This window comes from Sutterella sp. AM11-39 (genome assembly GCF_003472385.1).
GTDB classification, from domain to species: Bacteria; Pseudomonadota; Gammaproteobacteria; order Burkholderiales; family Burkholderiaceae_F; genus Duodenibacillus; species Duodenibacillus intestinigallinarum.
In genome coordinates this window covers 673-47,647 of record NZ_QRLV01000013.1, presented here as the reverse complement: position 1 = coordinate 47,647, position 46,975 = coordinate 673, and the positions used below count along the sequence as shown (strand labels likewise).

Here is a 46,975-nt window from a genome sequence, read left to right as displayed (position 1 = left end):
GAATCTGGAGTTGCCAAAAATCGTCTTTAAAAACGTTGGCATCCATCTGGACGTGCGTACTTTGACATTTTCGAAAGATCGCACCACAGCTACCGTCTTTACAAGCCGGAAGCGCGTCTCGGTGCGCCTCTGCCCCGGAACTTTTCAACAAGACATTTTGTCGAACGGCAAGTGGCGCGAGTGTAATCTGGTCTACAAAAAAGGACGAAAAGGCACCAAGGGAAGCTGGCAGCTGCATATCGCTGTCGAGCGTGATCTCAAATTGCCAAGTTTGAGGAATCTAAAAAAGGAGGAAATTCTCGGAGTTGATGTCGGTGAAAACAACATGGCAGCCACTTCGGACGGCAGTCTGTTCAAAGCCGGCAAATTGAAAAATGACCGCGATAAGTATTTGAGTCACAGAGCTCGTCTTCAGCGCAACGGTTCGCGTAACGCCAAACGGAAGTTACGCCAAATCTCAGGCCGAGAAAGACGACACGTGGAACACATCAACCACAATGTCAGCAAGACAATCGTTGAAGAAGCCTCACAAAGCGGCAAGCGGCTGATCGTATTGGAGGATCTCACGCACATTCGCGAGAGAATCAAGGCCGGACACAAGGTGCGGGCCAGGTTGCACCGATGGCCGTTTCGAGAGCTGCAGCAGATGATTGTCAACAAAGCCTCAAGATTAGGAATGAGGGTAATGTTTGTGGATCCGAGATATACAAGCAAGACGTGTTCGTCGTGCGGTGCGATCGGAAAGAGAAAGAAGCACCGGTTCGAATGTCACTGTGGTTACCGAGCGCACAGCGACCTGAATGCAGGTCGAAATCTGCACGGTCTGGGCTATCTGCTGATGACCCAGAGGCCGGACGTAAACAGGCCTAATGCGACATTACGAATGTGATAGTTGCAAAGCCTGCGACTTTAGTCGCGGGTTGTTTACTGCAGGATGCGTATGACAGCAGAATAGCCGAAATGGCAATTATTTACGGCCATCGGCGTATTGGAAAAACGGCACTTATTCAAAAATTCTGTGAAGGAAAACCCACCTTTTTCTACACAGCGAAAACATGGAAAGATCCGTACCAATTGGATCGTTTTTCTCAGGCTGTGGGAACATTTTGTGGGAATCCGCAATTGCGCTATCTCGAATGGACTTCGGCGCTCAGGGCGCTTGCGACTCAGCCGTCACCGGCTCGCAAGGTGATTGTCATTGACGAATTTCAATACATTGCCAAGGAGCGTCCGAGCATACTCTCCGAGCTTCAGGTGCTTTGGGACGAGGAGCTGTCCCGAGAAAACATTCTGCTGGTGCTTTGTGGCAGCGCCGTGTCTTTTATCGCCAAAGAAGTTTTGGGAGAAAAGAATCCTCTTTACGGGCGAGCGAGAACCATCATGAAGGTTCGTCCGCTTCCTTTTCAGACGGTCGCCGAATTTGTGCCTTCTTACTCTGTGGATGACGTTTTTCGCGGCTACGCTGTGTTGGGCGGAATCCCTTATTTCTGGCAGGGCGTGAAGCCACAACATTCAATGACGGAAAATCTCGCCGCCAATATTCTGAGATCTAACGGTTTTCTCAATGACGAGGCTCAATCGGTATTGAGGCAGGAATTTCGAGATCTTGCCACCTACAACGCCATTCTTCAAACGATTGCCTTCGGTTCAACGTCAAGAAACGAAATTGCGCAGAAGAGCTTGGTGGATACGCGAACGCTTGCCAAATACTTGTCTGTACTGGAAGATATGGATTTGGTTGTGAAGGAATTTCCCGTCTTCGCAGGTCTGGGCGATTTGGGAAATGCGTCTCGAGGACTCTATCGCATTGCCGATCCGTACGTGAAATTTTGGTTCCGGTTTTTAGCCAACAATCCGACTCTGATCATGACGCGGCAAGAGGCCCTTTCAGAATGGGAAGCGACCGTAGAGCCTTGTTTTGCGGATTTCGCAGCGGAATCTTTTGAGCAGGTCTGTCGTCAATACCTGACACGACTCCGCTTTTCCGGGAAATTGCCGTTTTCTGTGACGACTCTGGGGCGATGGTGGAGAAACGGCACGGAGATTGATTTGGTTGGAGCCGATCACGAAAGACGGCATTGTCTTGTGGCTGAATGCAAGTATCGCAATCAGAAAGTCGGAATAAAAGTATTGCGCTCCCTTCAGGCTAAATGCGAACAACTGCCGGTTGCGAAGGACGCCGTTTTTTACTATTGGATTTTTTCCCGCATGGGTTTTGACGACGTGTTGCTTGATATGGCCACAAGAGATCCGTATTTGCATCTTGTCGGAATGGATCAGTTGCTAGGTTGAATCGTCGGGTGACGTTTGCCAACAAGCGGCAACAGTGGGTAGCAACAATGGCTGGCAATACTTGAGGTCTCCTTCGGGGTCTTTTATGATTTCCGAGTATACGCACAGTCGTTCGCGAACGATGGTTGGAGAAGAAGGACATGCAAAACCCCCCGCCACCTCATGCTTACTCTTCAATGGTTATTCCTTGGATCGTGCCTCGCGTTCCCCCTTGCATTGAGAATTGGATTCGTGCCAAAAGCCAACGACGCAGCTATAAGGCGCGAGACGTTCTTTTAAACGAGACTCAGCCCTACGATCGGCTCTTTTTCATTTCCTCCGGCGTCGTTGCCCAGGGCGTGGTTGATGCTTCACTCTATACGAAGCCTTTGGCGATAAATCTTTTTACCGGCGGCCGACTCATGGGAACGCTTAACATCATCACAGCAGTGCCATCGCCGCGCAAACTCATAGCGCTCACGGACGTTGAGGTCTACATCTGCTCGCATCGGCTTGTGCGAGAAGAGCTTCTCACCGATCTTGACCTCACGCTTGCGCTGATGGGCTACTGCGAGCTTTCGGCCAAAAGCGAGCTCATCGGCATGGAAGTGCTTTTTTCGATGGAGCCCCAAAAACGCCTTGAGATTCTCTTTTCGGTGCTCCTTCTTTCCGACGGTACGGTTGACCTCAATGGCCGCATATGCAGCGAAAACCGCTCGGCTGCTTTGGGAGAAACATACGCCAAGCTTCCTTACACGCTGCCTCGTGAGGCTATGCGCTCGGTGTTGTACCTTTCCAAAAGTTCCTTTGACCGCCTGCTCTGCGACTGGTCACACTCTAAGGGCTTTGTGCGGGATGCAGAAGGCGATATGTGGGTTGACGTCGAAAGGCTTACGAACGCACTCAAATGGATACGGGAGCATTGACGTTGCAAAAATGAAAACGGGCAAGCCGGCGGGAGAGAAGAAGAGCGCTCGGTCTTGCCCGTGGGAACTGCTTCAGATCAGAAGTGCAGTGTCATGCCGGTATAGGCCATCCACGTGTTGTTGCCCCAATCTACTTCGAGACCGGGCGACGCTGAACCGCCGCCACCGATGTTGTAGCGAGAGTTCGTGTCGTTGATCAGGCCCGTCACGCCGCCGTAGAGCGTGAAGGTCTTGCTCAGCGGATAGTCATAGCGAATGCTCCAGGACCAGGCGTCGGCATCTTCACGAGTCTCGTTTTTGAGACCTGCGACTTGCGTCAGAAGTTTGCCGCCGTACAAAGGCGTGGTGGCGCCGAGCTGAACCATCCAAAGGTCAGGACTGCCGTTGCCGGTTTCACCGTTGCCGTTCATATTGGCTTCGGCCGTGTCAGAGCCTTTTCGATGCACGATGAGCAATGCGGGCTTCGTGATGCCGAAGTCATACAGAATGCCCAGAGCGTAGTAGTCGTCCCACTCATTGAAGGCGCTGTTTTCGGTGTTTTGCCTCAACCAGCTTGCATTGATTGTGAGCCGCTCGCCGCGGTAGTTCATGCCGATCGAGTACATGTTGCCACGCGTCGGGCTGTTCGAACCGTAGCCTTCCGGCTTGGTTTTTTCACCGAGAGCCGTATAAAACTTCATCGAAAAGCCGTGGAAATCTGGCGTGACGTATTCAATGGCATTGTTGCCGCGGGTGACTTCGTCGGCGCCACGACCGTTGATGGTGGCTTCATTGGCGGGACTGCCGAAATAGCCGCCGGCACTGCCGATCGACATATCGGCCGGGTCAGAGGCAGCCATCGTAATGAAGTGAGGCGAGTAAAGACGCCCGAATGTAAGTGTGCCGTACTTGTCCGAACGAATGCCCAGAGCAGCTTCACGGTCAAAGAGGCGGTTGGATTCTGCCGACATCTGGCCGTTGTCGACAAAGGTCGTGGCCTCAAGGCGGAAGAACACCTCCACGCCGTCGGCAAGTTTTTCGGTTCCGCGGAAACCGAAGCGGGAAGCTTCACGGTTGCCGCTGGAGAGTTTGGTGACGGTCTTGTCGCCGTTGTTGGCCACATCAATGGAGGTGTCGACGATGCCCCAGAGTTCAACTTGGGCGGCAAAGCTCGGCGCGGCAAAGATGCTTGCGGCTGCGGCGGTTAAAAAGAGTTTGCGCAGACTTGGCATAGCGTTTCTCAAGACAAAAAATTCCCTGCGGGCTCCTTACTGAGGTCTGGAGCTCTGCAACTTGTTGGAGAGGATTTTCAAAGGGTCGGCCCGTGTTTCGTTGAGCAATCCGAGCCGATCCTTTGGATTGGCGAGGTTTTAAGTTTTATTTCTTGAGGTAAGTCTTGATGTGCTCAACCGACAGACGTCCGCCGTTGATGGCCCAGGAAGAAGCCGTGCCTTCGGCGATGTGCATGTCGTAGCTGTCAGAATAGAGACCACCCGCATCCTGCCCGATGGCGTACAAGCCCTTGATGACCTTGCCGTCAGGTGTAAGCGGCTGGAAGTACTCGTTGACGTTGGCACCGCCCACCGTTGCGTAAGTGCGCAGAGAACCCTTGATTGCGTAGAAGGGGCCTTTCTTGACTTCACGAAGCCACTGAGAGTCCTTGTAGAACTCGTCGTCCTTCTGGTTCTTGGTCATCTGATTCATGCGATCGACCGTCTTCTGCAAACGCTGCGGATCCATGCCGGTCTTCTTGGCGAGTTCTTTGATGCTGTTGGCCTTGTAGCAGAAGCCCTTCTTGACGCCTTCTTCAAACAGCTTGTCAAAATTGGTGAACTTCGTCCCGGGAGCAACCATGCCGAAGTAGCCGCGGGGCAGACCTTCGTTGATCATCTCCTTGCGAGTATTGTCGTCAAAAACGGCAAAGGCTTCGCCGCCGATTTCTTCTGCGGCGTTGGAGATATATTCAAGCGGAAGTGTTTCGTCTGCAAAGCGATCGCCCTTCGGGCTCACCTTCAAATACGGCTGGAAGAGGGCTGCCAGGAGGCGTACATAGGTCGCTCCCGTCAAACCGTCCTTACCGAACTGCAGTCCGGTCGGAACGCCCTTGAGCCAAAGGCCCGCCTGCATCGTCACGTTCATATTGACGAGTTCAGCACCTGCTTTTTCAAGCATCTGAATGCCGTCGCCCGTGCGGCCCGGGGAGCCAGCAGATTCATAACCGGCATACGGCAGATACTTTTTCACCATTTCGGGGTTGCAGGAGAAGCCGCCGGTGGCGATGATCACAGCCTTGGCGTTGATGGTGATCTTATCGCCGTCTTCATTTTTGGCGATCACGCCTGTAACCGTCCCGTTCTTGTCGATGATGAGCGACTGAGCCGGCGTGGAGGTCAGAATCTGACCGCCCTTGGCTTCAATCTTCTGAGCGAAATTCTTGATAAGCGACGAGCCGTGACCGCCTTCGAACATATGCCAGGTGCGGTTGCCGTCAATGAAAGCCGTGTGCACGCCTTCAAACTTGATGCCATGTTGCTCCATCCAGTCGATGGTAGCTGCGGTTTGCTTGAGCCAATTGTTCAGTGCCTTGCCGTTGATGCGCCAGTGGTGGAAGTCCATCACGCGCTTGAATTGCTTTTCAACGTTGATACCGACGTTGTCCTTGAGCTGCAAACGGGAACCAACTGCAAAGGTGCCTTCCATGTAGTTGCCACCACCACCGATGACACCTAACTTTTCAAGGATCACAGTCTTAAAACCCGCATCGACCGATGCCATGCCGGCGCTTACGCCGCCCGCACCGGCGCCCACGATGCAGACATCTACGTTCATGGTTTGATCAGCGGCGAGAGCCAGAGGCGAAGCCGAACCCAGAGCTGCCATCACGGCAGCCGACAGCAGCATTGTTCTTCTTTGCATACAAACAATCTCCAATTCTGAGGTTTGAGATGTTCGTGTAGCAAACAAATTGCGCCTGAATTAGGCGTTTGGTTTGTCTTACACGAGGTATTAACCGAACAACACCAGGTTACTGCGCTTATTGAAAAAAGAATACACAGCCGCGCAGACACTATGGAAATAACTGCTTGGAGAGTGTGGGGTTTGTTCTGATAGGAAAAGAGCGTTGCGATGTGGAACTGTGAGCCGAAACTGGAATACAGAATCCCATCGGACAATAATCTGGGGAACAGCTAAAAGCTGAGCGTAGTACTCGTTGGGCGCTATCACCTGTGGTTTGACTGCTACCTAAGCCCTTTGTGAGAAAAATCAGTCCAAAACTGATCGTTGTGACTGTGTACGGTATTCGAAACAGAAATTGGCTGGTAGTTTCCATTTTCAGAGTTACCCGGAAGGATCAGGCCGCAGTGATGTCCCCGCATTGCCCACGGCAATTTATGGACCCAATCATCCGAAAAATGTCTAGCTGTCGGTGATAGGCTTGTCTGCGGTACAGCGAACCTCGGTCGTTGCGATACAAGTAGCCGGGCCTGGGCTGTTCCTGATGAAAAACCTTCGATAAGCATTCATAACAGGTCGTTTGTTCAAGTGCACTCCAAAGCAGTAACCAGCTAATCGACAAGTTCCTAAAACGATAACGCCGGCAAGTTACGGAGTGGGTGATGCGACGTGACTATCTTTCACCGTGCCCAACGACGAGGTGCGACGATCTGCCGAAGGCTAATTGATCACAAAAAGAAACCGCCAGCGGTCATGTGATTTGCAGATCGCTTGCGGTTTGATTTGCTATTGATCAGCTTGTGTTGCTTAACGCTTTTGAGCTGATGGCACAAGGACCGAAGGAACTTTGGTGGAGGGGACTTCATCTCTGGGAGCCTGCTGTACAGGCTGATTGGCTACAGTGGCTGTAGAAGATTCACACACAAAGTCAATGGTGGCTGTAGCGCTCTTATCGTCGTTGCCGTCATTGAAGCGAGAGTTGAGCAAGCGGAATTTGAGATCCTTATCCGAACAGAATTCCTGAGATTGCTGGATCAGCTCCACACGGACGATGCCGCCGTTGTCGGTGGAGTCGCTCGAGGCGCTGATCGTGTATGTGTTGTTTCCGATCTCGACGAATGCTGTTCTCGCATTAGCTATACACCCACGATGACATTTGATATAAGTCTCAGTGCAGGAATAGGGCAACGATCGTATATTCTACGATGTGTCACTAATTATAGATAAATATTGAAATTTATTTCTAGAATCTGGATGATTGGTATTTGTTTGATTATTTCAAGATCTTAGATGCTAAAAAAGATATAAAAATAGAGAACAGCATAGGCTATGTTGTTCTCTATTCTATATAAAACTGTTAGATATATCTAGTGAATAACGTAGTGGTTCAGATTTTAATGCTTTTCAATAATAGCAATAAGTTCAATTAGCTAGAGATTTTTTTGAGAGACCTTAGCAAAAATCCCATGATGGTGACACTGTTGAGATCCCAATACGATTTATCTGGGATGCGAAAGCGGATATGTTCACCATAGATTTCTCGAATGATTTCCTGGCTCGTTTTGGTGGGACTCGATAACTTTGCGTTTGTTCTATGAATTCTGATCAAAACAGAATTTTCGGGGCCATCTAACAGTCGTATGTCATCTCTTTTAATTTTTTTGTCTTTTACTTTTAAGTCATAGGAGAGGCCTTGTTTAATAGACCATTTGTTGGGAACGCTGATATTGACGTCTTGGTCTTGTTCGAGGTATTTGTAAATATCACTAAAACAAGTTTTTAGTAAAGGATTACGTATTGATGTTTCTAGTGCATAACAATATTCTGAGGCTTCAATTTTAGAACTTTGTATTGAACTAGGTTGCGAGGTGTTAATGTTGGCTTTGGTAGATTTTAAAGAATTGCCTATTGCTTCATTTGTGGTGTGTTTCCAGTTAGGGTGGGAGATATTTTTACCTAGGCATATCTGAACAGCAAGAGTTTCGTTTTTTACGAAATAGTCATATTTAAAAGTATTGGTCTGGTCGTCAATATAGTTATTCTTTTTTAAAAGTTTGCGCAGTTGGTCAGCATCTGAATTTGTTAATGATGCGCTAATTTTTTGTCTAAAGGAAGAACCTTTTAGGATTAATAATCCGTTACCTTTCAAAGATAAGGCTTCGATTCTGAGATTTCCTTGTATAAGAATTATTTTTTCAAGATTTTTATCAGCAATAATTTCAGAAGGTTCTCGATGGCGTGCAGTTAAAATGCTTTGGTCGCATGTGAGTAATATCTGCTCTATAGCTGTACAGATTAATTCATTTTGTATTTCGGGGCGAGTAAGACTACTGGAGGAGTTTTTTGTTAAATTGGCAGTAGTTTTCGATCCTTTTTGTTTGTTTGTGAGTAAAACTCGATGGCTATCGCGAGCTTTTTGAATACAAGTTCTCTCAACTAGATTGAGTAATGTATCGTTAAAGTCAGAACTGGTAAATGCTATAGCCAGGCTGTAATATTTTGTTTTATTGGGATCGCTTGAATGGTATTTAAGTCTTTCTCCGATTTCTTTAGCTTGTCCAATGTAAACAAATGGAGTTTTGTAGTTGTTCTCAGTTAGTGTTGTTTGACCAAGTAAGAAATAAATGCCAGGTTCATTGTACTGATCCCAGTTTGTAGATTTGGCGTAGAATTCATCGATGTAGAACAGTTTTGCCTTTATGTTCAAAAATGGAATTCTGCAAATAGTTAATTTATCAATGTCAAAGCTTTTGATAGCAGGAGGGAGAACAGTCGTAGCTACAGTGAATGAATTGGGCATAACAGTTTTAGAACACTGAGATTGAATGAAACCACAGCGTAACGCAAATATGAATCATCGTCAAAGTTGCAATGCTAGTAACAACGATTAATGAGGTTTCTGTTGCCAAGATTGCGTGATCAATCCCCCAAACAGGAACGGAATGTTGGTACAAATTTCATTCTGCCTTGGTGCCCTTGCCGAGAGCGGATTCAGGCCTCAATTGAAGCTCAGAACGAGAAGTTCGGAGTGAAAGTTGTGAGGCTAGCAAGTACCAAGTGATCTGCGGAATGGGCGATGTGGAGAGAATTCCTCTCACCGAGCCCGACGACGAAGTGAGGGAATCTCTTGAAGACAAACAAAAACCGCTTGCGCTTTGCGTGGAAGGCAGAACGCTTGCGGTTTCACTTGCCGTTGATCTGAGTGCTTTGTTTAACGCGGTTGAGCGGAAGGCACTAAGACCGAAGGAACTTTGGCGGAGGGGACTTCATCTTTGGGAGCTGGCTGCGGAGGCTGATTGGCTGAAGCTGCCGTATGTGATTCACAAACGAAGTCTATGGTCGCCGTGGCACTCTTGTCGTCGTTGCTGTCATTGAAGCGAGAGTTGAGCAAGCGGAATCTGAGATCCTTATCCGAACAGAATTCCTGAGCTTGCTTGATCAGCTCCACACGGACGATGCCGCCGTTGTCGGTGGAGTCGCTCGAGGCGCTGATCGTGTATGTGTTGTTTCCTATCTCAACGAAATCAGTGCGCTCGGGCGAGCCGGCGCAGCCGGCGAGAATCAGGGCTGATGAAAGAGCAATTGCCAGATTGAGACGACGGTTGAGCATTAGCTACCTCGGATTAAAAAGTACTATCTGAATCGATTGTAATTCGATGTGATCGGGTTGAAATGCAGGGAAATTGGAACAAAGTTCGGTTGACGCATATGGCGGGAACAAGGTAGCGAAGTTAGCTCCTATCTGGGTTAATTTAGCTATAGTAATGACGCATTACTAGTTGATTTGAGTGTATATGCGAAAACGCTCAGCAAGATAGTCCCTATTAGGAGTGACTCGCAGTGATCCAAAGTCAAGCTCCATACCGTCAATGCTTTGAAGACTTTGTCGTGTTTGGTTGTTACCACCGTCTCGGAGTAAACGCCTAGATATGCTGACCTTGCCGTCTGGGCTAATACCGAGAAGGTTTTGGTCAAAGGCAGCGTGAAAGAAAGGGTTGAGAGCAAGCCCATTTGATTGCTTCAGTCGCTCATAGGGGTGATCTGCCCAGGGGAGGATATGAGCTGCTTCGACTAGACTTCGGATGCTGCACCCGGAGATGGCGCAAGTGCAATTGAAATTCGCGAGAACGGCCTGACGGAAAAAGCCCTGCGAACGTCGACGCTTGCAGAGGATTTCTACTTCCGATTCACCGGGGAGTGTTGAATCTACCAGTAAGTCGCTGTAATTATCAGGACTTGATGGAGTGGAGGAGGAAGATAGGTTGCTGTCAGAAGTGTCAAGCCAGTCAGCGAGCTCAAGATCTTTGTTAAAGTGATTGCAGGCGATGTCGACAGCATCGTTCATCAGTGGTAACAACTGGAGCTCTTGTCCGTCGGAATATTTGTTCCATACCAGACGATCAAGTTCACTTATATGGTTAAAACCTCTCCCAGTTGCTCTCTTGTCTAGAGAAGCGAAATTATGGAGCCTGCACTTCACAGCTCCAGGTGCTCGGCCAATTATTTTGGCTAAGCCAATGATCTGGGGGTTGTTAGCTTTCAACTTTGAAGATGGAGTTACCGCGTACAGGCTCAGGGCAAGCGTAGCTTCAGGTAACGACCAAGCAAGCGGACGAGAAGACATTGTTTTTCTATTAATCAATATGTGCTTGAGGCACCTCAGGCAATCGAACTCCGAGTAGCCAAAATCCTAACCAGTTCTTGCTAGACCTAATTTGGTTAAAATCGATTGAAAGTGGTGCTGATGGATTTAGTGTCGGATGAATTACTAGGCATGGTAATAGGGTTCTCGACAACTCTTTAGACATTCCCCACTCGTACAGTTTTTCATGAACAGGGGCAAAACGAGCGTAGCCGGATATTTGCCTGGCATCGTCACGAGCAATTGAACTTAAATCTTTGTCATAAATCATTTTATATTTAGCATCAGCAATTGCAAAGCGAGTTTTGAGATGCGGTTCTAATGCTTGTATACTGAGCAAATAATCGAGTTCTTGTTTCCCTACATTAAGGTGATAGGCAACTTTATCTTCCGGTTCAATTGCTGATTGAATAAGCGAATATACATAAAGTTCGAATAACTTTGGCATATATAGCCAATGGGGAAGAACAGTTGCAGAATTTTGGCTACGAGCATAGCCAACAGACTCCATCGCAAAGATGCGACGAGTCATTTCAATAGCAATTGAATAATCTTTAAAGACTGGATTCGTTTTAACAAAGCGAGGCCGAGTTGACTCGTCTGTATCTGAGACCTCTTCAAAAGCAGCAAGCACGAACTGGAAAAGACTGCGAATCTCTTTACTTTTAAGCCCGGACGGAATTTTACCCAGGATATTTCCTGCTGCGCGAAGTCCGGCTTTAAGATATTGATTCTCATCAGTATCTCTCGTGAAGCCTACAGGTTCGCAAACAATTCGGTCTGCTAAATGGGCAGAAGGCTTTGAAAAAGTCTTGCTCCAGAGTATTCGGCCGCGAAGCTTGCGTTTGTAAATTTCCTGATGCGCAACGTATTGTCGACGAAGCCCTTTACGAGCGATACGTTTTAAGAGGGCAAGGTATTCAGCTATAAGAAACTGTCTGACACCGATTGCATCGCCTCCTTTAGGAATTGGCATCGCATCAGAAGAATATGAAATTAGTCCCTCGTAGTGAATAGAATCGAACTCAGCAGCTACAATTTTATTTAGCATACCGAGTACATCGATTTCGAAGGTTTGGGATTTTTCTTCAGAGTTTTTATCATGGAATACTTTTTCGATCTTTGGGTGTACTCGCACAGCAAGAACGCCCGTGATGATCCAGTCAATGCCAACGAAAAAAGTTGAAGAAATTCTTAGCGTGAAATTTTCTCCTCCCAGCTTTTCAACCAGGATTGCCGCGGGCTGGTCGTTCCCTAATGGATGAACACGACGCAACTCACCATTGCGGTGAGTTGCGAGTGTCTCAACGACTCGTTCGGCTTCTTCTTGATTGCCATCAGCAGAAAGTTGCTCTAGAAGAGCTGAACGAGTTAGTTCGAGTGTCTTGTGTTCGAAGAGTTCAAGAATCTTCATGCTTTCACATGTTCTTTTTCGATATTTTCAATAGCTTCGATTGCTTCCGGCTTAAGCACTCCATCACGAATGTACTCTTCCAGAAGAGGTCGTATTTCATAACGCCATCTATAGCCAATATTGCACCTGCTGTTAGTAACAAAGTAACTGTGTCCCGGCCATACATCTTCAGGGTTGTAGGCCTCAGAGAGATACTTCTCATTACGTTTTACAGGTGACGCAGGGGTGTCAGGAAGTCTCTCGATGAAAAGCCTACTTACGTCATTGAACAGTTCTTCTTGGAATTCGAGACTATGCTCTTTTTTATCGGATTTAAAACTGAGAGAGTGCGGACGCACTCGTACGAAAGCAAAGCGCCTTCTCAGGGCGTAATCAATACCTCCAACGCTCCTGTCGGCAGTATTCATAGTGCCGATAATGTACAAATTTGAAGGAACTGTAAACTGGGTGCGACTATAGGGCAGCATCACTGAAATATCGCCGCGTTTGTCTGCCTCGATCAATGTAATTAACTCACCAAATATTTTGGCAATATTGCCTCGGTTGATTTCGTCAATGATTAAGACGACAGGTTTTGTACGCGCAGTAGAATCAATAAGGTTTCTTTCAGAAAGAATCCCTTTAAGGGTAGAGACAGGAATTTTATCTTCTAATTTAAAAAAAGCCTGACGGAAAATCTTATCAGCGTAATATGGCTCAGTTGAAATCCCTCCAGCAGACTCTTCAGTTCTTTCGGTAGAGTCCTCGGACAAGAAGAACCATTGGACGGGGCGGGTCAATACATATCTTCCTTCAGCTTCATCAATTGTATGAACTGTGATTTCGTTCTCTAACACCTGGCCAATGGCGTCAATACGTTTCGGTCCGCAGAATGAAACAACAAACTGACCTTTCTTGGGATTGTTAAAGAATTTATTGAGATTTCTATTTTCAATATCTTCAACATCCTCGTCGCGGTTTCTAGCTTTTACCCACTTGACGACTTCTTCGGTTGTTGCAAAATTTAAACCGAGTTCGGTTGTCTTAATTTCGATTCTTATTGTTCCCACGGAACTTTTATCTTTCTCGGTTATTTTATTAAAACTTAAAGTTTGAGCTTCTTTGTCGCCCACAACGTTATAGATGCAAGCACGAGCATCAGGACCGGAATCCAGAAGGCGCGGTAAATTGGATTTTTGCGAATCTTTAGCTTTTTCGTCGTTCTGGTTTAAGGCGGCAGCGCAGGCAAGCAGAAAAATCCCGTCGCGGCGTTCAAATTCTCCTTGGTTTGCAGAAGAGCCACTGGGGGCATCATCTCCAGTGTGCGCAATGGGTTTATAGCCCTCGACGAAGTCTTCGTAGTCAAGAGAAGGGTGAAAAGTAGTGAAGAAAACACGTGAGCCGACGAGTTCTTTATATTTTTTAATTACGTTGGCTCTGGACGTATCACTATCAAGCACACCACACAATCGAGTGACAATCTCAGGGATGCCATAAGTCTTCCCGCACCCTGGCGCCCCTTGCAGAACAATGTTTTTTCGTGCACGTAATACTTTTAACGCAGTTGCCAGATCATAATCCCGGGCTTCAAGATCAAGATCTGCCCAAACTGGCAAAGTTGCTTTGACATAATCGTGAGTTGTTCTCCACCAATTATTACTGAGGCTTTTGTTTTTATTTAATTTATTTAAAAGTTCAGGTGCATTTGAAGAAGAATCAGATCGAGTAATTCGAATTATATCTGATTTACTGCAGACGGGTAATAACTGAGGTTCTTCTATAGGCTGATAAAGAACCATTACGCGATAAAGGCGAAAGTCAGTTTTCTTTTTCCTGTTGTAATTATTTTTTGATGCTTCTTCAGCGACAGTGCAAATAAGATTTTTTGCATTTGGATTGTCTTTCAGAAGGAAAGCGCAGCTATCATTGTCCTCTTCTGTGGTAAGGCCAAATTGCAGGACTGCATCATCTACAGCTTTAAGAAACTTGACCAGGGTCTCAGGATCTTCTAGTGCTTCGGGAAGAGTTGCCACTGGCCATGCTCGTATAAACTCTGTCCATTTTTGTGTCGTGCGATTTTTCCATTGCTCGAAGTCCTTACAAGTGGTCAGCAGTTCTGTAATCAGAGGTGAAGTCATTAGCATGAGAGAATCCTTGAATTTTTAACCGGAAATACTCGTAAGTAAATTTTAGAAAACTGCTATGATTTTACGGAAGTTGCAGAATTCTTGAAAGTGTTTATGCTCAGAGTTCTGTCCTAAGTTGAACTCAAGTTTGCCAGAGACTACACTTAACGCAGATCATAATTACCTTGATTCCTAAATCTCTCAGATCTCACGTAACTATTACCAAACGCCGCCCCATAGAGGCTTGGCCACATCTTGGAACAACTTGTTCCCTCATCCTCCCATGAGTACCGATCTTGGTTTGACTGCATTTTACGAAACCACACTCTTAGAAATTCTCACCCGTAGCTTTCTTCGCGGTCGCCCGCCCATCGACATCCCGCCGTACCAACGTCCTTACCGTTGGTCGATCAGCGAGGTTCGCAAGCTACTGGACGATCTCGACAGCTTCCGCTACAACCCCGAGACAAAAGAGTACGGCGAAGGCGCCAAGTATTACTACGGCACGATCTGCTTTCAGGCGTATTACGATAGGCAGGCTCACCAAGTCAGCAAACTGGAACTTATCGACGGTCAGCAGAGGTTGACGAGCTTTCTGATTCTCATTAAGGCGCTTCTGAATGCTACGGAGCAGACCAAGACAGAGAAAATCGTCAATGCGCGTAATGATCTGATCAAATTGCTTCACAATGGATCGGAGCCGGACCAAGGTGATAAGGATTGGCATGGCGAACAATGGCAGCCTCAATACGAGTACCGCCAGCCTCAGACGCAGGAGCACATCGCAACGATTTACCGTGAACAGATGGCGGAGTATCTGCGCGTCAAAGAACTCAGCGAGCAGGTGGCCATGCCGACCTGTGGCGAGAACGTTCAAGGCGGTGATGGCAAGCCGGAAGATGTTCCCGCTTACGTCATCGACTTTTTCAAGGGCGAGATCAAACGCCTGAGCTACGCGCTTACGAATGGTGTTTTTGCCGTGCGTATCATCCGAACCCGTTACGATGCCGAGCTCTTTTTCCAATGCGAAAACAATCGCGGCAAGGTTATGCAGCTCGTTGATATGCTCAAGGCCTATCACCTTCGCATAGCGCTTGCTGTTGAGAAATCAGATAAGGCAGTTACGCTCAAGACGATCAAAGACATCTGGCATACGCTGACTGAAACCAAAGAGCGCTACGAGCGTTTCAGAACAACCGTCATCGGTTTGTTGCTGATTCGCTTGGGCGTGCCCTATTGGTATCACTACGACAAATCAAACGTTGAAAAGCTCAAGGGCATTCATGGCACCTACAAGGGAAACCTCGTCGTCGATGAGAAACTGAAGCTGACAGGCGTAGGGAACGAATCTGCGGGAGGCACTTTTCTGCCCGATCTGATGATGCCCGTAACACCTGGGCTGCCGTTTTTCCAGACGCTCGCGTATTACCAGCGCATTGTTGAAGCGCTCTACAGTTCAAGTTGGTTTAGCAAACACACCGACGGCGGATCGAGCGCGGATCCGGAACCTTTCCGCAATATGTTCCGTGACATGGTGCTCAATAAAAACTGGTATTTCAATGACAGTAATGCAATTGCCGTACAGGCTGCTGTCTGCTGGCTTGATCGCTTTGCGTCCGTTCGACCGAATCTCGAGGCCTCGTTCGAGGAGGACGTTGACCGTCTCATCAAAAGCTACAACAAGGACATGGACTTTCTTGTCTACGTTCAATCGTATATACGCCTCTTCAAACGCCTGAGGGTGAGGTTGACGGTTAAGCGTGACAATGTCAAGAAAGACATCCTTGTCTTCGGCATGTTGAAAGGCAGCCGACAGGTCGCTTTTTTCAAGCTGGGAAGCCCCATGGAGAATTTGATCACGATACCGTATCGCACCAATAGTCCTGCCGAGTGCCGCCGCGAACTCGAACGGCTGACAAGTCCCGATATGGTGAGTTGGGCGATGGTGGGTGACCGACAGCAGACCTACCGCGATTACGTTGAAGCCGAAAGCTTCGTCATTGTGCAGGACAACCAGGAGCAGTCAAAATGAGTTCGAAGTTTGAGGCAAGTTTGTTATCCGTGGCCGAACTTCAAGCGATCGATCCGACAAGTGCTGAGGCCCTTGTTGTGCCAGCTTATCAGCGAGCGTTTTGCTGGACGGATAAACAGATCGAAGTGTTGGTACAGGACCTTGTGACGCACTTTACTCGTTACAGTGAAGACGAGACTTGCCGCTATTCTCTCGGCACGATTGTCTGTCACCAACGAGAGAAGCTGGAAGTGCTCGACGGGCAACAGCGCTTGACGAGCATAGATGTGCTTCTGGCGGTGCTCGGCCGACGAGAAGCGGATACGGAACAAAATCCTGAATTTTCGGTTACGGAAGAAGAATTCCGTAAGTGGGATCCCACTCTCATCAGGGAGTACGCCAACCTGACGCTGGAAGAGGGGAAAGATATTCGGGGACCGAATATCAGCGAGAAGATTCTCTCGTCCGTTTGCCACAAGATCAACGAGGCCGTGAGAGAGAGACTGATTTTTTCGAACGAAGAAGGAATTTCGCCGATTGAGAAGTTCATCGACTGCATACGCAAGAGCGTCTGCGTTTTGCGTGTGATTCTGCCCATTGACGATCGGAATGCCTACGAGGGGCCTGCCATGTTTGAAATCGTTAACATGCGAGGACAGGCCTTGCGTTCCATCGACATTGCCAAGGCGACGTTGGTTGAAAAACTTAAGTTTGCAACAGATGCCGAGCGTCTTGCCTTTGACCGGCTCTGGACCGGCGTGGCCGGTTTGCTTCGTACCACTCCTCAGACGGAAGCAAAAGGTATCCTCGAAGCCATGCACAAAGAGCTCGCAACAAAGACTGAAGCTTCTGAGCCCGACGATCGGGGCGGCGGCCTTAAATTCAACGCCATTGTTGCGAATGCGCGTCACGCACTGAAGACGAAGCTAACCCAAATCGCGGAGTCCGAGGAAGATGACAGCTCGGATGAAAAGCGTTTTGTCGTTGATTTCGAAAATCTCTTCGTGATCGCCAACGAGATATTCCGTTGGACCAAAGTCAAAGACGCAGACGAAGCGAAGTACGAGACGCTCAACATCCGTCCGAGACCCGGCGAGACCGAGTATCGCGGCTTGCACGAGCGCATCGTTGTCGGTAAGGATCTGAATGTCGATGACGACAAGCTCGATCAGGAGCGGCACAAGGACGTCTGGCGGTTCATGTCGGTTCTCTGGATTGCGGCGATCGTTGCACGTCAGGTGAATGATCTCAAGAATCGTGATAGCACAACCAAGAAACCGTTTGAGTTGTTGATCGACACTTTCTATGCCGCCAACGGTTACCAGTATTCGGGGCAGTATTGGCTACTGTCTCTGGTACATACCGCAGTCAACGAAATTTACCCTGATACCGATCGTCTCCCCGAGACGGTCGAGGCTTTCGTTTCAGAGTACCGCTCGACCAAGAATCTCTCTGATCAAGTGAACAAAAGCTTTAAGCGCGGCTACTTATGTTTGTTGCTCTGGGGATTGAAGCGATTCAATTGGCCTAATGAGCAGGGCTCGATGACGGAACGCGTGATAAATGTTGGCAAAGACGAAGGTGTAGATAAGCTCAAAAATTCTGTCATCGACGAGTTTAAAGTTATTGAAAAGTGCCATGAGTCGGACGCGGAATTTGAAGCCTGGCGGTATCCCGAAAACGGCGTTCGTTGGAAGCTCTTTTTCACTGATTGGTTGCTGTGGGTTGATTCGGGTAGTAGGTTTTTGTATTTGGAATCTCAGTTGCACGAGCATTCCGGTCTCTTCAAGGATTTTTTAGAAATAGAAGGCTCGAAAAACGACCCGTTGAAAGCTTTCCGCGAGGACTTCGAGTCTAAGGTTTACGGCAAGGACCAACCCGATAAGATGCGCATCGTGTCGCGTTCACAGATTGAACATTGGATCGCACAGGATACGGCGGATTTGGTAGGCAGGGACGAACTGCACCACTTCGGCAATCTGGCGCTCATCAACACTTCGGAAAACATTTCAAACGGCAACAAGTCGACATCGGATAAGAGTGCCCCTCGGCAGCTCGGAAGCAATCCAACGGCCAAGTTGCTGTGGCTATCGATATTTGCCAAGGCCGGTGCAACGGATCAGGAGAGGTTGTTCGATAGTCTTTGCACGGCAGATATGACGAAATTCTGGGCGGACTACATAGGTTCATTTGCTAAATACGACTGGCCGACCTCGTAGTTAAGCACTTCGAAACGGTGACCTTACAAGCAGAACTGCCTGCTAACGCCATTGGTTGTTGCCTGAATCTGAGTGCGACAGTGTCGGATGCATCAAGGCGTATAACAGCCTTCTGAATGCGCATAGGAGGCTGTGTGTCGACACTGGTGACCTTTGTTCTGGTCATGTTTTTATGGGGTTGGCAGGGATTGCAGTTTTGACAGTGATCGGCAGTTTGAGTTTCTTCCTGATGACCAAGCTAATTAGCGACACTTCCGATCCGGACGGAGCCGGTTGTTTGGTTGCCATCTTTGCGATGGTGTGTACCTTGATTGCTGTACCTGTTTTGAATTGGCTTCGAAAATAAGAGGAACTTCCACTTCTGAGGACCATGTATTCATTGGCTCAACAGCTTGATCCGTTGCAAGAAGAGCAATGTTGCTAAGTCAGGTAAATGACAATCGAGCTACGCGAAGTCTGCCTCGAACAAAGAAGATTCTCGGTCAGTACAGTGACCTTCCGATGCGAAAAGTACCAAAGCACTTGATTCTGTCCAACCTCAACGGACAGGCATCCCGATGATCCGCCCTGGTACAGGCGTAGGCAGATGATCGTCCCGGTCCTTTTGTTCATGAAGATAGGCTTCAAGAACGTCGACTTCGAGTGGGCCGGTTTCCTGAATCTTGGCGTGTTGCCCGAGCATCGAAAAATGGTCGCCCCCGCCGAGAAGGTAGGAGATCGTGACGATGCGATAGAGGTTCTCGGGCAGAATCGACTCCCAGGTTCCTTCTTTCGTGCGTATCTCAGCGGACACGATGCGTTGTCCCACGGGGGCAACAGGATTCAGTCGATAACGAAGCCCCGCGGTCTGCAGGACTCTCGGGCCGATCACGTCGGGCTCCGAGATGCCGTGTTCGAGTGCCTCCCGAAGCACCGCGCCCGAGACCTCGGCCAATTGAATACGGTTACCGAACGGGTGAATGTCGAGAAGATCGGCGTAGGTGACCGGACCGATGGGCATGGCGGCCCGAATGGCACCGCCGTTCAAAATTGCCGCAACCGCACCTCGTGACCGGCCCCAGGCAAGAAACGCGTCGGCGGTAGTCATTCCCGAGAGGCAGTCGCCTTCTCGACAGGGATCGAGCCCGTCGGGAAGCGTTGACGTGTTGACGCCCACGAAACGCTCCTGATCGGCGCGAATGGCCTCAAGTGACCGAACAACGAATTCGTGCATCGGTTCGTCGCGACGAAGGCATGGTACGAGTTCTTCGAGGTCGCCCTTAAACTGCACGATGCGACCCGCATCGTCAAAAGAAACAGAGAGCCTTCCGAGATAGCGCGTCGAGCGACCCGCTTGCACCACGAGCGTCTGTGAACCGTCGTCATGCGGAATTACGGTCGGGTAGGGGCCTTCCGAATGCGGGTGATTTCCGAGAACGCTGTGGGTGTGGCCTCCGACGATCACGTCGATGGCAGGCACGGCTCGGGCAAGCGCCTGATCGGCCTCGTAGCCCACATGCGTCACTGCGATGATGTGCGTCACGCCCGCTTTTTCAAGTTTCGCTGCGGCACGTCGAAGCGCCGTCGTACGGTCGGCAAAATTCGTTTCGTGGCAGGCTTCGGAAATGTCCTTTCCTTCATCGTTGGCAAGACCGATGATGCCGACCTTGACTCCATTAAAGTCCTTTACGACGGTTGCAGGAAGCGGCGCGGTTGAGAGCGGGCAGGCGGGATTCTTTTCAAGATTCGCGGCGAGAACCGGGAAGGGAAGGGCCTTCACATACCGGGCAAGTGTTTCGCATCCTAGGTCGAATTCGTGATTACCGAGTGTCACCGCGTCCCAGGGCATGCGTCGCATGGCTTCGCGGGCCCAAGGCATGCCGCCCGTTCTGAAAAAGTGAGTCCCCTGCCAAAAGTCGCCGGAATCAAGCGCCAGCACGGCTTTGCCTTGAACCTTCGCTTTTGCTTTCTCGTCGGCTACGAGCGCCGTAACGCGTGCAAGTCCGCCCACTGCGTTGGTGTCGTCGTAGACGGGGCCGCGGTCATTGACGCCGGCCGCCGCCGAATGTACATCGTTAACGTGCAGGATCGTCAGGTCCCAGGCGAATGAGGCCGGGGAGACGAAAGATCCGACGAGCGAACAGGTAGCGGCAACGAAAGCGCGTCGTAGTGAATGAAGTGGAACGTAGGCAAGCGACATGGCGTTTCCGAAACAAGGTGCGAGCATTCTACTTCCCGAGACATCATGACGGCCTTGCCGAATTGGTGAGAGGAGAATGGAGTCGAGCCGTCGCGAGCTCGTGGCAAGTCTTTGATGCGTAACAGAGACCTGTTTGTTCCATAGTGATTCGTCCAGATCAGGCTCTGCAAGGGAAAGCTCACACTTGTCAGTAAACTGGGCGATTGCTCAGTTATGCGTGTTAGTTGATGCAAGAAACTCAAGCATTCTTTGATTAACTTGCATCAACCAACATCACTCACTACAAAATCCACCGTTTCGGATTTCCCATCCCTGCAGCCTTCAAGTTCGACTCGACAGCCAAACGCTCGACAAAATCCTCGGTCCCCGAAAGTTTCCTGAACGCCGCTTGACGGCCCACGGCCGCAAAGTCACCGGGCGTCAGATTCCCAAAGTCGGCCACACGGTCAAGCGCTTCGACGCCATCAGTCAAACCAAGCTTGCCCGCATAAGCCTTGGCCATCGCCACGGCCTGTTCGGGGCGCAGGTAGTCAAACTTCGTCTTCAGATCAAAGCGACGCAGACACGCAGGATCCAGGTCGTCCTTCAGATTCGTGGTTGCGATGAAGTAACCGCCGTAGCGTTCCATCTGAGCCAGCATTTCGTTGACGGCCGTCACTTCCCAGCTGTACCGAGTCGCCTGGCGATCACGAAGGAACGAATCCACCTCATCGAGCAACAGTAGAGCACCGTCGCGCTGCGCCGTCTCAAAGGCATCCGCAATGAGTTTCTCGGTCACGCCCACGTAGCAGCTCGTGAGTTCCGCACCGGTTTTGCGCATCAGCGGAATGCCAAGTTCCCGAGCAACGTACGCCGCATAAGCCGACTTTCCCGTACCCGGAGGCCCGTAGATGCAAAGACGCCCGCAGCGAGCAGCACGCAACCCTTCGAGCAGATTTTCGAGATCCAGCTCAGAATTGACAAACTGAGGCTCGTAAAGCTCCGGCAACAGTGTGTTGTTGTCAACGACGCGTCCCATGTGCTGTGCCTTGAGCATCTGGTCGGCCATCTCGATGATCTCGTCCTCAGAAGGAGACTCGGATGTTTTGCCGGTTTCGCGAACGATGTCCGAAATCGATCGAATCACGGCGCTCGAGAGGTTTTCCGTCAAGGCAAGCCTCTCCGTCGTGCCCTTCGAGAGTCGGTGATCAAACGCTTTGTCGATCATCTCGCGTCGATAGGCAAGCCCCGGCGACTTCACTTCAATGACCATATTGAAGCGCCGCAGCATGGCCGGATCGATGTTGTGAATCGAATTGGCGGTCCAAAGCGTGACAACCGGATTTTCTTCCAGTAGGCGGTTGATTTCTCCCTTGTTGGTGCGTCCGCTGAAAAAGAACGATCCCAGATCGTTGAAGACGTCTTCGGCTTCGTCGATCACCAAAAGATTGGTGTTGGTTTGCGAAAGGACGTTGCCCGCAGCCTTCCAGAACTTCAGTCGCGAGGTTCGCTCCTCCTTCTTTGGCGTTTCCTTTTCGGCGAACTGCACTTCGTAACCGGTGAGACCCAGTTCCTTGGCAATGACGCGCGTAAGTTCCGTTTTGCCGCTGCCCGGGGGTCCGTAAAAGAGGATGTTGACGCCTTTGCGCTCGCCGGCTACGGCAGACTTGAGGTAGGGGAGAAGAACGCGGCTCACGATCGGCAGATGCGGAAAATGTTCGACGCTCAAGGTCGGTTCGGGTGCCGGCAAAAACGACTCCTGCAGCAATTTGGACAAGGACAGTTTCACGCTTAAGGTTGAAGGAGACAGCACTGCCCCCGGAACAATCTGCTCGCAAAATTCGTCGCCCGATTCACCGTAATCCAGAAGACCGATGGAAACAAGTTTTCCTTCGGCGGCAAGAGCCTTCTTGACGTCTTCGCGATCAGCGTTCAGAGCCAGAGAGAGCGTATCGATGACGAGTGTCATGCCTTGCTCTCCGTAGTCGAACAGATCGCACAGCAGTCGGTTGACGAGCTTCACGTCACGGGCACAGTAGACGAAGGCGAGAATGCGGGTTTCCAGATCCGAGAGCTTGAAGTTCTCCTGAAGCAGACGAAGGTTAGCGGCAAAGGCTTCAGGCAAAGCGGAGAGTTGGTCGGAGCAGGCCGATTCCAAATATCGCAGTTCACGGCTTAAGGCACGCGGCATGCCGTTTTCCAACAACTTGGCGGTAAACGGATGGCCGAGAAAAGGGCGGCAGTATGCGCCGATGGTCTCCGGATGACGCGGCTGCACCGTCAGGAAAGGCATCAATCCGTCGATAAAGTTGTATTGAGGCCAGACTTCTTCGATCAAATATCGGATGCGTTTTTCGGGAGCAATGACAGCATCCTCATCGAGTTCCATCTCGACGTCTGTAACCGCTTTGATGTCTTTGACGGCGCCGGTTCCCAAGAACTTCTCATTGTTGAGGATCAATGCTCCTAGATGCAGGTGACGACGAAGTTTGAGTCCCCAGAAGAACTTCGGCAAGGCGTCGTGGGAGTACATGTCGTTGCGGGCTACTTTTGCCCACAAGTCGCCATTGCACAGCAATCGCAGCATCCAAAGGTTGATAACGGAGTGCCCAATGTTGGAATTGTTCAGGTTCAAAGACGTGGCGCGATCAGACATACAGCACTTTCTCATTATTTATTTCGTGAAATTCGACAAGTGCAGAATAGGTCTCGATGCGTCAACGATTGACGCATGGAGCGTTCGTTGATCAACTGATGCGCAATTGTTTCCCCTTTTCGCTTTTTTCGTTGCAATGCGACGCAGTCTGTCGCATCCACTCTTACGATCTCCGTCAACGAAATGTTTAAACACCGTCAGCTTATGCGAGCGCACGGTTATGAGAAGAGAGGAGCCGGCATAGCCGGAAAAGACAAATGGATTCGTGCACCGACATTGACGACACAGTAAATGCATTCAATTGCAACAGCGAGCCCGTGAAGCATCTCATCGAAGGGTTAAACCTCAAAGCTGAAGACTTCCGTGAGCGCCAATTCGACTTGCACGGCATCACGGTTACGCTCGATCGCGTTGAAGCGGAATATCCGGTTATCACTGCAGAAGGGAAACCGCGTACCGATTTCTATCTGGTTCTCTATTGCAGGAAAGGAGATCAAGAGCACGACGTGCTGGTTCGTTTCCCGTATGACAAGCAAAAGCAGGCGCTTGAGCTCTACGAAGCTCTTGACTATTGCGACTTAAACCGAGCCGCCTGCCTGTGGGACAGTGACGAGGACGAAGACCGCGACGATTATTGGGGTTGTGTCAAAACCTTCAAAGCGGACAAGTGCGGCAATCCGTTTTCGTTGCTCAACGCCGTCTGTCATTGCTCCGAAGGCATTCAGGATTTGCTCAAGTGCCGAGAAACGTCTGATCCCGAACCGGTTGCACAGTCGATTCGCGACTTTGCGTCGTGTACTGACTTCATGGTCAACAAGGCACTTTCGATCATGCAGGACTACTGCCGAAAACAATGTTCGCCCTCAGGCTTCGACGTCTTCTCCACGCCCGTTCGTACCGGGGGCTTCAGAAAGGACATATGGCGAAGCTACGTCTTTTGCGACGAAGAAAACGGCACCTATCGCGGTGCGTTTCACGTCACGTTGAGAGGTGGCCAGCGCGGATGGCTGATTGCCAACAATGAACAGAAATTGCTTGCTATGGCAGATCGTTATCCGAAATTGGCGGAGCTGGTTGCCGACTGGCTTGAAACTGCTCGCGAACAACGAAATTTCAAGCCGACGAGTCTTTATCCGCTCGAAGAGTTCTACGCCGGGCGAATGCGGGATCTCTTAGTTTGTCTTGCCCGCGTTGCCGAAACGCCGGTCGTGCCGTCTGACAGACAGGAGGCGGCCGACTTTATGACTTGGGGACTGGAGGAAGCCGAACGCCTGGGCAAACGATCCTTGGCGATTTTCAAGGGCTATCAGCAATCCAACTCTTCCGCCACAACATCCTGACGGTAACCACATAAACAAACGTTAGCTGCCAAACGATCGGCAGCAAGGAGACAAGAAATGGGATTTTTCCCGCGTGAATTCATGTTGCGCAAAGTCAGGCATCACAATTTCTACGAACTTGCCGACAAGCTCGAGTCGGTGTCTTTGCTTGCACTGTTCGGCGGCCGCAGAAAAGAGGGGGAACTGTCTCTGGATACACTCGAGGACGTCTTTATCTGTCCGCTCAAAACGGAAAAGGCCGGCAGTCTGATGTCGCGAGTACAAAACAAGAACGAGGCCTCAATTATCGTCAAAGAGGCATCCGTATTTTTTGATCGCCTGGCTCGACACCCCGACGTCTGGATGCGCGAGATTGCCGCTGCCGGTCACGGTCTTTCAGAGGAAGCAGTGCGACTGCTTGCAAAAGATCACGGGTTCGACGTCTGCAACGTGCTTGCAAAGAATCCCGAAAACCTTTTCAAGCTCAATGTTGAAGAGCTCATCGTCTTCGTCAAGCGCGATGAGGCGATCAAGTCTCAGGTGTTCCAAAACCTTGTGCACTTCAGCGGTTTCTCGGAGGACATGATTGAGGCCGGAGTCATCGACAAGCTCAAGACTTTTGTCGAAGCGTTTACCAACGATCCCGATGGAGATCTGAGGGAGACGCTCGAGGAGCTGCGGATAAGAATCGAAGAAAACGACTTCGTTGCACCGAAGACGGCCCATCTGCGTCGCCGAGAGAATCTTTCCTGCACGAACCCGTACGGACGCATCGGCGAGTACGTATTCGCCATCGGATTTGTCAAAGTCGACAGCGGAACCAATGCACTTGAAATTGATCCCAACGAGCCGATTTTCTGGCTGCAGGTATCGGTTCACTCGTCTCTGGCGTATTGGGACGAGCAAGGTGTTCAGGAGGAATTGCTCACGCGGCTTGCGCAAAGCAAGTCGTTTGACGTTCGCCGCGAACTCTCAGAACGCCGAGATTTGCCCAAAGCCGTCGTGGACAAGCTCAAGACAGATAAGTCGTTCATCATCCGCAGCAATCTGTTGAGCCGGAATTCAGCCCAACATCTGACGGACGACGAAATCCGAGAAATACTGCGCGGCGAGCTCGGCGTCATGCGCGACTGGGACGATTGTTTTCCGTTTGACAAACGCGTGGAGGCGATTGCGTTGGAACTCTTTACAAACGAAGGCCCGGACGGATTAATTGCGCGGGAATCCGACAAGCAAGGCGTATAGCAGGCAGAACACAGAGAGTGAAAGTTCGGGGAGATAATAATGGGCAGCACCGTCTCTGCAGTGAAACGAGTTCAATTTCGACTTAGAGCGGAGGACAAGGGCCTGCTGCAATTGGCTGCATCCTACGAAGGCGAGTCTTTGTCTGCCTTCATAAAAATCCTCCCGACACGCATGGCATCGGGAGGAGGAGGGCTGTCAGATTGCCCGTCGTTCGGCGTTAGCGGCCGTTTAATTTTTCAAGGGTACGGCGGAAAATGCCGAAGGCGGTTTCAAGACCCGTTTCGTCGAAATCAAATTCGCGCTGATGGTGAGCCGCCGTTCTGTCGGCGCCGACAACGAAGAATTCGGCCTTGCCGCCGTGAGCCTGAACGCGTCGAGCCAGAAGCGTGAAGTCTTCCGAGCAGCCTAGTTTCTTGCGTTCCACAACGTTCTTGCAGGTGGGTTCTTCGTGAGCGCATTCCGCAACAAGATCGATCAGCTCACGATCGTTAATCATTTCACCGGCTTCACCGACTTTTTCCACTTCGTATTGAACGTCGTAGGCCAAGGCGGTGCCTTTGACGATTCTGACAGCCTGGTCAACCATAAAGTCGTTGATTTCGGCCGTTTCGCCGCGCACTCCCATTTGAATCTGAGCGTGTACGGGAATCACGTTGCGGCATTCGCCCGCGCTCATCAGGCCGACGTTGATGCAGCCCAAACCGTTGCCGTGGCCCCAGATTTTTTGAAAACGCAAAGCGCCATGCGCGTACTGGAGGACCTTCAAAAACGACCGATTATTGCGGAGCGAAGCGGACGAACGCTGATGCTCGGCAAAGATGAGAGCGCGGCCATCTGGGTGGAGCCGACGATGAGGGTGAATAATGCCGGAGCGCTTGCTGCTGCCCTGGCCGCTGCCGGTTACGCGGTCGGCGTACCGTTGTGGCAGATCAGCTCGCATCTCAAAACCGGCAAATTGGAACTTGTTCTGGAGAACCGGCGGATCGCGGCGCGTCCGGTTTGGCTTTTAAAACATCCTCACACAGAGCACAACACGCATATTCGCCGCTTGGAACAATATTTGATCGAATGCAGGGCGCAGACTGAAGGGCTTGACGCAGCGCGCCGAACGTTTGCTCGCATGTCTCTTACCGACGCGAATTAAGTTTAGGGGACGGACGTCGACGTTCTAGCGGATTCGCTATTCCGAAAAGGAATAACTGCACTTTGGGACAGTTGTCGGAATTACTCCGGCAGGCCAAGATGAGACCATGGAGCCGAGTACTCACAAAAACAAGAAGGTCTCGGCAGCTTCTCTGCCCCAAAACAGGAGAATCGCATGAGCAAATCCGAACAACAGAGCCGTTGCGCTCTTCCCTCCACACGTCGTCAGTTTCTTAAGATGACGTCCGCTGCGGCGGCCGTCTCATCTTTGTCCTGTTGGACACAGGCTCTTGCCAAGACCGATTTGGATGTTCTCGGAGCCAAGCCTGCTGAAACGCTCGACAAAAGCGTCAAAGTCGTCAACACCTATCACGAAATCCATTGCCACGGGCAGTGCATGTTAAAGGCCCATGTCAAAAACGGAAGACTGCTTGCGTTGACCTCGGCCGGTGACGTTCCGCGTTGCGAAGCGGCCAAGACGGACGAATCGATCGGTAAGATGCAGCGTCGCGCCTGCATGAAGGGTTATGCCGAACGTAAACGCCTGTACGCTCCCGACCGTCTGAAGTATCCGCTTCTTCAAACGATCGAACGCGGCAATCTTGCGGGCTTCAAGCGCATTTCCTGGGATGAAGCTATTGACCGTGCATGCGAGCATATCGAAAAGGCGAGAGCTCGCCAGAAGGAATTGGGCTACATCCCCATCTGGGAGGTTGGCAGCACGCCGCTTGCTTTCCTCGGCCCGTACGTTTCGTGCTGGGGCCATCACTCGGCCGGCAACGAAATGGATGCGCTCTATAACGCACTCGGCAAGGGCGTCAACGGGCATCCGTCAATTGACATGCTCAATTCCAAGTTCATCATCGTTTGGGGTGCCGACCCGCAAACAACGTCGCCGCATCTGCCTTTCATCATGACCAAGGCCAGAGAAAAGGGCATTCCGATCGTGGTGGTTGATCCGCGCTACACGGGCACGGTAGGAGCCATGGCAACGGGAGCCCCTGGCATTACGCCGTGGATTGCACCGCGTCCCGGGACTGACAGTGCCATTCTGGCAGCCATGGCCAATACGATCTATCGGCGCGGTCTGCACGATGAAGCGTATATCCGCAAGTATTGCTTCGGCTTTTTCCCGGGTGACACGGTTGTCAGTCATTCTCCTGCGAAAGATCCGATCACGGGCAAGCCATGGAAGGGAACCACGTTTACGACGCCTAAAGGTCAGTCGTTTGTGGAGTATCTCGATGAACTCAATCGTGAACACGGCGGGGAAGAGGGCGTGTTGCGCTGGGCCTCTCTCCTGTCGGGTGTACAGGCCGAAACCATTGAGGCTCTGGCTGTGACTTACGCCAAGACCAAGCCCGCTTGTCTGCATTCGACATGGACTTGCGGCGGTGCGCAACGTACCGGCAACGGCATGTACCATGTTTGGCTGTTGCTGTGTCTGGCGGCTATGACCGGCAACGCAACGGTTCGAGGCGGCGGCATCGGCGCTCTGGCTCCCGTTGACGGTATGGCGGTCAAGCTCGGCAAGGCGCCTGCCATGTGCAAGGGGAAAAAGCACAGCGCATTGCTGTTTTCTCAGTACATGCAAAGCAAAGTGTTGCTGACAGGCCGCGATTCGCGTACGCCCGAACAAATTCGAGCCGACGTGCTCGGCATCAACGGTATTGATCTGGGGCCCGACGCCAAGATTGAAATTGATATGGTTTGGCGCGGCGGCGGTTCAGCCGACCCGTTTAATCAGCGCTCTTCTATCAATCCCAAGATTCTTGCCTGGAAAAAACTCGACTATGTCGTAAGCTACGAACGCTTCATGAGTACGACGGCGCGTTATTCCGATCTGGTCCTTCCGGTGGTGACGCACCTCGAAGAGAGCTTCTTTACGGGCAGTCGTGTCAAGACCGACATGAACGTGGTCAACGCCGTTGTCAATCCCATGTACGAAGCCAAGAGCGACGTTGCCATCAACGAGATGATCGCTGAGCGACTCGGCCTGGATTGGGGACGCCACGGCATGACGGACCATGATGTGATGCGCATTCAGTGGCAGGGTACGAAGTTGCCTGAAGCCTACAAGTCGGTCGATCCCGACATGAAGCTTCCTACGTTTGAGGAGATGCTTGAAAAGGCCAACCTGCAGCTGCCCGTACCGCCCGAAAAGAGCGTGATCGCAGCGGCCAAATTCGCTCCGGGAGAATTCCCGACGGATACCGGCCGAATCAATTTCTATTCCCCCTGGCTTGCGCAGCGCGGTCGCGTTCAGGCCGGTGTGGCTCGTGCCCAGTACGTGCGCCCGGCCGACGGCTACGAAGACATCCTCGAGAAAACGCCTCATGCTTCGGGTCGTCGCTATACGCTGCAGTACACGACGCCGCATATGCCCAATCGTTCGCATTCGTCCTTTGACAACACGACGATGATCCAGGACGTTTTCCCGCACGCCGTGACCATGCATCCTGACGACGCCGCAGCGCGCGGTATCAAGGACGGTGCCGACGTTTATGTCTACACCGAAGCAGGTTGCATCAAACTTCCGGCCAAAGTCACCGTACGTCAATTGCCCGGAGTCGTATCGATCGGTGAAGGCGCCTGGTATCAGCCGAGTCAAACCGAATTCTTTGACGCCTACTTTGACGCAGCCGGTACGGGCAAGGCCGTTTGCCATCGTGTGCCCGTTGACGTGGGCGGGGCCGTCAACACGCTGACGATCGACCGAGACATCGGTGCGAGCGACCCCTACCTGCATCTGCAGACATCGAAGTCGGGCGGCTTTGCCGCCGGCGGGTGTGTGTGTGAAGTGAGCGCAACATTGCCCGCCTAACGGCTCAAGCAGATCATCAACGAATACGTCGAGGAATACGAAAATGACACAGTGGGGTTTTTACTTTAACCAGAAGCGATGCTTGGGCTGCGCCACATGTACGGTTGCCTGCAAAGAGTGGAACGAGGGACGTCGCGGCGACGCCAAGCTAAACGGTCTGACGGACAATTCTTTAAAGAGTTTGGAAACGCCGAGGGACTGGAAAGCCGGAACATCCGATAAAGCATCGAACTATGCTTTTTTGCGGCGTTTCGACATGAAGGAAAATTGGCGTCGTGTGACATTCTTTGAGTTTGGAAAACGAGCTCCGGACGTCGAGGTAGTGCCGCTTTCTATGTCATGCAACCATTGCAATGATCCGGCCTGCGTAAAGGTTTGTCCCGTCAAGGCGATTTCCAAGGAAAAGGAATTCGGTGCGGTCATTGTCGACAGCGCCAAGTGCATCGGTTGCGGAGCTTGTGCGAAGGCCTGCCCCTGGGGTGCGCCGCAATACTTCGAGGCGTTGGAAAAAACACAGATGGGTGCGCCCGATCATCCTCACATGACCAAGTGCGACATGTGCGTCGATCGCCTGCGTGTCGGACTTAAGCCCGCCTGCGTGGCATCCTGTCCCGGTCGCGCACTGGAGTGCGGGCCGATTGAGGAACTCAAAAAGCTGCATCCCAATGCAACGTTCGATGCCGTGGGCGTGCCGCGCAAACTTGTCGAACAGACAAAGCCCAATGTGCTGTATGAGGCTCGGAAGACCTTTGTGAAGTAAGGAGTGAAACACAAGTGACCGAACATCTTTCCGATCGTGTGACGGCTCTTGTGGCGCTTACTTTTTCTGACTGGCTGCTCAAAGGTGCGGATGACTCGATTTGCTCGAGTCTTACCGCAATGATGCAGACGTTGTCTGAAGGGCCTCAAACCGTGGCCAAGGCAGCTTGTCAGGCAGCACATGTATTGCGGGAAAGCTCGATTGAGGAGCAGTCCCGCTGCTGGACACGTGCGTTTTGCGTCGGCGAAGGTTCCGTGACGCCGCATCAAAGCGTGGCGGTGACGGGACTGGTGATGCAGGAGCCGCGCGATGAGGTCTTGCAGGTGATGAGCGATTTCGGCCTTGCTCCCGAAGCGGCATTGCATGAGCCGGCCGATCATCTCGGTGTGCTGTTGGCTTTCTGGGCGCGTCTTCTTGCCGCGCCCGGTCACGCTGACGCCGCGGTTTCCTTTGCTGAGAAGCATCTCTCCTGGGTTTCTTGGGTAAGAGCCGAGCTCGCAGCAAAGCAACCTGACAACGATGTTGCGATGGCGTTGGTAACTCTGCTCGAAACCGTGATAGACGACTTTCTTCGCAAGCACGTTCGAGTAACGGCTTAAAGCACCGGAATCTCCAACTGACGACCTGCCGTTATGATGTCTGTGACGGCAGGTTGTTTTTCGGTGGTTGCGATTATGCCCAGATGGATTTGTAATGTTGTGCTGATGACGATGCTGGCGGTGCAAAATCCGTCGGCTGCATCGTCCGGTGTGTCGAGTCTCGACCGTCGGTTGGCCACAGAAGGCCCGGTGAGACTGGGTATTCTGAGCACAATCGGTGAATTGTCTAGCACAGAAGTTTTCTCCGAGACGGTTCAGGCTTTGAAAAGAGCCTGGGGGCGGAATATTGAACTTTCGTATTACGATCTTGACACGCTGCCGGAGGCCGTTCGTCGCAAACAGCTTGATTTTTTCATCTCCAATGCGGGCACTTTCTCGCAAATGCAGACTCAGGGGCTCGCCCGTCATCTGGCTACGCGGAAAATTCGCGAAGCCGATGATCCCAATTTCAGTATGGGCGGCATCTTTTTTGTCCGCAGTGAAAATACGACGATTCGCACGTTCGAAGATATGAAGGGAAAAACGGCGGTGGCCGTTGCGCCCAATGCATTCGGCGGATACCGAGTTCATCTCGGAGAACTGAATGCTCGGGGATATGAACCTGAAACATTCTTTGGCTCGACTACTTTTACCGGATATCCCATGCAGAGCGTCTTTGACGTGATGAAGCAGGGAAGAGCCGATATTGGTATGGTGCGCGCCTGTCTGCTCGAGGAAATGGTGCACAAAGGACTTGTTGGCCCGGACGACTTTCGTGTTATCGGGGCAAAGACGGAACCTCGTTTGCGTTGTCTGACTTCTACCGCGCTGTACCCTGATTGGGTGTTTGCTGCAACGACCGAAGCTTTGCCGGAATTGAGCCGAAAGGCTTCGGCAGCTTTGTTTTCAATGCCGGAGGACTCAGCGATGTATTGGAGCATCGCAAGCGACTTCACAAGGATTGACCGTCTTTTCAAGGATCTGAAAATCGGTCACTACAGCTACTTGCGCGAGTGGACGTTCAAGCGCTTTTGGCAGGAATACCGATGGGTGGTCCTCGTGGCGCTCGGACTGCTTTTTTTAGGCATATGGCATGCGGTTTTTGTGACTTTGGAAGTACGGCGAAAGACTGCAAGTCTGCGAGCGGCCATGCAGCAACGGGAAGCCGCGCAAAACGAAGTGTTGCAGACTCAATCGCGACTTCAGGCTCTTGAAAAGGCCAGTTTGGTCGGCATGCTTTCCAACATGGTGGCGCATGAACTCAAACAGCCGCTTGGAGCGATCGCTAATTTCGCAGACGGAATTCGGACGATTACCAAGGGCGAGACCGAACACGGCAAACCGAGCTCTGCCGGAGAGGTTGGACAAAAGTCCGATACGATGGAGTTGATCGGCATTGCCGCTAATGAGATCATCGGACAGACACAGCGGGCGAGCGCTATCATCGAACGAGTTCGCGGGTACGCCAAGAGCGGGGCAGGCAAACAAATTGAAAAACGGCCATTGCTCAAAGTTGTCAGTGACGCCGTCAGAGATTTTCGTCTGTTGGCTAAGTCGCCCCCGACAATCAACGTGAATGTTCCGCCCAATGCCTATGTACAGGTCGATGCGGTGGAGCTTTCTCTTGTCATTTTGAATCTTTTCAAGAACGCTTCTGAAGCGACCCGCCACACGACAGATCCGAAAGTTGACGTCAAACTCGAAAGTAACGGCTCGATGTGGGAGCTGGCCGTCTCCGACAATGGGCCCACGGTTGACGTTTCTATGTTTCAGGATCTGTTTTCACCGAAAACGAGCAGCAAGTCCACCGGTTTGGGCGTCGGCCTTGCCATATCGGCCCGCATTATGGAAGGTTGCGGAGGCAGACTGAGAATCGAGCGCAATCAACCTTTTGGTTTGAAGGCCGTGATGGTTTTGCCGAAAGCATAAAAAAATGACGGATAGACACACCAAAATTGACGATTTGCCGGAAGCCCGGGTGAAGGCGGCTTGTCTGGTTCGCATTGTTGATGATGACGAGACGATGCTTAACTCTTACCGTTTCATGCTGGGTGCGGTCGGGTGGCAAGTTAAGTGTTATCAACAGGCTCGAGCCTTTCTTGACGATCAGAACGATGCGGCAGGTTGCCTTGTTCTGGACGTTCGCATGCCGCAGATGAGCGGATTGGAGCTTCAAGCAGAAATGAGAAGACTTGGCGTGACCTTGCCGGTCATCTTTGTGACAGGACACGGTGACGTGGATATGGCTGTGCAGACGATGAAGGACGGTGCAGTTGACTTCATGCTCAAGCCGGTGGTTCCGGATCGATTGAAAGAAGCCGTTTTGCATTGGTGTCGAGAGGATTGCAAGCGGAGGCTGTCTGAACTTCAGAACAATGCTCTGGAAAGCGACGCTCGTTCGCTGACCGAAAGAGAGCGTGAGGTGGCGCAGCTCGTCGTGCAAGGCCTATCCAACAAAGCGATTGCTGCCAAATTGTCTATCGCGGAACGTACCGTAAAGTTTCATCGCGCGTCAGCTTGTGAGAAGCTCGGCGTCGGCAGTACGGCGCAGTTGATTGCGCGAATGATGTTGCTTAAAGAAAAAGGACTGGTGTAGGCGGCTTTTCTCTTATGTCCTCAGGAGTCAATAGCAGGGAACGCGCCTTCTTGACTCAAGTCAAACTCCATTTTCTTATCCGACGACAAAGCATCCAACGATAGTGCGATTAAGGCCGCCCAATGGCAATCCATCGTGCGTGAAAACGTCCGTGGAATAAGGCGCTGCGGCGTGTAGCCTCACCTCTTGGTTTGGTTGGCTGTCAAGTTGCCGAAACCTGCCTGACTTCTTTTTCCGAGCTGCAAAAGCCCTTGCCAGTACTTGTGTGTATTGGCAGAAACTTTCACTAACCGAGCCGAACCTGTTGTCTGTTCTTGCTGCCCGACGTCATCAAGCGTCTCAGTGTTCGTTACGTTATCAACAGAAGAAAGCGTTGAACGTTCTTATTCGACCTGTTTATCGTCATGACCGCATTGGCAAATGCGGTGCTTCTGACGTGGCCATGATGGAGATCCGGACCTCTGTACCTCTTTTTTATAGCGACGCAAAAATACGTCAAAAGGCCGCACAGGTTTAGCAGAGGCCGGCGTAACCGGTTTTTACATCATTGAGCTTGGATCAATCACGGCGAGCATTTCCTCTTTCTCCTATGCTGCCGTAACGGGCATCCTTCTCCAGTCCTGTCCCTTGCTTGCCACCGCCTAGCACTGGCGTGCCATGCGGTTGGCGATGGCAACCATTGCCACCTTCTTGGGTTTCTTTGCCAAAATGGTCCTCACCCAGTCTGTCCGGCATGTCGACCTGGCCACCGCATGAGCTCCCTGTACCAATAAAGCTCGCAGAGCTTTATCGCATCGGCCGGGAATCTTTGTGGTGACAGTCTTGCCGCCACTGCCCGTATGCATTGGCACCAAGCCAAGATAAGCTGCAAACTGCCGGCCCGAAGAAAATTGCGTTGGATCGGCAAGGAGCACACACATATATGCCATGATTGTGTCGCCAACGCCCGGAACTGTCAGAAAGTGCTTTGCATTTCTGGTTTGATTGGCAAGCCTGCTGATTTTGCGCTGAAGCGTCTTAATCCGGTCGTAGTTGCGCAGACGCATGTATTCGAGAATGCGGGAACACTGATCGAAGTTGAAATAGCGGTAGCCGTTCTCCCGATGGTGTACGTCGAGTAGGCCGCACTCTTCGTAGTGCTTCAAAAAGTTGGTGTAACACCCATGTATTCGGCAAACTCGCCGATGCAGTAGTTTGTACGAGGCGATTTCGGTTGCTTCATTGATTTCGAATGTTTTTTCCGGTTTTGCACTCAACAATGATCGCACGGTTTTTTGCGCAGGTGTGAGATAAGGCCTACTCGAGTAATGTCGGAGCAGGGCCAAAAATTTCGCCGCCGTAAAAGCGAAAGACATTTCTTTTTCAGGTTGCAGCAGCGAAACTAGAAGAGCACGGCCTGAATCGCCGGGTAATCTTGTCAGACACCCGGCGAGCCATTGGCATGTCAACCCAGTTTCTTGAGCGCCATCGCGACGAGCACTTTGACGCCTTTGGAAAGTTGCGCGGTGTCAAACGTCATGTTGCGGGCGTGCAGTCCCGGCGTGCAGCCGGCTCCGAGCCCGAAGTACGCCGCTTTCATATTAGGCTTGGCCTGCTTGAAGTAGTGGAAGTCTTCTCCGCCGCCACCGCAGTCGGGAGCCAATTTGTCCGCTCCGAGCTCTTCCTTGATGGTTTGCGCCACCTCGGCGACGAGATCTTCGTCGTAAATGGCTGCCGGAATGACGCCGCCCGGGAACTTGATTATCGCTTTGGCTCCGATGCTTGACGCTGCGCCTTCGATCGCTCGCCGCACTTTCTCGAGAAGTTCGTCCATCAGTTCGTTGGTCTGAGCCCGCACGTCCAGGACAAGTTCGCCGCGATCGGGAATGATGTTTGAGGCCGACGACACAGCCGAAATCGAGGTGACTTTGCACGACCAAGTCAGGGCAGGATTCATCTTGATCGCACAGATCGCATTGGTGATCAGCGCTGCGGCTTCAGCGCAGTTGACGCCCAGATGGGGACGTGCAGCGTGAGCCGACTTGCCTTCGATCTCCACGCAGAGGAATGTGCTTGCCGAATGCCGCACCGCTGCGCAGCACGTGCCGGCCGGAATGTCCTGAACGGGCCGCACATGAAGGCCCAGCGCAATGTCCACGTCGTCTATGACGCCGTCCTTCATCACTGCGAGCGCTCCTTCGAGCGTTTCTTCGGCCGGCTGAAACAGGATCTTGAGCGTGCCTTTTTTGACTTTGTCCACGAGTTCGGCGGCCGCCGTCAGAACCATGGCGCTGTGGGAGTCATGACCGCACGCATGCACATACTCAATGCTGCCGTCTTCGTTCTTGAAGGGAAGCGCATCCATGTCGGCGCGCAGCATCACAACGGGCCCGGGTTCTTTGCCGCGGACAACACCCACGACACCGGTTTTTCCCACGCCTCGGGTGACCTCATAGCCCAATTTTTCGAGTGCATCTGCCAGGAACTCCCCGGTTTTGAATTCGTTCATGCCGGGTTCGGGCATACGGTGCAGTTCTTTCCAAATTTCGACGACGTCCAATTTGCTCATTTTCGATCCTTTTTTGATGGTGTTGCCTTGTGCAGGCACGCCTTCCATAGTCTTCGGGTGATAAGCCTAACGCCGCTTACTGTTTTGTCTGTAGGGCATAGCACCTAGCGAAATACGGGTTTGCTCAAAGGCTTGTCGATTTTGCCATACGCATTCAAGGCGCTGTTCTAGGATTCGTTAAGGTAACAAACCACCCCAAAGGAAAATCATGGATAACAAACCGTCTCCTCAGTTAAAAGAGGAAAAGAAAGTCGGCATCGGAGCGTATATCGCTTTGATCTTTGCCATCGTCATCTTTTCCGGCGTTTTCTATCAAATGCCTGAAGCGCGCAAGTGGTTGAGCGCTTTTGACTTTACGACCCTGATCGGCAAGTTCGGTGTGATCGGTGACTCCAAGAGCAACTACATCGGTTCGGGCGGCTTGTCGGCTCGTGCTGCATTTTTGTTTGCTCTGTCGCTTATTCCCAGCGTGATGCTTGCCATGGGGCTCATTGAAGTGCTTGCGCACTATGGAGCTCTGCGTGCCGCTCAGGTACTCATGACTCCGCTTTTAAAGCCCTTGTTGGGACTGCCCGGCTTTACGGCGCTTGCCATGATCACCGATCTGCAGAGCACGGATGGCGGTGCGGCTCTTACCCGCGGTATGTACGACAGCGGTCAACTCAGCAAAAAAGGACTGGTGACCATGTCCGCATGGCAGTACGCAGGAGCCGGATGCGTCAACAACTACTACGCCATTGTCTCTGCGCTGTTTTTCCTTTTCGTGTGTCCGGTGTGGATTCCGATGCTCATCATCTTTGTTCTGAAGTTCGTGGGCGGCATGTTCACCCGCTTTGTTCTGAGCACCGTTTATAAGAAGGATTTCGAAAATGAGTAACGAAGCCGCCAAGACCACCTCGAACAATCCCTTCGACATCTTTATCGTCGGCCTCAAGAAGGGACTCAACATCGGGCTTTACAGCCTGCTTCCGAACGTGGTGATGGCCTTTGTGCTCACCTACATTCTGCAGTTGTGGGGCGTGATGGATTTTCTCGGACGCACATGCGGCGGAATCATGGGAATTTTCGATTTGCCCGGTCAGGCCATCACCGTGCTGCTCGCCACCTGGATGTCGTGCGGGGCAGGCGTCGGTGTTGCGGCGAGCCTGGCTTCGAGCGGCGTCCTCAACGGTCACGACGTCACGATTCTGGCACCCGCGTTGATTCTGATGGCCTCTCAAATTCAGTACATGGGTCGACTCCTCGGCGTGGCGGATGTTCCCAAGAAGTACTGGCCGCTGTTGATGCTCAACAGTCTGTTGATGGCCTTCATCGGTATGATCCTGATGCGGTTTTTCGTCTGAGTATTTGCTGCGGTGATAAGGCGGCTGGTCGAACGGCTGCCTGCCCAAGGCGCTCTTTTGAGATTCGCGGTTATGCGCGGTTTCGGAGAGCGTCTTCATTTTTTATTAGGCCAATTTGTCGATTTTGTGACACGGTATCAGTCGTCGGGACTATCATCGAAGCAAACGGCCCCCGTTTCTGAGGTCAGAGAGCCGCGAGAAGTTTTGTTGGGTAGGGGGATGTTATGAAAGCTTTCTTTCGCAACCATCCGAGGATTCGGTATTTCGCCATTGCCGGCGCCATCGTTGCCTGCTGCTATCTGTTCTGGCTCCTTGTTCTGTACGTGCCGTATTACTGCGGGTGGGTCACGATGCCCGTGAACTAAAGGTGTTACCAGAATGGCTGGTTTCTTCTAGTCAATCTGTGGCGTATCTGTCGCTTGTACGCCAGCGTTAATCTTTAACGCAGTCCTTCCTAAACTTAAACTGATCATTAAGGCAGTGTTCAATGGGTTGAACAAAAACGATGTAAAATTGTTCAACTCATTGAACAGGAAGCGGTGATGATTTCGACTGATATTCTCCGTCAAGTGCTGACAGACAACCGTAACTTGGTTGCTCAAAAGAAAGTGTTTCCTCGCGACATCGAGATAGGCGAATTGCCTCGTTGCGTCTTGGTTGGCGTGAGACGTTCAGGTAAGTCCTATTTGCTGTTTTCAAAAATCCAGAGTTTGTTGGCATCAGGTCATAGTTGGGACAAGGTTCTGTACGTCAATTTTGAAGACGAGCGCTTGATGGGCTTCGATGTAGCCGATTTCAACAAACTCCTTGAAGTTCAGGCCGAGCTGTCCGGCAAAGACTCTTTGCCGGCTTTGTTCCTTGACGAGGTACAGCTGATTGATGGTTGGGAGAAGTTCGCGCGCCGTATGGCTGATGCCCAGGCCGAGATCTACATTACCGGTTCCAACGCAAAGATGCTGAGCATCCAGATTGCTGCAGCACTGGGCGGCCGATTCTTGACTGTCAACGTTTTCCCATTGAACTTTTCCGAGTATTTGAAAGCAAAGGGCGTCGCAGTTCGCAAGGATGTTTGGTCTTCGACGACAGGCAAGGCCCGAATTTTGCGTGAATTCGCTGAATTTTTTGAATACGGCGGCTTGCCTGAGTGTGTGCAATTTTCGAACAAGCTTGAGTATATAAACAGCGTATTCCAAAAAATATATCTGGGCGACATCATTGTCCGAAACAAGGTGACGAACGCATTGCCATTGCGTATCCTTCTAAAGAAAGTGGCTGAAAGCATTGGACAACCGGTTTCGTTCACGAGGTTGACAAATGTAATTCAGTCAACCGGCGTGAAGCTTTCAAAGAACACGTGCATCAGTTATCTGCAATACGCTTGCGAAGCGTGCCTGGTGCTGCCGATCTCCAACATCGTCGGTAAGTTGCAGGAACGAGAAAGCAGCCGGAAGTATTACTTTGTGGACAATGGCTTCATCCGCTTGCTCAAGTCTGATCCCAAGGCCGACCAATTGGAGAATCTGGTTGCGCTTCACCTTCTTAGGCGGCATGGTTTTAATGACCGCGTTTTTTTCTACCGTCGTGAAGTTGAAGTGGATTTCTATTTGCCTGACGAGGAAACAGCTATTCAGGTATGCGTTAAGCTCGGCACGGATCCGAAGACTCTGGAGCGTGAGGTTGAGGCCTTCAATAAAATCGCAAAAGAGCTGTCAGTTACGCGATGCCTAATTGTCACAATGGAAGAGGAACGCACGATCGAATCCAATGGCCGGACTATCGAGGTTGTGCCTGTTTGGAAGTGGCTGTTGACAGAAGCCAGCGGCAAACAATAGGCGTATTTGTGAGTTTGCCGCCGATTCTTGAGAGTGACATAACGAGCCGAAGTTGTTCGCTGCGTCAGAGCACGCAAGATGGAAACGACAGACAATCCGCTGTATGCATATAGTCGGATTTAAGCCCGAACGGTGCGGCCCGGTGATGACGTTGACCCGGGAGTGAGTTGCAGACTCGATGTCCTGGTCGAGTGCGCGTCGGATGTAGGTTCCCATCTTGCGTAGAACGTAATAACGAAAAATCGCGAATTTTCGTTAATACGGTTTACGTGGCGTAGAGAAGATTGCTTAAAAGCACGGAGCCCTGGCACAAAGACCAAGGCTCCGAAACTGGAGGACAGGATAACGCTCGCAATTTCAAATGTGTGGATAGGACGGTGTCCAAGACGGCCGGACTGAGGCAAAAGGCGGATTGTGCCGTGCCGGTCAGGCCTTAATCTCGCAATACTTCAGAATCGCATCGAGCTTTGAGAACAGGCATTCCATCAACGGCTCAAAGTCGCCGCGACTGAGCATCGAGAACCAATAAGGATCTTCCAGACTGTACGGCACATCGGCTTTACAGTCGATCGTCTCGTCCTTTTTACCTTCACGCAACCACGCCCAGTGACCGGAACATCGATGATCTCCGTAGCCAAAAAGCGTTTTCATCATGTCGGACAAGCTTTCCGCGAGTTCCGGCTCGTCGGCAAAGAAACCTCCGTTGGTTAGGCACACGCCCCAGCAAAAGCCTTCCGCCTTGCCGCGGTTGTTGGGGCGGCAGGCAAAGGAAAGACACCATTTCTTGGAAACCGAGAAAAGAAAGCGCAAGACGAATTTTTCGGGCTTCTCGGACGATACATTGTCTGTGTCACAGTCGACTTCGAACTTGTAGCGTTCGCGGCAAGCATCCGTCACCGCGCGCACGAATCGCTGCCAGTTACGCTCAACCAAGTCGGCGTAGGCCTCTGAAATGCAGGCTGCCGCCGTAACGTTTTCCGGAGATCGCAAAAGTTCGTAAAGCTTGCGTTTGCGGCCGGCCTGTGTGTCGGCTCCGTGAGTGAGAAGGTGCTGCGCAAAGGCTTCGACGAACCAGCGCACGTCGGAGAAGTCGATTCCCTCAACGGTCTGCAGCAACATGTCGGCAAAATCAACGATCGAATACCGAACGATGGCTGCGTCTTCGCCGTTCGTACGCAACGCACAATCCGAGTCGCCTAAGTGCGCAATCAAAACGGTTTTTCCACGCTGCAGCATGATGTCCAGGGAGGCACTCGAATCATTTGTGCCAGCCGTAACCACCGTATCCGCTGGAGCACAGCGTACGATGACGAGACCGATGTCGCTCGAGGAAGGATTCGTGTCGGGCGACCTGTTTGTCTGATCAAAGCAGACCTTCGTCTTGTCGGTCAGCTCCGGGACCGTGACGGAACGAGCAAGCCCTGCGGCTTCGATGTGCTGCGTGAGATCCTCGCAGAAGGCCTTGAGAAAAAGCGTTGACTGACCGTGCGAGGCTTTGGGATCGAGCAGAAACGCGATCACGGACGCTACGGACTGGGGAGTCGGATTGAAAAACGACAGCGGCGAGAAAGCGACGTTAACGCGCTCAACGATTCCGGCCGAGTCGGATTTCGTGTCGGTCAGAAGTGCGGTAGCCGATTCAAGCAGTTCCTGCGCTGATGATTGCTTTAGTGTGGATGTCTTGTCGGAACGTTTTGGCATGGTGTTGTGTTTCAGTCGAAATATTCTTCCGGAGTCGGGATGCGGCCGCCGTGCTTTTCCTTGTATTCCTCAAGCGTGTAGAGGTAGCACTGCCAACGCGAATCGATCGATTTGCCGTCGGGCGTCTCCCAACGGCTTTCGAATTTCTCCAGGTCTTCGGGCGTGAAGTCCACATAGATCGAGCCGTCGTATGGCATCGCGATGAAGCCGCTGTCCGAGTCGAACGGGAGAATCGGGCCCACGTCGGTGGATGGTAGCTTCTCTCGAAGCCAGTCCAGAAGCTCACGGCGACCGTCAATGGCTTCACAATCCCGGACTGCCGGAAATCCCACCGGATCTTTCTTGACCTGTGTGAACGTCACAAAATAGAGGTCACGCTTTTTTCGGTGAAAATAGCTTGTGAAATTGTCAATGCGTCTGGGCATGTCGGGCCTCCCGCTTGTCCGGTTGTCAGGAAGCCGAATCGTCCGGCTGCTCGTTGTCGCGGGCAGCGGTTGCAACCGTTTCCGTTGCTTGAGCCTGCGTGACCTTCTCGATCCAATTGCCCAGCGTTTCAAGCACGGCGGGCAGAACTGTCGTTGCGTTGCCTCGCACAAACTTCGTGAAGTGCCCCACGGAGTCGTTTTCGGTTGACAGCGGCTGAAAACCGTCCAAAGGTGCGTCCTTGGCGATGAGAAGGCGGGTGCGGCAATTACGGCGTCGGGCTTCGGTCACAAAGCCCGCAGCCGGATAGACCATGCCTGAAGTTCCGACGGCGACAAACACGTCGGCGCGGCGGAGTACTCCCGGAATCCAATCGAGACCGTGCGGACGCTCACCGAAAAGGACCACGTCGGTACGAACGGACCAGCCGGACGCTTTGCAGGCAGGGCACACGTTGCCTTCCTTGTAGAGTCCCAAGCGAGGGAAGGTCGCTCCGCATTCCGTGCAACGGCTGGTCAGAAACGATCCGTGCAGGTGAAAGACACCCGCGTCGCCCGCTTCTTCGCACAGCGTGTCGATGTTCTGTGTGATGTGGATGATGTCGGCCTTGTTGCGCCACTTCTTTTTGAATTTAGCGATCGAAAGGTGCGCGGCATTGGGTTTGGCCTGATCGTAGGCTTCAATGCGGCGGTTGATCGAATCGAACACGAGCTGAGGGCGGTGCTTCATGTCGACGGAGTCCATGCTATCGGTGCGATTCCAGCTGTTGTCGGCACTGCGGTAGGTGGGAATGCCGCTTTCGGCCGAAAGACCGGCGCCCGAAAGAATCACGATGACAGGGCGTTCGCCCTTGATTTGCATCGACTTGATGCGGAGGTCGGTAAAGGAATAGGCAGTCATTTTTTATTCTCGAAGTAGTTTCAGAAGTGGTTCGAATGTCTTGAGCTGATCGTTGGCGGTAGAGAGGTCGTCAATGTCGACAATCGCTTCGAGCGGATCGGCTCGGGTGCTCGTGAGAAGGCGTTCGCGCGCTGCCTGATAGGCCATGCCGGTCATCCAGGACGAGACGGCCTGTCGGCTCCACTGGACTTCGGAGAGCTTTTCCGAGTACCGAACTTTGCGTATGGTGCAAAGCTTTCCGAATTGCGTATGGTGCAAAGCTTTCCGAAGCGCGCGGCAAGAGAGGCCATCAGACGATCGACGGCGCCTTCGTTTCCGTCTCGTCCGTGTTCGTTGCGAACAAAGAACATTGGCTCCTGAGACGTGCCGTTGGGTAGTTCTCCCTTTATCAGCCACTGCTTGCGAGTCACACGCTTGAGCCCGGAGATGACTTCACGGGCGACGGGAAGAGCGAGATCCTTATGGGCCTGAACCAACCAAACCCAAGTGCGCTCCGGTGTGAGTTCATCCGTGAGGTGCACCTTGTCAATGGCCGCCGTCACTGAATCCATCAGGTCGTCGGCCGTCGTGTCGACCGTGGTCTTTTCGAGTGCTTGCGCGATGGCAAGCATGTTTTGCAGATACGGCTTGCAAACGATGTTCGGAATATCGGCACTCATCGAACGGCAGCAGTGTTCGTTGGCGACGGTGAGGAACACCGAAATAATCGAACGAGCTCGAGCAGGGGCTTCGGAAATGGCGGTACCGATGGTCGCCACCGAAGGCTGGTCTGAAGAACTTTGATAGCCTAAATGCATTACAAAGAGCTTCCAAAGGTTGGAAACGGCATCGATGTCTCCTATCAGATAGCTTGGCGCCAGACGAAACGACTCTTGACGAGGCAAGGTCGAAAGGATTGCAGCGAGCTGATCGTCCTGCGAGAAGCCCTTGAACTGAAGACGATTGATGGCTTCAAGTACGAGACTGGCCGAGAGCTGTCCAAAGCTGCTCGACTGAGGCGGCAGAGTATCAATTGCCAGATGCAGTGCTTCTCTCAAAGAGGCCGGTGTGTCGTGCGTGCCCGTGGAGGATTCAGTCATGTTGCCACCAAAGAAAAGAGGTCTTTCGATGGTGGTATTGTGGATGGCAGTGCGTCAACGATTGACGCATAAAATCACATTGGAGGTTGAGGCGATGTAAGAGCAGTTATACGAAAGGTTTTCTTCCTCATCGTTCATAAAGGACGACCGACAGGACGCAATAAAAACGATGGTGATTTTGTTTAACCTACCTATTAAATGCAGCTGTTAACGCTTTCAAAAATAGAAAGTGGCCGCAGAGATAGTGAACCGGTCCCCGCGGCCGACGCTTTGTGACCAGTTAGACGATCAGTACATGCCGATCACCTTCCACCAAGCCATACCGATGGTCATCCAGATCACGGTATTGATGGTTGTAATGATGAAGCCGTTGCGCCACCATTCGCCCTGCGAAACATAGCCTGCACCGAAGTAGACCGGAGCGGCGCCGTTACCATAGTGCGTAAGCGAAATCGGCAGGTTGGCAAAGATGCCGAACGCCACTGCCACCATCAACGCTGGAGCGCCGCACGCAACGGCGACCGCAACAAACGCGCCGTACATGGCCGAGATGCGGGCCGTAACGGATGCAAAGCAGTAGTGCGAGTAGGTGTAGATCAGCGAAATAATGATGAAAGACGCGATCCAACCCATGTGAGCCGACGAAATGCCGCTTGCGATAAAGGCGGCAGCCCACTTGATGAAGCCCGACTTCGCAAGAGCCGTTGCCAGAGCCATCAGGCCGCCCATCCAGAACATGGCGTCCCATGCGCCTTTTTCGGAAAGAACATCCTTCCAAGTCAGCACGCCCGAAATCAGCATGATCGAGACCGCAACCATGGCAATCGGCGTGGCCCCGAGCTTGGTGATGCTGCCGGTCGCCCAGAGGATCAGGCACATCACAAACACGAACGCGAGAACCTTTTCCTGGAAAGTCATCGGTCCCATCTTGGAGAGTTCTTCAGCCGCCAGGGTGCGAGCGTTCGGAATCTTGCGCAGTTCCGGAGGAGCGATTTTCAGAAGAACGAGCGGAACCAGGAAGAGACAGATCAGGCCGGGAACAATGGCGGCCACGCACCACTGCATCCAGGTGAGTTCAATGCCGACGGCACTTGCAGCCAAGCCTACGCACAACGGGTTGCCGGCCATGGATGTGAGAAACATCGTGCACGTCACGGCGTCGGCATGAAAGCCCACCTGCATTAGGTATTTACCGATACGGCCGGCGTTGGAGTTGGCCTCAGACCCAAATGCGCTGCTCAAAGACTGAACGATCGGATAGAAAACGCCGCCCCCGCGAGCCGTGGCTGAAGGCATGGCAGGCGAAATCACGAGTTCAGCGAGGCAGATCGAAAAGCCGAGCGACACGGCGCTCTTGCCGATTGCCTTGATGATGCAAAACGCAATGCGCCGTCCAAGCCCGGTCTTGATGAAGCCGCGCGACAGGAAGAAGGCGCAGACGATCAGCCAAATCGTTCCGTTGCCGAAACCCATCAGCGCATCTTTGGTTTTCAGAATGCCAAGAATGGCGCAGAAGGTTAATGATAAAAACGCCACCGCGCCCATCGGAATGGGCTGCAGGATAAATCCTGCAATGGTGGCGACGAAGACTGCAAACAGTGTCCAGGCGTTTGGCGAAAGCCCTTCGGGACACGGCAACAGCCATACTACCAGCCCGAGAGCCAGCACAATCAGCCAGCTTCTGAGTTTTGTGCTCATAATTTCCTCCCTGTAATGAGCATCGTTAATCAACAGGAGAAGGCTAATTGAAATAATTTCTTACGTTCTGAAAAAATTGGAGAAAGGTTGCGACGACACAAATTGATTAGCCGATATGCCCTATGGGAATAACGCTTAATCGATAGACAGTAGGAATGCTCGGAAGCATGGCCTTTTCGACCTCGACATGCGCTCGACACTGCTGTCCAATCTTCCGGTCTGCCACATCGAGTTGGTGTTAGGTGATTGGTTCACACACCGACCTCTCACACCACTGCCCGTACCGATCTGGTTGGCGACCCTCGCGAGGTTTTTGCGGCAATTGCCATGGTTTTAGCCTCTGTACTCGTCGACTCGTGTTAGTCCGCGCCAACTCCGGCCTTGCGTTCTGAGTGCCGTATATCTCGTCCTGACCCGTTTCCAAGTTTTCCACAGAAGTTGTCGGATTCGTCACCGAATTTGAAACACATTAATTGACAGACAACGAGTATTATTAGTCTGACGATTTCCTTAATTTGTCTGACAGGAGTAGGAGGATGTCCACTGTACAGCGTGCTTTTAGACTTGAGGAGTCTCTTGACAAACAATTCTGTACCATTGCTGAAAAACTAGGTACGTCGCCCTCAGATACGTTGCGGATGTTTGTGACAGCGTTTGTTGCTAACAAGGGGTTTCCTTTTGCTTTGAGACTTTCCGATGAGCTGACAAACAAACGAGTCTTCAATTCGAACCATCCGAATATCATTACCCCGCCAATTCGGGATGGGCATGCCGTTCTGCCGGCTTCCTGGCGCGAGGACGATGACTACGATGAATAAGGTGGCACCCCAAAATCACGCTGCCAGTGCAAATCCGCAGCTTTTCGAGGTATGGCGTCTGCCATTTGAATATGACGACAGGCCCAGAGTCTTCAAGGAACGTCCGGTTATCGTTGGCGATATTGAAGAAGACTCCGTTGAAGTCTTTATTGTTTCAGTTAAAGTTACAAGTCATGCGCCACGACCTCAGTTTCCCGGAGAAGTAGCGTTGCTTGATTGGAAGGAGGCAGGTCTTGCAAAGCCATCAACAGCCCGATGCTCGCATATCGCACGATTCCCTAAGAGTTTTTTTGAAGGCCGCTTCAGATACGGGAAGTTAAGCACCCGCGATGCCGATGCTGTAGATGCCGCTCTGCTTGAGCTTGGTATTCTCACTAGTAGGTAAACAACCCGCGACTAAAGTCGCAGGCTTTGCAACTATCACATTCGTAATGTCGCATTAGGCCTGTTTACGTCCGGCCTCTGGGTCATCAGCAGATAGCCCAGACCGTGCAGATTTCGACCTGCATTCAGGTCGCTGTGCGCTCGGTAACCACAGTGACATTCGAACCGGTGCTTCTTTCTCTTTCCGATTGCACCGCACGCCGAACACGTCTTGCTTGTATATCTCGGATCCACAAACATTACCCTCATCCCCAATCGTGAGGCTTTGTCGACAATCATCTGCTGCAGCTCGCGAAACGGCCATCGGTTCAGTCTTGCCCGCACCTTGTGTCCGGCCTTGATTCTCTCGCGAATGTGCGTGAGATCCTCCAATACGATCAACCGCTTGCCGCTTTGTGAGGCTTTTTCCACGATTGTCTTGCTGACATTGTGGTTGACGTGTTCCACA

At 51.7% G+C, this 46,975-nt stretch carries 40 protein-coding genes; 20 read left to right on the top strand and 20 right to left on the bottom strand.

All coding sequences use genetic code 11. The features are described 5' to 3' along the window. The 3 genes from DW133_RS09070 to DW133_RS09060 all read left to right on the top strand — a co-directional run. On the top strand, window positions 1-889 hold an 889-nt coding region (locus DW133_RS09070), incomplete at its 5' end, for an RNA-guided endonuclease TnpB family protein (protein ID WP_199588871.1). Continuing rightward, window positions 886-2,292: an ATP-binding protein gene (locus tag DW133_RS09065; protein ID WP_255415082.1), complete on the top strand. Its 1,407-nt coding sequence runs from the start codon at window positions 886-888 to the stop codon at window positions 2,290-2,292. The genes DW133_RS09070 and DW133_RS09065, both read left to right, overlap by 4 nt. A 176-nt stretch (window positions 2,293-2,468) precedes the next feature. After that, on the top strand, window positions 2,469-3,197 hold the full coding sequence (locus tag DW133_RS09060; protein WP_158571183.1) for a cyclic nucleotide-binding domain-containing protein: 729 nt from the start codon (window positions 2,469-2,471) through the stop codon (window positions 3,195-3,197). 77 nt (window positions 3,198-3,274) lie between these two features. Here DW133_RS09060 and DW133_RS09055 read toward each other — a convergent pair whose 3' ends face one another. Both DW133_RS09055 and DW133_RS09050 read right to left on the bottom strand, forming a co-directional pair. Continuing rightward, window positions 3,275-4,408 carry a porin gene (locus DW133_RS09055; RefSeq protein WP_118276335.1) on the bottom strand — a complete coding sequence of 378 codons (1,134 nt, stop codon included), beginning with the start codon at window positions 4,406-4,408 and terminating at the stop codon, window positions 3,275-3,277. Window positions 4,409-4,553: 145 nt separating this feature from the next. Continuing rightward, window positions 4,554-6,092 (bottom strand): FAD-dependent oxidoreductase, encoded by a 1,539-nt coding sequence (locus DW133_RS09050; protein ID WP_233542165.1) that lies wholly within the window; start codon window positions 6,090-6,092, stop codon window positions 4,554-4,556. 698 nt (window positions 6,093-6,790) lie between these two features. Between DW133_RS09050 and DW133_RS10305 the strand changes: the two genes are divergently transcribed. Next, on the top strand, window positions 6,791-6,859 hold the full coding sequence (locus DW133_RS10305) for a DUF4113 domain-containing protein (protein WP_369907957.1): 69 nt from the start codon (window positions 6,791-6,793) through the stop codon (window positions 6,857-6,859). Between the two features lie 79 nt (window positions 6,860-6,938). Here DW133_RS10305 and DW133_RS10010 read toward each other — a convergent pair whose 3' ends face one another. The 6 genes from DW133_RS10010 to DW133_RS10250 all read right to left on the bottom strand — a co-directional run bounded on the left by DW133_RS10010 (window position 6,939) and on the right by DW133_RS10250 (window position 14,310). Further along, entirely contained in the window at window positions 6,939-7,319 is a 381-nt protein-coding gene (locus tag DW133_RS10010; RefSeq protein ID WP_147408921.1) for a hypothetical protein, read from the bottom strand. Window positions 7,320-7,557: 238 nt separating this feature from the next. Further along, the gene (locus tag DW133_RS09040; protein ID WP_118276333.1) at window positions 7,558-8,931 is read right to left on the bottom strand and encodes a hypothetical protein; all 1,374 of its coding nucleotides are present in this window, start codon (window positions 8,929-8,931) and stop codon (window positions 7,558-7,560) included. Between the two features lie 411 nt (window positions 8,932-9,342). Further along, a complete protein-coding gene (locus DW133_RS09035) occupies window positions 9,343-9,741 on the bottom strand; it encodes a hypothetical protein (protein ID WP_118276332.1) in 399 nt (132 codons plus the stop codon). Between the two features lie 165 nt (window positions 9,742-9,906). Further along, window positions 9,907-10,755, bottom strand: coding sequence for an HNH endonuclease (locus DW133_RS09030; RefSeq protein ID WP_118276331.1), 849 nt, complete (start codon window positions 10,753-10,755; stop codon window positions 9,907-9,909). Window positions 10,756-10,765: 10 nt separating this feature from the next. Further along, the gene (locus DW133_RS09025; protein WP_118276330.1) at window positions 10,766-12,187 is read right to left on the bottom strand and encodes a hypothetical protein; all 1,422 of its coding nucleotides are present in this window, start codon (window positions 12,185-12,187) and stop codon (window positions 10,766-10,768) included. Continuing rightward, entirely contained in the window at window positions 12,184-14,310 is a 2,127-nt protein-coding gene (locus tag DW133_RS10250; protein WP_305000104.1) for an AAA family ATPase, read from the bottom strand. The genes DW133_RS09025 and DW133_RS10250 overlap by 4 nt, the downstream gene beginning before the upstream one ends. Before the next feature lie 283 nt (window positions 14,311-14,593). Here DW133_RS10250 and DW133_RS09015 point away from each other — a divergent pair, with 283 nt between their 5' ends. Both DW133_RS09015 and DW133_RS09010 read left to right on the top strand, forming a co-directional pair. Continuing rightward, window positions 14,594-16,324, top strand: coding sequence for a DUF262 domain-containing protein (locus tag DW133_RS09015; RefSeq protein WP_199588869.1), 1,731 nt, complete (start codon window positions 14,594-14,596; stop codon window positions 16,322-16,324). Next, a complete protein-coding gene (locus DW133_RS09010) occupies window positions 16,321-18,522 on the top strand; it encodes a DUF262 domain-containing protein (protein ID WP_118276328.1) in 2,202 nt (733 codons plus the stop codon). Before DW133_RS09015 ends, DW133_RS09010 begins: the two co-directional genes overlap by 4 nt. A 538-nt stretch (window positions 18,523-19,060) precedes the next feature. On the opposite strand, the gene DW133_RS09005 is transcribed toward DW133_RS09010, so the two are convergent. Together DW133_RS09005 and DW133_RS09000 are read right to left on the bottom strand one after the other, a co-directional pair. Further along, window positions 19,061-20,728 (bottom strand): bifunctional UDP-sugar hydrolase/5'-nucleotidase, encoded by a 1,668-nt coding sequence (locus DW133_RS09005; protein ID WP_118276327.1) that lies wholly within the window; start codon window positions 20,726-20,728, stop codon window positions 19,061-19,063. Between the two features lie 253 nt (window positions 20,729-20,981). Then, window positions 20,982-23,336, bottom strand: a complete 2,355-nt coding sequence (locus DW133_RS09000; protein ID WP_158571182.1) for an ATP-binding protein — start codon at window positions 23,334-23,336, stop codon at window positions 20,982-20,984. Window positions 23,337-23,593: 257 nt separating this feature from the next. Between DW133_RS09000 and DW133_RS08995 the strand changes: the two genes are divergently transcribed. Further along, window positions 23,594-24,676, top strand: coding sequence for a hypothetical protein (locus DW133_RS08995; RefSeq protein ID WP_118276325.1), 1,083 nt, complete (start codon window positions 23,594-23,596; stop codon window positions 24,674-24,676). Window positions 24,677-24,733: 57 nt separating this feature from the next. Further along, window positions 24,734-25,900 carry a hypothetical protein gene (locus DW133_RS08990; RefSeq protein WP_147408920.1) on the top strand — a complete coding sequence of 389 codons (1,167 nt, stop codon included), beginning with the start codon at window positions 24,734-24,736 and terminating at the stop codon, window positions 25,898-25,900. A 217-nt stretch (window positions 25,901-26,117) separates the two neighbouring features. On the opposite strand, the gene DW133_RS08985 is transcribed toward DW133_RS08990, so the two are convergent. After that, window positions 26,118-26,636 carry a hypothetical protein gene (locus tag DW133_RS08985; RefSeq protein WP_233542164.1) on the bottom strand — a complete coding sequence of 173 codons (519 nt, stop codon included), beginning with the start codon at window positions 26,634-26,636 and terminating at the stop codon, window positions 26,118-26,120. Window positions 26,637-26,642: 6 nt separating this feature from the next. On the opposite strand from DW133_RS08985, the gene DW133_RS08980 reads away from it, so the two are divergent. The 6 genes from DW133_RS08980 to DW133_RS08955 all read left to right on the top strand — a co-directional run bounded on the left by DW133_RS08980 (window position 26,643) and on the right by DW133_RS08955 (window position 33,801). Next, the gene (locus tag DW133_RS08980) at window positions 26,643-27,044 is read left to right on the top strand and encodes a LysR substrate-binding domain-containing protein (protein WP_118276323.1); all 402 of its coding nucleotides are present in this window, start codon (window positions 26,643-26,645) and stop codon (window positions 27,042-27,044) included. Window positions 27,045-27,218: 174 nt separating this feature from the next. After that, window positions 27,219-29,867 (top strand): molybdopterin-dependent oxidoreductase, encoded by a 2,649-nt coding sequence (locus DW133_RS08975; protein ID WP_118276322.1) that lies wholly within the window; start codon window positions 27,219-27,221, stop codon window positions 29,865-29,867. A 43-nt stretch (window positions 29,868-29,910) separates the two neighbouring features. After that, on the top strand, window positions 29,911-30,627 hold the full coding sequence (locus DW133_RS08970; RefSeq protein ID WP_118276321.1) for a 4Fe-4S dicluster domain-containing protein: 717 nt from the start codon (window positions 29,911-29,913) through the stop codon (window positions 30,625-30,627). 14 nt (window positions 30,628-30,641) lie between these two features. Beyond that, window positions 30,642-31,226, top strand: a complete 585-nt coding sequence (locus DW133_RS08965; RefSeq protein WP_118276320.1) for a molecular chaperone — start codon at window positions 30,642-30,644, stop codon at window positions 31,224-31,226. Window positions 31,227-31,301: 75 nt separating this feature from the next. Continuing rightward, window positions 31,302-33,134 (top strand): sensor histidine kinase, encoded by a 1,833-nt coding sequence (locus tag DW133_RS08960; protein ID WP_158571181.1) that lies wholly within the window; start codon window positions 31,302-31,304, stop codon window positions 33,132-33,134. A gap of 4 nt (window positions 33,135-33,138) precedes the next feature. Next, window positions 33,139-33,801: a response regulator transcription factor gene (locus DW133_RS08955; protein ID WP_118276318.1), complete on the top strand. Its 663-nt coding sequence runs from the start codon at window positions 33,139-33,141 to the stop codon at window positions 33,799-33,801. Between the two features lie 641 nt (window positions 33,802-34,442). On the opposite strand, the gene DW133_RS08950 is transcribed toward DW133_RS08955, so the two are convergent. Both DW133_RS08950 and DW133_RS08945 read right to left on the bottom strand, forming a co-directional pair. Next, entirely contained in the window at window positions 34,443-35,156 is a 714-nt protein-coding gene (locus tag DW133_RS08950; protein WP_118276317.1) for a transposase, read from the bottom strand. A gap of 89 nt (window positions 35,157-35,245) precedes the next feature. Then, window positions 35,246-36,349: an amidohydrolase gene (locus DW133_RS08945; RefSeq protein WP_118276338.1), complete on the bottom strand. Its 1,104-nt coding sequence runs from the start codon at window positions 36,347-36,349 to the stop codon at window positions 35,246-35,248. A gap of 208 nt (window positions 36,350-36,557) precedes the next feature. Here DW133_RS08945 and DW133_RS08940 point away from each other — a divergent pair, with 208 nt between their 5' ends. The 4 genes from DW133_RS08940 (at window position 36,558) to DW133_RS08930 (ending at window position 39,524) form a co-directional block, all read left to right on the top strand. Beyond that, window positions 36,558-37,226, top strand: a complete 669-nt coding sequence (locus tag DW133_RS08940) for a nucleoside recognition domain-containing protein (protein WP_118276316.1) — start codon at window positions 36,558-36,560, stop codon at window positions 37,224-37,226. After that, on the top strand, window positions 37,219-37,692 hold the full coding sequence (locus DW133_RS08935; RefSeq protein ID WP_118276315.1) for a YjiG family protein: 474 nt from the start codon (window positions 37,219-37,221) through the stop codon (window positions 37,690-37,692). Before DW133_RS08940 ends, DW133_RS08935 begins: the two co-directional genes overlap by 8 nt. A 224-nt stretch (window positions 37,693-37,916) precedes the next feature. Further along, window positions 37,917-38,057: a hypothetical protein gene (locus DW133_RS10075; RefSeq protein WP_158571179.1), complete on the top strand. Its 141-nt coding sequence runs from the start codon at window positions 37,917-37,919 to the stop codon at window positions 38,055-38,057. A gap of 177 nt (window positions 38,058-38,234) precedes the next feature. After that, complete coding sequence (locus DW133_RS08930) at window positions 38,235-39,524, top strand: ATP-binding protein (RefSeq protein WP_118276314.1); 1,290 nt, start codon at window positions 38,235-38,237, stop codon at window positions 39,522-39,524. A 426-nt stretch (window positions 39,525-39,950) separates the two neighbouring features. Here DW133_RS08930 and DW133_RS08925 read toward each other — a convergent pair whose 3' ends face one another. From DW133_RS08925 to DW133_RS08905, 6 genes are all read right to left on the bottom strand, one after another. Next, on the bottom strand, window positions 39,951-41,225 hold the full coding sequence (locus DW133_RS08925) for a PD-(D/E)XK nuclease family protein (RefSeq protein ID WP_118276313.1): 1,275 nt from the start codon (window positions 41,223-41,225) through the stop codon (window positions 39,951-39,953). Window positions 41,226-41,236: 11 nt separating this feature from the next. Next, window positions 41,237-41,650 (bottom strand): hypothetical protein, encoded by a 414-nt coding sequence (locus DW133_RS08920; RefSeq protein WP_118276312.1) that lies wholly within the window; start codon window positions 41,648-41,650, stop codon window positions 41,237-41,239. 25 nt (window positions 41,651-41,675) lie between these two features. Then, window positions 41,676-42,548: a Sir2 family NAD-dependent protein deacetylase gene (locus DW133_RS08915; protein ID WP_118276311.1), complete on the bottom strand. Its 873-nt coding sequence runs from the start codon at window positions 42,546-42,548 to the stop codon at window positions 41,676-41,678. Between the two features lie 3 nt (window positions 42,549-42,551). Continuing rightward, on the bottom strand, window positions 42,552-42,695 hold the full coding sequence (locus tag DW133_RS10070; protein ID WP_158571178.1) for a hypothetical protein: 144 nt from the start codon (window positions 42,693-42,695) through the stop codon (window positions 42,552-42,554). A 5-nt stretch (window positions 42,696-42,700) separates the two neighbouring features. Next, window positions 42,701-43,627, bottom strand: coding sequence for a hypothetical protein (locus DW133_RS08910; RefSeq protein WP_118276310.1), 927 nt, complete (start codon window positions 43,625-43,627; stop codon window positions 42,701-42,703). Window positions 43,628-43,915: 288 nt separating this feature from the next. Beyond that, complete coding sequence (locus tag DW133_RS08905; protein ID WP_118276309.1) at window positions 43,916-45,325, bottom strand: anion permease; 1,410 nt, start codon at window positions 45,323-45,325, stop codon at window positions 43,916-43,918. A gap of 536 nt (window positions 45,326-45,861) precedes the next feature. Here DW133_RS08905 and DW133_RS08900 point away from each other — a divergent pair. Beyond that, complete coding sequence (locus DW133_RS08900) at window positions 45,862-46,143, top strand: type II toxin-antitoxin system RelB/DinJ family antitoxin (RefSeq protein ID WP_118276308.1); 282 nt, start codon at window positions 45,862-45,864, stop codon at window positions 46,141-46,143. Next, window positions 46,127-46,528, top strand: a complete 402-nt coding sequence (locus DW133_RS10065; RefSeq protein WP_158571177.1) for a type II toxin-antitoxin system PemK/MazF family toxin — start codon at window positions 46,127-46,129, stop codon at window positions 46,526-46,528. Before DW133_RS08900 ends, DW133_RS10065 begins: the two co-directional genes overlap by 17 nt. Before the next feature lie 35 nt (window positions 46,529-46,563). On the opposite strand, the gene DW133_RS10130 is transcribed toward DW133_RS10065, so the two are convergent. Beyond that, window positions 46,564-46,975, bottom strand: a 412-nt coding sequence (locus tag DW133_RS10130; protein ID WP_199588867.1) for an RNA-guided endonuclease TnpB family protein, incomplete at its 5' end; no start/stop codon positions are given.

Coding starts and splice junctions, on each gene's coding strand:
- DW133_RS09060 (WP_158571183.1), top strand. CDS start 2,469: ATGGTTATTCCTTGGATCGTGCCTCGCGTTCCCCCTTGCATTGAGAAT.
- DW133_RS09055 (WP_118276335.1), bottom strand. CDS start 4,408: ATGCCAAGTCTGCGCAAACTCTTTTTAACCGCCGCAGCCGCAAGCATC.
- DW133_RS09050 (WP_233542165.1), bottom strand. CDS start 6,092: ATGCAAAGAAGAACAATGCTGCTGTCGGCTGCCGTGATGGCAGCTCTG.
- DW133_RS09040 (WP_118276333.1), bottom strand. CDS start 8,931: ATGCCCAATTCATTCACTGTAGCTACGACTGTTCTCCCTCCTGCTATC.
- DW133_RS09035 (WP_118276332.1), bottom strand. CDS start 9,741: ATGCTCAACCGTCGTCTCAATCTGGCAATTGCTCTTTCATCAGCCCTG.
- DW133_RS09030 (WP_118276331.1), bottom strand. CDS start 10,755: ATGTCTTCTCGTCCGCTTGCTTGGTCGTTACCTGAAGCTACGCTTGCC.
- DW133_RS09025 (WP_118276330.1), bottom strand. CDS start 12,187: ATGAAGATTCTTGAACTCTTCGAACACAAGACACTCGAACTAACTCGT.
- DW133_RS10250 (WP_305000104.1), bottom strand. CDS start 14,310: ATGCTAATGACTTCACCTCTGATTACAGAACTGCTGACCACTTGTAAG.
- DW133_RS09010 (WP_118276328.1), top strand. CDS start 16,321: ATGAGTTCGAAGTTTGAGGCAAGTTTGTTATCCGTGGCCGAACTTCAA.
- DW133_RS09005 (WP_118276327.1), bottom strand. CDS start 20,728: ATGCTCGCACCTTGTTTCGGAAACGCCATGTCGCTTGCCTACGTTCCA.
- DW133_RS09000 (WP_158571182.1), bottom strand. CDS start 23,336: ATGTCTGATCGCGCCACGTCTTTGAACCTGAACAATTCCAACATTGGG.
- DW133_RS08995 (WP_118276325.1), top strand. CDS start 23,594: ATGGATTCGTGCACCGACATTGACGACACAGTAAATGCATTCAATTGC.
- DW133_RS08990 (WP_147408920.1), top strand. CDS start 24,734: ATGGGATTTTTCCCGCGTGAATTCATGTTGCGCAAAGTCAGGCATCAC.
- DW133_RS08980 (WP_118276323.1), top strand. CDS start 26,643: ATGCGCGTACTGGAGGACCTTCAAAAACGACCGATTATTGCGGAGCGA.
- DW133_RS08975 (WP_118276322.1), top strand. CDS start 27,219: ATGAGCAAATCCGAACAACAGAGCCGTTGCGCTCTTCCCTCCACACGT.
- DW133_RS08970 (WP_118276321.1), top strand. CDS start 29,911: ATGACACAGTGGGGTTTTTACTTTAACCAGAAGCGATGCTTGGGCTGC.
- DW133_RS08960 (WP_158571181.1), top strand. CDS start 31,302: ATGCCCAGATGGATTTGTAATGTTGTGCTGATGACGATGCTGGCGGTG.
- DW133_RS08955 (WP_118276318.1), top strand. CDS start 33,139: ATGACGGATAGACACACCAAAATTGACGATTTGCCGGAAGCCCGGGTG.
- DW133_RS08950 (WP_118276317.1), bottom strand. CDS start 35,156: ATGTCTTTCGCTTTTACGGCGGCGAAATTTTTGGCCCTGCTCCGACAT.
- DW133_RS08945 (WP_118276338.1), bottom strand. CDS start 36,349: ATGAGCAAATTGGACGTCGTCGAAATTTGGAAAGAACTGCACCGTATG.
- DW133_RS08940 (WP_118276316.1), top strand. CDS start 36,558: ATGGATAACAAACCGTCTCCTCAGTTAAAAGAGGAAAAGAAAGTCGGC.
- DW133_RS08935 (WP_118276315.1), top strand. CDS start 37,219: ATGAGTAACGAAGCCGCCAAGACCACCTCGAACAATCCCTTCGACATC.
- DW133_RS10075 (WP_158571179.1), top strand. CDS start 37,917: ATGAAAGCTTTCTTTCGCAACCATCCGAGGATTCGGTATTTCGCCATT.
- DW133_RS08930 (WP_118276314.1), top strand. CDS start 38,235: ATGATTTCGACTGATATTCTCCGTCAAGTGCTGACAGACAACCGTAAC.
- DW133_RS08925 (WP_118276313.1), bottom strand. CDS start 41,225: ATGCCAAAACGTTCCGACAAGACATCCACACTAAAGCAATCATCAGCG.
- DW133_RS08920 (WP_118276312.1), bottom strand. CDS start 41,650: ATGCCCAGACGCATTGACAATTTCACAAGCTATTTTCACCGAAAAAAG.
- DW133_RS08915 (WP_118276311.1), bottom strand. CDS start 42,548: ATGACTGCCTATTCCTTTACCGACCTCCGCATCAAGTCGATGCAAATC.
- DW133_RS10070 (WP_158571178.1), bottom strand. CDS start 42,695: ATGGCCTATCAGGCAGCGCGCGAACGCCTTCTCACGAGCACCCGAGCC.
- DW133_RS08910 (WP_118276310.1), bottom strand. CDS start 43,627: ATGACTGAATCCTCCACGGGCACGCACGACACACCGGCCTCTTTGAGA.
- DW133_RS08905 (WP_118276309.1), bottom strand. CDS start 45,325: ATGAGCACAAAACTCAGAAGCTGGCTGATTGTGCTGGCTCTCGGGCTG.
- DW133_RS08900 (WP_118276308.1), top strand. CDS start 45,862: ATGTCCACTGTACAGCGTGCTTTTAGACTTGAGGAGTCTCTTGACAAA.
- DW133_RS10065 (WP_158571177.1), top strand. CDS start 46,127: ATGACTACGATGAATAAGGTGGCACCCCAAAATCACGCTGCCAGTGCA.